The sequence below is a fragment of the Chloroflexus sp. genome (assembly GCF_034434295.1).
In the GTDB taxonomy this organism is placed as follows: domain Bacteria; phylum Chloroflexota; class Chloroflexia; order Chloroflexales; family Chloroflexaceae; genus Chloroflexus.
Map to the genome: position 1 here is coordinate 1 of NZ_DAOTZQ010000089.1, position 43,692 is coordinate 43,692.

The 43,692-nt window shown below is 57.3% G+C and carries 31 protein-coding genes and 1 tRNA gene; 21 read left to right on the plus strand and 11 right to left on the minus strand.

Features of this window, described 5'->3' with window-relative positions; translation table 11 throughout:
- Positions 1-362: 362 nt before the first annotated feature.
- From trpA to VAE57_RS12510, 3 genes are read left to right on the plus strand one after another with little or no spacing between them, the layout of a single operon-like run.
- Complete coding sequence (gene trpA, locus VAE57_RS12500; RefSeq protein ID WP_322822207.1) at positions 363-1,163, plus strand: tryptophan synthase subunit alpha; 801 nt, start codon at positions 363-365, stop codon at positions 1,161-1,163.
- Between the two features lie 19 nt (positions 1,164-1,182).
- Positions 1,183-1,416 (plus strand): Lrp/AsnC family transcriptional regulator, encoded by a 234-nt coding sequence (locus VAE57_RS12505; RefSeq protein ID WP_012256580.1) that lies wholly within the window; start codon positions 1,183-1,185, stop codon positions 1,414-1,416.
- A gap of 27 nt (positions 1,417-1,443) precedes the next feature.
- A complete protein-coding gene (locus tag VAE57_RS12510) occupies positions 1,444-2,385 on the plus strand; it encodes an acetamidase/formamidase family protein (RefSeq protein ID WP_322822208.1) in 942 nt (313 codons plus the stop codon).
- A gap of 87 nt (positions 2,386-2,472) precedes the next feature.
- On the opposite strand, the gene VAE57_RS12515 is transcribed toward VAE57_RS12510, so the two are convergent.
- The 7 genes from VAE57_RS12515 to cysC are packed head-to-tail and all read right to left on the minus strand — an operon-like array spanning position 2,473 to position 8,823.
- Positions 2,473-4,146 (minus strand): NADPH-dependent assimilatory sulfite reductase hemoprotein subunit, encoded by a 1,674-nt coding sequence (locus VAE57_RS12515; RefSeq protein WP_322822209.1) that lies wholly within the window; start codon positions 4,144-4,146, stop codon positions 2,473-2,475.
- A 33-nt stretch (positions 4,147-4,179) separates the two neighbouring features.
- Positions 4,180-4,986, minus strand: a complete 807-nt coding sequence (gene cobA / locus VAE57_RS12520) for a uroporphyrinogen-III C-methyltransferase (protein WP_322822210.1) — start codon at positions 4,984-4,986, stop codon at positions 4,180-4,182.
- On the minus strand, positions 4,983-5,663 hold the full coding sequence (locus tag VAE57_RS12525) for a bifunctional precorrin-2 dehydrogenase/sirohydrochlorin ferrochelatase (protein ID WP_322822211.1): 681 nt from the start codon (positions 5,661-5,663) through the stop codon (positions 4,983-4,985). Before VAE57_RS12525 ends, cobA begins: the two co-directional genes overlap by 4 nt.
- 12 nt (positions 5,664-5,675) lie before the next feature.
- Positions 5,676-6,416 (minus strand): sulfite exporter TauE/SafE family protein, encoded by a 741-nt coding sequence (locus tag VAE57_RS12530; RefSeq protein WP_322822212.1) that lies wholly within the window; start codon positions 6,414-6,416, stop codon positions 5,676-5,678.
- A gap of 16 nt (positions 6,417-6,432) precedes the next feature.
- The gene (sat, locus tag VAE57_RS12535; RefSeq protein WP_322822213.1) at positions 6,433-7,578 is read right to left on the minus strand and encodes a sulfate adenylyltransferase; all 1,146 of its coding nucleotides are present in this window, start codon (positions 7,576-7,578) and stop codon (positions 6,433-6,435) included.
- 13 nt (positions 7,579-7,591) lie between these two features.
- Complete coding sequence (locus tag VAE57_RS12540; protein ID WP_322822214.1) at positions 7,592-8,257, minus strand: phosphoadenylyl-sulfate reductase; 666 nt, start codon at positions 8,255-8,257, stop codon at positions 7,592-7,594.
- Complete coding sequence (gene cysC, locus VAE57_RS12545) at positions 8,254-8,823, minus strand: adenylyl-sulfate kinase (protein ID WP_322822215.1); 570 nt, start codon at positions 8,821-8,823, stop codon at positions 8,254-8,256. The genes VAE57_RS12540 and cysC overlap by 4 nt, the downstream gene beginning before the upstream one ends.
- Before the next feature lie 1,391 nt (positions 8,824-10,214).
- On the opposite strand from cysC, the gene VAE57_RS12550 reads away from it, so the two are divergent.
- Together VAE57_RS12550 and VAE57_RS12555 are read left to right on the plus strand one after the other, a co-directional pair.
- Positions 10,215-10,466 carry an ABC transporter ATP-binding protein gene (locus VAE57_RS12550; RefSeq protein WP_322822216.1) on the plus strand — a complete coding sequence of 84 codons (252 nt, stop codon included), beginning with the start codon at positions 10,215-10,217 and terminating at the stop codon, positions 10,464-10,466.
- A gap of 36 nt (positions 10,467-10,502) precedes the next feature.
- Positions 10,503-10,579, plus strand: a tRNA-Pro gene (locus VAE57_RS12555).
- A 185-nt stretch (positions 10,580-10,764) separates the two neighbouring features.
- Here the strand turns inward: VAE57_RS12555 and VAE57_RS12560 are convergent.
- Positions 10,765-11,175: a hypothetical protein gene (locus tag VAE57_RS12560; RefSeq protein WP_322822217.1), complete on the minus strand. Its 411-nt coding sequence runs from the start codon at positions 11,173-11,175 to the stop codon at positions 10,765-10,767.
- A gap of 588 nt (positions 11,176-11,763) precedes the next feature.
- Between VAE57_RS12560 and VAE57_RS12565 the strand changes: the two genes are divergently transcribed.
- The 5 genes from VAE57_RS12565 (at position 11,764) to VAE57_RS12585 (ending at position 18,586) form a co-directional block, all read left to right on the plus strand.
- A complete protein-coding gene (locus tag VAE57_RS12565; RefSeq protein ID WP_322822218.1) occupies positions 11,764-15,111 on the plus strand; it encodes a tetratricopeptide repeat protein in 3,348 nt (1,115 codons plus the stop codon).
- 67 nt (positions 15,112-15,178) lie between these two features.
- A complete protein-coding gene (locus VAE57_RS12570; protein WP_012256591.1) occupies positions 15,179-15,526 on the plus strand; it encodes a roadblock/LC7 domain-containing protein in 348 nt (115 codons plus the stop codon).
- A gap of 130 nt (positions 15,527-15,656) precedes the next feature.
- Positions 15,657-16,112, plus strand: a complete 456-nt coding sequence (gene ndk / locus VAE57_RS12575; protein ID WP_322822219.1) for a nucleoside-diphosphate kinase — start codon at positions 15,657-15,659, stop codon at positions 16,110-16,112.
- A gap of 81 nt (positions 16,113-16,193) precedes the next feature.
- Positions 16,194-17,237, plus strand: a complete 1,044-nt coding sequence (gene aroF, locus VAE57_RS12580) for a 3-deoxy-7-phosphoheptulonate synthase (RefSeq protein WP_416208452.1) — start codon at positions 16,194-16,196, stop codon at positions 17,235-17,237.
- 224 nt (positions 17,238-17,461) lie between these two features.
- A complete protein-coding gene (locus VAE57_RS12585) occupies positions 17,462-18,586 on the plus strand; it encodes an FtsW/RodA/SpoVE family cell cycle protein (RefSeq protein WP_322822221.1) in 1,125 nt (374 codons plus the stop codon).
- Between the two features lie 50 nt (positions 18,587-18,636).
- On the opposite strand, the gene VAE57_RS12590 is transcribed toward VAE57_RS12585, so the two are convergent.
- On the minus strand, positions 18,637-19,539 hold the full coding sequence (locus tag VAE57_RS12590; protein WP_322822222.1) for a sugar kinase: 903 nt from the start codon (positions 19,537-19,539) through the stop codon (positions 18,637-18,639).
- A 123-nt stretch (positions 19,540-19,662) separates the two neighbouring features.
- Here VAE57_RS12590 and deoC point away from each other — a divergent pair, with 123 nt between their 5' ends.
- The gene (gene deoC, locus VAE57_RS12595; protein ID WP_322822223.1) at positions 19,663-20,454 is read left to right on the plus strand and encodes a deoxyribose-phosphate aldolase; all 792 of its coding nucleotides are present in this window, start codon (positions 19,663-19,665) and stop codon (positions 20,452-20,454) included.
- 49 nt (positions 20,455-20,503) lie between these two features.
- Entirely contained in the window at positions 20,504-21,391 is an 888-nt protein-coding gene (sucD, locus tag VAE57_RS12600; RefSeq protein WP_322822224.1) for a succinate--CoA ligase subunit alpha, read from the plus strand.
- A 274-nt stretch (positions 21,392-21,665) separates the two neighbouring features.
- On the opposite strand, the gene VAE57_RS12605 is transcribed toward sucD, so the two are convergent.
- A complete protein-coding gene (locus tag VAE57_RS12605; protein ID WP_322822225.1) occupies positions 21,666-23,303 on the minus strand; it encodes a GAF domain-containing sensor histidine kinase in 1,638 nt (545 codons plus the stop codon).
- Between the two features lie 129 nt (positions 23,304-23,432).
- Here VAE57_RS12605 and VAE57_RS12610 point away from each other — a divergent pair, with 129 nt between their 5' ends.
- The 3 genes from VAE57_RS12610 (at position 23,433) to VAE57_RS12620 (ending at position 28,679) form a co-directional block, all read left to right on the plus strand.
- Positions 23,433-23,756, plus strand: coding sequence for a non-heme iron oxygenase ferredoxin subunit (locus tag VAE57_RS12610; protein ID WP_322822226.1), 324 nt, complete (start codon positions 23,433-23,435; stop codon positions 23,754-23,756).
- A 309-nt stretch (positions 23,757-24,065) separates the two neighbouring features.
- Positions 24,066-28,217: an alpha-amylase family glycosyl hydrolase gene (locus VAE57_RS12615; protein ID WP_322822227.1), complete on the plus strand. Its 4,152-nt coding sequence runs from the start codon at positions 24,066-24,068 to the stop codon at positions 28,215-28,217.
- A 168-nt stretch (positions 28,218-28,385) separates the two neighbouring features.
- The gene (locus VAE57_RS12620) at positions 28,386-28,679 is read left to right on the plus strand and encodes a PspC domain-containing protein (protein WP_322822228.1); all 294 of its coding nucleotides are present in this window, start codon (positions 28,386-28,388) and stop codon (positions 28,677-28,679) included.
- A gap of 168 nt (positions 28,680-28,847) precedes the next feature.
- Here the strand turns inward: VAE57_RS12620 and VAE57_RS12625 are convergent, their stop codons facing one another.
- Positions 28,848-29,564: a metallophosphoesterase gene (locus VAE57_RS12625; protein WP_322822229.1), complete on the minus strand. Its 717-nt coding sequence runs from the start codon at positions 29,562-29,564 to the stop codon at positions 28,848-28,850.
- 774 nt (positions 29,565-30,338) lie between these two features.
- Between VAE57_RS12625 and VAE57_RS12630 the strand changes: the two genes are divergently transcribed.
- From VAE57_RS12630 to VAE57_RS12655, 6 genes are read left to right on the plus strand one after another with little or no spacing between them, the layout of a single operon-like run.
- Positions 30,339-33,167: a glycosyltransferase family 39 protein gene (locus VAE57_RS12630; protein WP_322822230.1), complete on the plus strand. Its 2,829-nt coding sequence runs from the start codon at positions 30,339-30,341 to the stop codon at positions 33,165-33,167.
- Positions 33,168-33,183: 16 nt separating this feature from the next.
- The gene (locus tag VAE57_RS12635; protein WP_322822231.1) at positions 33,184-34,428 is read left to right on the plus strand and encodes a glycosyltransferase; all 1,245 of its coding nucleotides are present in this window, start codon (positions 33,184-33,186) and stop codon (positions 34,426-34,428) included.
- Entirely contained in the window at positions 34,425-36,404 is a 1,980-nt protein-coding gene (locus VAE57_RS12640) for a glycosyltransferase family 39 protein (protein ID WP_322822232.1), read from the plus strand. Before VAE57_RS12635 ends, VAE57_RS12640 begins: the two co-directional genes overlap by 4 nt.
- Positions 36,405-36,408: 4 nt before the next feature.
- Entirely contained in the window at positions 36,409-38,673 is a 2,265-nt protein-coding gene (locus VAE57_RS12645; RefSeq protein WP_322822233.1) for a glycosyltransferase family 39 protein, read from the plus strand.
- 42 nt (positions 38,674-38,715) lie between these two features.
- Positions 38,716-40,842 (plus strand): hypothetical protein, encoded by a 2,127-nt coding sequence (locus VAE57_RS12650; protein ID WP_322822234.1) that lies wholly within the window; start codon positions 38,716-38,718, stop codon positions 40,840-40,842.
- Positions 40,839-42,881, plus strand: coding sequence for a tetratricopeptide repeat protein (locus VAE57_RS12655; protein ID WP_322822235.1), 2,043 nt, complete (start codon positions 40,839-40,841; stop codon positions 42,879-42,881). The genes VAE57_RS12650 and VAE57_RS12655 overlap by 4 nt, the downstream gene beginning before the upstream one ends.
- Positions 42,882-43,692: the final 811 nt, after the last annotated feature.

Sequence of the window (43,692 nt, forward strand, 5' to 3'; positions counted from 1 at the left end):
AGCCGGGTCGGCTATCGTTGCTGATTGGCAAGCGTTCATGCACCAGGACGACGGTCGTGCAGCACGATAGCACAGCTTTTATGAAATAAGTTCTACATGAACCTCGACTTTTGACACACCGTGATGCACTGTCTTGCCTTGATAGGCGCAATAGTAATCCACCGATAGCCCTGATACCCTCAAACTTCCCATAGCTCACTATGTGCAACCTGACACAGTTGCTCGCCGATGTATCGTCACACCCCTGATCCAGCTCAGGTACCCCGACCAGAACACAACCCTTGCTCACCACATGGCTGATGCCCGAACCTGTGGTATGATGTCAGGCACAGCGATTGACCTCTCTACCTGTAGAACACACTATGAGTCGAATAGCCGAAACATTTGCCAGACTCCGCGCTGCGGGGCGTATTGCGCTAATGCCATACCTGACCGTAGGTTTTCCTGAACGCACCAGCACCCTTGACCTGGTACCGGCCCTCGAAGCTGCCGGCGCCAGTCTGTTTGAATTGGGCATCCCCTTCTCCGATCCGCTGGCTGACGGTACGACGATTCAGCGGGCGACCCAGCGCGCTCTGGAAAACGGGATTACGATTGCCGATTGTATTGCAACGGTCGCTGAATTACGGGCCCGTCGGGTGGTGGCCCCCTTACTGTTGATGGGGTACTACAACCCGTTGCTCCGTTACGGTCTTGAACGGGCCTGTGCCGATCTGGCGGCAGCCGGTGGTGATGGCTGGATTATTCCCGATCTGCCGCTCGAAGAAGCGGATGATCTCCGCCAGCTCGCCGCTGCTCACCAGCTCGACCTGATAATGTTCATCGCCCCCACTACCCCACCGGCCCGGATCAGCCAGATTGCGGCCCAGGCCAGAGGCTTTCTCTATATCGTCTCGCTGACCGGTGTGACCGGTGCCCGGCAGACCTTAGCCGGGAATCTGACCGATCTGATTGCCAATGTGCGCCAACAGACAAACCTGCCACTGGTTGTCGGTTTTGGAATCAGCCAGCCAGCACATATTGCCGAAGTAGCCAAAATTGCTGATGGAGCGATTGTTGGCAGTGCCTTGATTGATCGACTGGAACGTCTGCCACCTGAAGACCGGGTGAGTGGTGCTGCTGCGTATATTCGCGAACTGTTGAGCGCCGTTGCACGACCGTAATCAAGAGAGGAGCATTGTCATGGAAGCGCGAGCGTATGTCTTGATCGAGGCTGAGTCGGGCAAGATCGGTGAGGTATTGACCGCGTTGCGCGCCATTGATGGCCTGATTGCAGTCGATGCTGTGACCGGCCCCTACGACATTGTGGCAACTGTGCAAACGCCTGATCCGCGCCAGATTGGGCGGTTGGTGATGAGTGAAATTCACGCCATCAGCGGGATCAAGCGCACCATTACCTGCATGGTGATTGGATGAAGTGTGTAGCAGCAGAAGGGGATTACCATGGCTGAGCACGTCCTGGAAAAAGGCAAAGTCCATCACAAGTGGGACAACAGCTTACCCCCGGCAATCGAGATCGCTTCTGGCGACGTTGTCCATTGCGAGACGACAGAGGTAACGAACAATCAGGTGACACCCGGCTGCGATGCCAGTGTGTTACTCAATCTCGACTTTGGACAACTCTACCCGCTGGCCGGTCCGATCTTTGTCAAAGACGCAATGCCCGGCGATATTCTGGAAGTTGAGATTCTGCGCCTGCAACCGCTCGATTGGGGCTGGACGGGTATCATTCCCGGTCTAGGGTTACTTGCCCAAGACTTCACCGCGCCGTATATTCGCCATTTCGACCTGAGCAACGGCCAGACTGCTCCCCTCCGCGATGACATTCATATTCCGCTTCAGCCATTCTGTGGCACGATGGGGGTCGCTCTCGACGAACCTGGCGCCTTCGATGTGCTGCCAACCGGTAAAGGAGGCGGCAATATTGACACCCGTCATCTTAATGTTGGTGCCAAACTCTACCTGCCGGTCTTCGTACCGGGCGCACTCTTCTCGGCAGGCGATTGCCATGCAGCGCAGGGCGATGGTGAAGTATGCGTTACCGGCATCGAGTGCCCAATGCAATTCTCGCTACGCTTCAACGTGATCAAGGGTCGTTCCTTGAAGCCGTGGCGCTACCACTTCTACACGCCACCCGGACCGATTCAGCCGGCATACGATGCTCGTGGGTATTACGTAACGACCGCTATCGGTCCCGATCTGATGGAGAATGCCCGCAATGCGGTACGCGATATGATTGAATGGCTTACCGACAATTATCACCTGAGCCGTGAAGATGCCTATGTGCTGTGCAGTCTGGCCGGTGATCTACGCATTAGCCAGATTGTTGATGCCCCGAACTGGTGTGTCTCGTTTTATATGGCGTTGAGCGTCTTCCGCTCGTGAGGTGGTTGGTTGATGGATGTCCATGCCGACAACACTATCTCGGTCTGGCACCGGGAGTAACGCATTGCTGTTACCCCCGATGGTTGGTTATTCGTTCTGCCCGGCAAGGTGTTGCAAGGTTGCTCTACCCAGCCGATGGCAAAAGTCGCCAAAGGTCTCGCCCGGCTTACGTTCACGATGATAGAGCAGCAATACCGGTTCCAGCCGCGAGACAATCTCCTCTCGCTTGACATTATCGAGGTAGACGGCTCCTAGACGGGTTCCCAAGGGACTGCCACCCAGATAAATGGTGTAGGAATTCAGGCTCCGCCCTACCAGGCCGATTTCAGCGGTATAGGGTCGGGCACACCCATTCGGGCAGCCGGTCATTCTGACGTGCGGAACCGGGCCATCGTGTAGTCCCAGCCGATCCAGCAGGGCGTTCAAGTCACGGATCACCTGCGGCATGACCCGCTCGCTTTCGGTAATGGCCAGACCACAGGTGGGGAGAGCTGGACATGCCAGCGCGTTCTGAACGACAAGCGGGATGGTACCGGGGAGCGCGACATCATACCGCTGAAAGATTGCCTCGATGGCCGGACGATCAGCCGGTTGAATGTTCACGAACAGTATATTCTGCTGCGGAGTCAGGCGAACTTCGAGGCCGAAACGCTGCACAACATCCCGAATTGCTGCCCGGAGATGATCCCTGACCCGCCCATTTTCGACAAACAGGCCAAAGAAGAGACGGCCATCACCCTGTTCGTGCCAGCCCAGGTGATCATCGGCGCTGAGCCACGTGAGCGGTCTGGGTTCAGGCAGCGCATAGCCGACATAACGCTCGACCTCAGCTTTGAACCGTTCGATGCCCCAACTCTCGACCAGATACTTCATCCGGGCCAGCTTGCGGTCATCACGTCGGCCATGATCGCGTTGAACCTTCACAATCGCTTCTACGACCTCGAAAAGCTGAGCGGGAGCGATAGTAGTAAGCGGCTTTGCCAGTGCCGGATGGGTCTCCTTAACCCCATGACTCTGGCCCAAACCACCACCGACCAGAATGGTGAACCCTTGCAGACCCTCTTCAATCCACGGCACAATTCCGATGTCCTGGGTGTAAACATCGACACAGTTGTCGCCGGGGAAGGCAAAGGCAATCTTAAATTTGCGCGGCAGATAGGTTGCACCGTAGAGGGGTTCATCCTCTTCCAGACTCGCCGCCTTTTCCCCATCGAGCCAGATCTCATAGTAAGCACGGGTCCTTGGTTTCAGCCGGTCAGAAAGTGCTTTCGCATACTGCATCAGCTCGATCCGCTGGCGATCAACAAATGGTGCAGGACAGGCTACAATATTCCGCACCACATCACCACACGCCGAGAGTGTGGTCAGCAGATGACGGTTGAGCGTGCGAATCAGCGGCTTCAGGCCACCCTTACGCACGCCGTGGTATTGAATAGCCTGGCGGGTAGTAAAACGCAACGTGGTATTGCCCAACTCATCCGCCAGTCGGTCGAGGGTCAGATACTGTTCCGGGCTAAGCCGGCCACCGGGAATAGCCACCCGGATCATAAATGAATACTCCGGCCCCAATCCGCGAGCTTTGCGAGCTTTACGTACATCGCGGTTGTCTTGTTGATAAATGCCGTGGAACTTGAGAATCTGATACCCTTCATCACTAAAGTGATCGTTTCCGTCGTGCAACTCGTGATCTACCGGCCCTCGCAGATGTCGGCTGGCCAGTTTGATCTGCTCAACTTTTGAAAGCCTGGGTGTATCCGTCATAAACCTTCTCCGCACTCATACCTTCACGGATTGCTATCCGCGTTCAACAACGACCACGTCTCTGGCCTGATGCATCCCGGTGTAAGCCGGAACAGGCATTGGATGTACCGGTTCATCAGATGCCACTGCCTGCAATTGCTCGCGCACCGCCACCACCGGGCCGATCACCCAGACTGCCGGTGCCTGAACCGCAACCCGCCCCTGCGCCACAGCCTCAAGCGAGGCCAGCACAATTCGTTCGCTGGGTGTAGAGCCGTTCTCGATAAAAGCGCAGGGTTCCCAGGCGTCGCGACCGGCCTGGATCAGCGCCTGGGCCAGTTCAGCCCGTCGTTCAACCCCCATCAGAATCACGAGAGTATCGATCCGGGCGTAGGGAGTTATCTCAGGCACAGCACCACCCTGCTCCTGACCACAGATCACGGCAAAACTTCGCCCAATACCGCGTAACGTCAACGGAATACCGGCCATTCCCGGTAACGCCAGCGCTGAACTGAGACCGGGCACTAACTCAACAGTAATGCCGTGTTGAGCCAGAAAGAGCCACTCTTCAGCACCACGCCCGTAGACCATGGGATCGCCGCCCTTCAAGCGCACGACCGTGCGTCCGGCGCGAGCATAGTGCAACAACAGATGAAGAATCTCACGTTGCCCCCGATCCTGATCGCCCTTTGCTTTGCCGACGTAGATGCGTTCAGCTTGCGGGTTGACATACGCCAGAATTGCCGCAGATACCAGGCGGTCGTACAGCACCACATCAGCTTCGCCGAGCACCCGTAGCGCACGGAGCGTAAGTAATTCAGGATCACCGGGACCGGCACCCACCAGGTAAACCTTGCTCATACCACCTCCTGTTGATGCAGACCGAGATCGACCGGTACAGCGGAAGAAGTGCCATACAAAGCATGCCAGAGCAGGTTCTGTGCCTGAACGTAATCGCCTGCCCGCAGCATAGCCAGCGCTTCACTGTCTACGAGGCGGTACCAGGCAGCGCGTCGTTCAGTAAAGCTATGTGGGTAAGCCTGTTTGACCAGAGAGCGAAACGAGCGCAGCACATCCAGAAATGCCGCGTACTCTGGGCCATACACTGCACTCAGATGCTCTTTAATCCGCACTGCCAGCGCCGGTGCGACGCCACTAGTTGAGATGGCAATGACCAGATCACCCTGACGATGGATCGAGGGCAAGATAAAATCACAATGGGACGGATCATCGACTGCATTCAGCCAGATTCCCCGTTCACGGGCTTCGGCAGCAATGGTGGCGTTGAGGGTTGTATCTGGCAGATGGACAAAACAGAGCATGAAACCCGCCAGATCGCCATAGTGATACACACGTCGTTGCCAGTCGAGCCGACCCTCCTGCACGAGCGCATCCAGCGCAGGATGATCAAACGGTGAGATGAGTCTGACCCGTGCACCTGCTTCCACCAGTCGCTGTACCTTGACCTCGGTCTCGATACCACCCCCGATGAAGAGCACCTTTTTATCGCGTAAATCCAGCATCACCGGATAGTACATACATCACCTTAATCAGCGCATCAGGCTGCGAAACACGAGCTGTGAGCCGATGGCCATCATCCACGCCAGCAATCCCAGACGGAATGGCCGCTGACTGACATGCTGGGCCAGCCAGGCGCCCGCCAGCGAGCCGAACACGCCGCCGCTGGTCAGTTTGAGAAATAACCAGAGGTCGGATTGCCCCAGCACGGTGTGTATCCCGCCACCAATCGCCGAAAGGATCAGGCCAAACCAGAGATCGGTGCCTACCACTGTCTGGGGCGAGAGCCGTGTCGTGTTGAGCAGCAACAACGTACCCAAAGCCCCTGCCCCAGCCGATGAGAAGCCTACTTCAAGTCCAATAAATCCGGCGCCGGCAATCATCCAACCCGGTGCGAGATGAAATGAGGGTACTTTGATCAAGGTCACGAACAGATTGATCCCTGCGGCCACCAGCACAATCAGACCAACACCGACCAGCACAACGTCGCGATAGCTTTTCAAAGCGTGCAGCAGGAAGCTACCGATCAAAACAGCCGGCACACCACCGGCAAGTAGCCGGGCGAGCGTCTGCGGATGTACCTGTTGCTGCTGCCAGTAGATCAGGCCAGCCGGAATTTTGGCGCACAGCGCAAACAACAGCGCTGTGCCCACCGCCACTTCCGGCGCAATCCCCAGGCCAAGAATTAATACCGATGTGGTGATCGTGCCGCCACCAACACCGGTCAGACCAATGCTGACGGCAATGAGCAAACCAAGCAATACTTCGAGCATCTCACCCTCGTACCGGCTACAGCGTCTGGTAAGCAGCACGCAACACGTCAGCTACTTCGGGTCTGGTAAACTCCGGCGGTAATGGCGATCCTGTGCGCAACAATTCACGTACCCGTGTGCCCGAAAGGACAAGGTGATGTTGGGCATCGTGAGGGCATGTACGCGGCGAAACCACTGCGGCGCAGGTAACGCAGTAGAAGGTCTGCTCAAACTTGAGAATATGGATGCCGATCTCCTCCGGGCGGAAATGGGCAAAGATGGCCTGCGCCTCATACGGGCCGTAATAATTGCCAACCCCGGCGTGATCGCGCCCCACAATGAAATGGGTGCAGCCGTAATTTTTGCGACTGATGGCGTGCAGAATTGCTTCACGTGGCCCGGCGTAGCGCATTGCTGCCGGATAGACACCCAGCAACACCCGGTTTTGCGGGTAGTAGCGTTCAAGGAGGACTTTATAGGCCGCCATCCGCACCGGTGCCGGAACATCATCCGACTTGGTAGAGCCGACGAGCGGGTGAAGGAATAGGCCATCGAGCGACTCCAATGCGACTTTGTGCAAATACTCGTGGGCACGATGAATGGGGTTTCGGGTCTGGAAGGCGACGATTGTCTGCCAGCCCCGCTCTTGAAACAGTTGTCGCGTCTCGCGAGGTGTATAGTGATGTTCGGGAAATGGCCCCCGATCCAGGGTCAGTAGTTGCACCTTACCGGCCAGATAGACCTCACCCCGCGCAAATAGCGCCGCAACACCAGGATGAGCGAGATCTGTGGTGCGATAGACCGCCAGTGCTTCGTGCTCTTTATCAGGTCGATACTGCTCTTCGACATCAAGTAAGCCTACCGTTCGCCCATCCTTTGTCAAACGAACTGTTTTTCGGTAGGAAGCTGCATCCTGTGCCGACACCCCCAGGGTGATCGGGATACTCCACGGCAGACCATTCGTCAGGCGCATCGCTTCCAGCACACTCAGATAATCGGCCTGCCCCATAAAACCTTCTAACGGCGAATAGACACCGGTGGCAATGAGTTCGAGATCGGCATACGCCCGTTCATCAAGCTCAAGTGCTGGCAGATGGTCATATTCGCGTGGATGCGCATCCCGAATCCGCTCAACCAGAACACCACCGTGCGGCTTCGGAAGAGAATTCGTCTGTGGTATCATCACATCACCTCGTTCACAGCGATTGTTCACCGATCCATAGGCCACATTCAATCTTGCCCTTTCCCGACCAACGCCCGGCCCGCACATCTTCACCGGGGCGCACAGCCCGTGTACAAGGCCAACAGCCGATACTCTTAAAACCGGCCCAGTACAATGGGTTCACCGGCAGGTGATGGGCTTGCGCAAATGCCTCTACCTGCTCCCGCCGCCAGTAGGCCAGCGGGTTGATGCGCACCCGCTCACCAATCTCGACAAAACCCAGATCGCGGCGGGTTGCGGCCTGATCACGACTGCGAGCGTTTAACAGTGCAGAAGGATTTTTGTGCGCCAGATATTCGCGCAGGGGAGCAACTTTTCGTACGCGACAGCACCCATCGGGATCGCTCCGAAATTGCTCTTCCCCCCATGGTTCAGGTGGCAGGCCGGCACTTAGCGTGACAAATTGCATCTGGGGATAGCGCGTGATCAGATGGTCACGAGTGGCAAGGGTCTCCGGGAAATGGTAGCCGGTATCCACAAAAACTACCTCGCCCGTAAAACCGGCCTGAGCCGCCAGCTCAATCAGCACGACCCCGTTAAGATTGAAAGCACTGGTCATCAAAAGATCAGGGTGACCGGCAAGTGCCCAGCGAATGACCTCACGAGGGTCAGTGTTCGTATCCCAGCATTGTGTTGTCATCGGTGACTCACCTTCACCACAATATCCAGCCGTTCCAGCGCAGCCAGCAGGTGCTCCAGACACTCCGGCAAACTCATCAGATCGGTGCGCAAATGGACATCGGGATGCAGCGGAGGTTCGTAAGGGTCAGAGATACCGGTAAATTGGGCAATCTCGCCGCGTAACGCCTTCGCATACAACCCCTTCACATCACGCTGAATGAGGACATCCAGCGGCGCCTCAACAAATACCTCAAGTTTTCTGGGGGCGGCAGCCAGTACCTCAGCACGTGTTTCCCGATAGGGACTGATCGCACTGACCAACACGATCACACCATGTTTGGCCAGCAAATTGGCCACAAAACCAATCCGCCGGATATTCGTATCACGATCTTCGCGGCTAAACCCTAAACCCTTCGACAAATGTTCACGAACGACATCGCCATCGAGCTGCTCAACCGGATAGCCGGCCTCTTGCAACAGCGTCGCCAGCGCCCGCGCCAGCGTTGTTTTCCCGGCGCCAGAAAGCCCAGTAAACCAGACGACAAGTCCAGATCGGGTTGTTGGTGGAATAGTGGACACAAACATCTCCTGTTCTGTGCTGTAACTTGAGTACAGCAGACCACCCGTAGCGTATCAATGCTACGGCCTACAAAGTGTCGGTCTCCCAAATGACAGCGGTGGCACTGGGGAATTGATAGTTTTGTAGAACGCCTGCCTGCTTCAGGCTCCTATAGCCAACAGAGCCAGATAGCGCTAGCTCAGGTAGCAGGCGGCTATTATGTGAGGGTTGAACTGCCGATACAACCAATCGCACAGGAACCGGCAGTGGGTATTAATGGACAACACCAAACCTGATTAGAACAATACCCATCACGATGCTGAGAGCAGCGTACCGATGAACTGATAGAACTAACCCTGGTAGTGCGAACATGGAGCGTCTGCACGGTTGCCCTCACTTTCCCTTCCAGGTACAGCACGATTGCACCGGTGCAGGCTTGAGTATAGAGGAGAAAAGCGATTTTGTCAATATATTTGATCAAGAACTCAAGAATAAACAATCCTGATGCATTTCACTCGCCAGCGACGTGCACAGGCGGAACCTATACCGTCGAGGTGGTCGTATACCGGCGGCTTGTAAGGCGGGGTGAAAACCCTTACGGATGTCTGGCGTAGTCGTCGTCTCTGCCGGTTTTCTCCGACGATACGATGCCGTACCTACAACGTCACGTGGTATCAGGATGAGACACAAGAATGCGTTGGCCTACCTGCCAGGAACTATGCTACCGGTGTCCGGTAGGGGTTCACAGCCGTGCACTCCTACGCGGCGATGGTGACCCGACTCAGCCACATTAGCACCACGATACTTACGCTGGATCAATCTTGCTCACCAATGTGCATTCACTCAGTGGATAGGGGCGCGGCAACCGTGCCCCTACCCTGGCGTCCGGCGGTGCATCATACGGGTGCAGGATCAGGGTCATAGCTGGCTGGTGTGTCATACCTTCTGGACTTGATATTACCCCTGTCTCAGCCCGGTGTCAGTGAGAAATGGTGCCGATGCAACTGAATCGGGTCAGCGGAGACCATAACAGAAAGGGGCAACACTCGCATGGTCTTACAAGTACGTGTTGAGGTATGCCTATCACTTCCATCAGCATTCAAAGGCAGACTGCACATGCGAGCGTAGAGGTAGGTCTTTAGGCGTCCTGAACGCTCTCACCCCCCGCCCCTCTCCCGCAATGGGGAAGAGCGGAGGACAGCGGTCTGACTCAGGTCTCCCTGATGAGGTAGACGCTGTAGCAGATCATATTTTCAGTCCACCACAGATAGATCAGGACAACACCTTCACCAGCGTATCGATGAAGAAAAGCCAGCTCGTTTGATCGCATTCAGAGTTGACGATGACAGCTACTAGCAGATACCATACCAGTACAGCATCGGATCACTTTGACAACAACGAGTTCACTGGTGTTGATATGAATCCATCACCTGCACGTCGTTTACGCTGGTCTATGTACGGGGCACTCATTCTAGCCTTCCTGGCCATGATCCTGGGCGGACTATTCACCGTCATCATCGGTTTGTTCACCGATCAGCTAACGCCTGATGCGCCATGGCAACAGTGGCTGGCAGTTCTTTTTCCCGCTGTGCTGATATGGGGTGGTGGTGCGCTTCCCTTCGGCGCTGCGCTCGGCTTCTTCGCCTCGCATATCTGGCGTGATGTTTGACTCTTCGCCTCGACCGCGCTATAATCAAGGGGTGTTCGGGGCGTAGCGCAGACCGGTAGCGCACCTGAATGGGGTTCAGGAGGTCGCTGGTTCAAATCCAGTCGCCCCGACCAGACAAGACTGGCGAGAATTTGCTCGCCAGTCTTATCATTTAGAACTTATTTCATAAAAGCTGTGCGGTCGTGTTCCCAGACAGTCGCACAGGCACATGCACGCTTGCCAATCACTAACAATAGCAGATTCTGCTCCTAGTCCGCCGTTAGGCAGCGAAGAGGAATGACGACCATCTCCAGTGCCATCACGCGCTGGATTGGTTGCCTTGCCTGCTCGTCATGCGCGTGTTGCGCGGTGTGGAGTGCGGCAGCATAGCTGCCGCAGCAGCCGTGTTTCGTGCCAGGCGCGTGTCACGTCGTTCGCCTTGCCGGTCACGGGGATGCTGTGGGTACTCGTCACGAGCATAGCGTCGATCAGGAAGGCACGAGATAACTTTCAGGAGATGTTTTTTGAAATAGGTTCTAATCCCCCGACCACGCAGACGATCAAACCTCAGCTCTATCTCCCCAATGTCGAGTGACGCTGTAACACGAGATTTGCAACCAATGGTGATAATACCAGTTATTACCATAACGTTCGTTTCAGATAAACATGTGCTTGCTGCAACATCATTGATGATTTGGTAATGATACTTATACCAAATGGCATCAATCATTCCGCAAACGTCGCAGAACGCAAGCACTATCCTGGTACAGATTTCGCTTTCTGTTGCCGAAGTACTGTGCTACGGCAAATCTGACGGGATTGCAGAATCCGTTATTCAAACTGGTGTTACAGTCTGAGATCAGATGTTCAGGCAGGTTATGAATCAATATTTTCTGTTTGCATCCGGTAAAACATTGCATGCAGTGAACGTATATGCTATACTGTTTACAATGTGAGCCTGTGGATTGCATAGTGTTCGCCTTTTGGCGAGGCACCCGAACAGCAGGAATCGTTACCAGTTATCACCTGGAACTCCTGCCCAGCGTAAAATAGACCTGGGTGTCCCTCAAGCTATTGCATCACATTCCTGAAAGGACGTGGCTCAGACCGAGTCATGAGGCATGAACGTAGTAAGCTGCCGTATGCGTTGCTTGAGAAGCCGCGAGACATAAGCTGCTGCGAAGTGTCACACCTGCCATAATTCGGTGCTATACTGCTTGCAAGCGGCGAATACCATTCGCACTGCTATGGCGTTCCCTCAGCGCATGATGTTTTACTTTCTGGCGGCACCAACAATAATGATGTGGGAGGATTCAGGATGGCGACTATTAGCCTGCAAGACGCCTATACACAAGCCAGAACGTTTCTCGAGGCGAATCAGATCGAGCAGGCAATCGGCCTGATCCAGCATATCCTTGAACACCATCCAGACAACCTGGAAGCTCAACGACTTCTGGGTGAGGCATATCTGGCAAAACGCGATTTGCCTGCAGCAACGGCAACCTTTGAACAGGTCTTGCAGGTTGACCCCGAAAATATTCCCGCCCACGTCGGTCTGGGAATGGCGTATGAATGGCAGGGTCGGCTGGATAAGGCGATTGCTGAGTTCGAGCAGGCACTGGAAATCCGACCTGATATGCCCGAACTACGCGCTCAGTTGGTACGTCTCTACACCGCAGCCTGGGGCAGCGAGCATGCCGCTCTCCGTCTGAGCCGCCCTGGTCTGGCCCGCCTGTACGCCCGTGGTCATATGTTGCCACAGGCCATCCACGAATTTCGACAGGTGATTGCCGAACATCCTGACCGACTTGACGCCTGGGTTGGCCTGATTGAAGCGCTCTGGCGAGACGGTCAACTGGATGAAGCGGCTACCGTATGTCAGGATGCGTTGAAGCTACAACCCCATCTGCTCAAGGCAAATCTGATCCTCGGCGCAATATTGCTGTCAGATGGTGATCAGCGTGGGTTTGATTACTGGCGGGTTGCGCAACGTATTGATCCATACCAGACAGTTGCAAAACTCCTGTTTGACGCATTACCGGCCGGTGTACCAACACCGGATGTTTCCCTACCGGCCTGGGATGAGACCGAATGGCAGGCACGACGCGCAGCTTCAGTTGCCGCAGATCAACCTGCTGCAACACCGGCGGAAGATTTCTTTGCCGAGACAGGCTGGTTGACACCGGCTACTAGCCCGGTGGCAGCCGCAGTAGCTGCTACCTCAGACGATGATCTGCTGGCTATGCTGCTCTTTTCGCCACCAGCAGCAACCGGTGTGGCTGAACCAAAACAACCAACTGCCGAACGGGATGAGTTCGATTTTGATTTGGATTTACCCCTCTCATCAGCTACACCAACTGGCTTGACACTTGATGAGATCGGGGTAGGCGTAACCGAAACTACACCTGCCAGCAGTGAACCGACCCTGCAACCCTTCTCGCTCGAAGAGTTGGGCCTGTCGCCAGAAGAGATTGCCCAGCTTGAAGGTCAGGCTCCCCCTGCCGCAGCCAATGCCGAGCCGGCCCTGCAACCCTTCTCGCTCGAAGAACTGGGCCTGTCACCAGAAGAGATTGCCCAGCTTGAAGGCAAATCGACCACAACCGGCGGCACCGACACTTTTGTCGATGACCTGAGTGGTCTGCAACCATTTTCACTTGACGATCTTGACCTCGGTGCAACATCGGCGAGTGACGAACTACCGGCCACACTTCAGCCTTTCTCACTCGATGATCTGGCACTTGATGATGTATCAGCCTCTTCAGAAACACATACCGAGTCTATCGAGCCGGGGATTTATAGCTGGCAAGAGCCATCGGCTCGTAGTGGTGGTATCAAGTTACCTCAAGAACCAGAGCCGGGCGGGCCATCAATTTTCAGTAAGCTGGTCGAACGGGCAGCTTCGTTGCCGCCGGTCGAGGAGCCACCATTGACACCGGTTGAGTTAACTGAAGCTGATGTCGCTGCTTATTTCTCAAGTGATGACGTATCACTTCGAGAGGATGACAATACACCTGAGCGTTTGACCGGAACATTCCGCATACCAAAGGCGAGTATCGATGAAAGCCTGGCGCCAACCGGAGCGGTTCGTGCTTTAAGTGAAAAGAGTGAGCCTGTCAACCTGCCGACGCCGGAAGAGGTTGCCCAGCTTGAGGCCGCCCAACAGCCGGCCCAACCTGCCGCCCCTGCCGAGCCGGAGCTGACCCCCTTCTCGCTTGAAGAGCTGGGCCTGTCGCCGGAAGAGATCGCCCAGCTTGAGGCCGCGCAGCAACCTGCGACAGGTGAAACGACTGACTTTACCGATGAGTCAATCGATAGCCTGCTGTCTTCTTCTAACGAGGGTGATGTATTTGCACATCTGGACAAAACAGGTGAAGAGTCGTCGTTTGAGTTACCTGGGGTCGAACCCTTCTCACTTGATGAGTTTGCCGACCTTGAGCCGTTCTCGTTTGAAGATATCGAGAGTGGGGCTACGACTACTAGCGAGCTTGGGCTTTCACCCGATGAAATAGACAGTATCAGCCTGGGTAACTTTGAGACAGTTGTCCTCTCTGATGATGAAGAACCGATGATCGATACCGGTGACCCCGATCTCAACCGTTTGATAAAACTGGGACATCGCCAGGGATACGTCGATCTGACCGATATTATCGCTGTAGTGAAAGACCCCGAACGGGAAGCTGACCGGATTGAGCAGATTGGCTGGTCGCTTTATCGGGCTGGCATTCAGATACGGGATGGCGATGAGATTATCGATATGGAGGCCGAGTTAGGTGAAGAGGAACCTGCTCCAGCAACCTCATCAACGACGGCGGATCTAACCCCATTCGATGAAGAGCCAGCCTTAGCACCAACTTCTGCCGAACCGGAGCTGACCCCCTTCTCACTTGAAGAGTTAGGGCTATCAGCAGAAGAGATCGCCCAGCTTGAGGCAGCTCAGCAAGCAATTTCACCGTCAGAGGCGGGATCGGTTGAGGATGACCTGTTTGATTTCAGCATCGCCGAAACCGCACCGGTCGCCAAAGCTGTACGTACCGCTCCACGAATAGAGGAACCTCCACCGCCGCCAGCACCTGAAGATACTGGCTTCGTGCCGGAACCGCTGGATGCGCTTGATGACATCTGGAATGCACCGCCTGAGCCGATGACGAGTGAACCGGCACGGGTCGTGCTACCACCACTCAGTGAACGGCATAAAGCGCAACCGATGTTGCGGACGCCGACAAGAGAAGAGCGACGAAGCGTAACGCCGACTCGTGACGATCTTCGTTTTGCGCGTCGTGAAGCTCTGACCAGTGGGCGTGGGCGTTCGGCGCGGGCACCAATTCGGCCACGGGTGCTAGAAGACTTTATTCCTACCGGTAATGCAACAATCGACGATTACTTACGACAACTGAGCACCAATCCGGCCAATCACACTCTGGCTTTCACCATTGCCCGCCTCTGTGCGCAAACCGGGCAGTCTGAGCTGATGGCCGTAATCTATCGTCGCTTACTCAAGCACGCGACACTGCTTGATCGAATGGCCGAGGAGCTGGAAGACCTTATCAACACCATCGAGGACACGCCAGTTCTTCGTCAGTTATATCGCATCCTTGGTGATGTGTACTCACGGCAGGGACGGCTGGAAGAGGCAATTGCCACTTACAGCGTCACATTTGCCGAATAAATGAGGTATTCGTCTTTCTTATGCAAAGAAAGCAGACTCCGCGATGGCACCACAAGAAAGGTTTAGCATGCGCCGCATCGTAGAAGATCTCATTCGGGTCGACGGTGTGATTGGCAGTTTGCTGGTTGGCAAAGATGGCCTGGTCGTAGCCAGCACTCTGCTCGATGAAGAAGATGCCGAAATACTGGGAGCAATGTCCGCGGCAGTCTTCGGTGAAATCGATAAAGCGACCCGCCGACTCGGAGTCGGACATCTAGTTGACTCCATTATTGATGCCAAAGATGGCTCGATCTTACTGCTGGAAGCCAAAGAGCTAATCCTGGTGGTGATCACACAGCGCACAGTCAATCTCGGCCTGGTCAAGATGGAAATGCGCCGTGCGGCTAAACGAATCAGCGAGGCAGTTCCGATCTAACACGCCTGCGATGGTGGATCAGAACACAGATCGACAGGTTTGCTACCTGTCGATTTTTGCTTGTCAGCATTTTGTATGTGGTATACTGACCGCGGGAAACAGACCTGTTTCTTACTGTTATGAGGTATCCATGGAACGTGCACTGTTAATCTTGAAACCTGACGCCATACAACGAGGACTGATCGGCGCTATCATCAGCCGTTTTGAACAGCGGGGCTTGAAGTTTCAGGGACTCAAGCTGATGCAGGTCGATGAAGCCCTGGCGCGGCGGCACTACGCTGAGCACGAAGGTAAGAGCTTCTTCAACGGTCTGGTCAGCTACATCACCTCTGCGCCAGTCGTTGTGGCGGTCGTAGCCGGGAAGCCCGGCACCGTTGAGCTGGTGCGGGCGATGGTTGGGGCGACCAATCCGGCCAAAGCAGCACCGGGAACGATCCGGGGCGACTTTGGGGTGGACATTGGGCGCAATCTGATACACGCTTCGGACTCGCCGGAAAGTGGTGAGCGCGAGACAGCAATCTTCTTCCAACCGCACGAGCTAATCGGCGAGTGGAATCGTGCTCTCGACAACTGGATCTACGAATAGTCGTTATTCCGAATAACGGACGCTACGTCCGTCAATGCGGTTGGCGCAACCTGATGCGTGCCGCCAACCGCCGCCTTGTCTATGCTGGTAGTCATGGAAGCACATGCCACGGCAGAGCAGATCGAAGCGGTCTGCGCTGAGATCCGGGCGATGGGATTCATCCCACATCCGATGCCTGGGCCAACACGCACAGCCATCGGAATTACAGGAAATCAAGGCCCAATTGAACAGGCCGGACGATTACAACGACTGCCCGGCGTGAGTCAATTGATCCGGGTCACAGCCCCCTACAAACGGGTGAGCCGGGAATTCAAAGAGCTGGATACCATTGTCGAAGTTGGTGGCATTCCCATCGGGGGATCGGGCATTGCCGTTATCGCCGGGCCGTGCACAGTTGAAAGCCGTGAACAGACCTTCAATGTAGCAAGAGCGGTACAGGCCGCCGGTGCAGTCATCCTCCGTGGCGGAGCCTACAAACCACGCACCTCACCCTACTCCTTTCAGGGATTGGGAGAGGCCGGCTTACACATTCTGGCTGAGGCAAGGGCATTAACCGGTATGCCAGTGGTCACGGAAGTGATGGACACCGAGACATTACCGCTCGTCGTGCAGTATGCCGACATGCTACAAATCGGTGCGCGCAATATGCAAAACTACTCGCTGTTGCGGGCAGTTGGACGTACCCGCCACCCGGTGCTGCTCAAACGCGGCTTTGCGGCTACCGTGAAGGATTTGTTGCTGGCGGCGGAGTATATTCTGGCCGAAGGTAACCCGAACGTTGTCTTGTGTGAACGAGGCATTCGCACATTCGATGACAGTCTGCGCTTTACCCTTGATCTGGGAGCGGTGCCCCTGATCAAGCAGCTTTCGCATCTACCGGTCATTGTTGATCCGTCACACGCCAGTGGGCGGGCCGATATAGTGATCCCAATGGCGCGGGCCGCCATTGCTGCCGGCGCTGATGGTTTGATCATTGAGGTGCATGACAATCCGGCTTTTGCCGTTTGCGACGGGACACAGTCTTTGGTGCCTGAGAGTTTCGCCGATCTGATGAAGCAATTGCATCGGGTCGCAGCAGCCATCGAGCGGCCGCTGGTGCGCTGTGACGTGACGCAGACGGGGTAGCAGTTGTCTCATTGCTCTGGGACAGACTTCTGCCTGTGCAAGCAATCTGACCATCCTGGCAAAGTCCGGCAAGTGCCACGCGCATCAAGATATAGCGCACGGTAGGTGCGGAAGCATGGCTTCTCAACGCCAGACATGTAACACGTGTATACTGAGTACGGCAGAGATACAATACCAGCAGAGTTGTTCACGACCTGGACAACAACAACATAGCGAGGTACACCGTGGAAGCACGGCGCTGGCGGGATCTAGATTGGGGCATTTTGGTCAGTGTAGCTGTTCTACTGATTATTGGCAGCCTGGCACTGCACAGTGCAACCATGAATGCAGTGGCCGGTAATGGCTTGCCGCTACGTCCGGTCTTCGGACGTCAAATCGTATATATCGTTGTCGGCCTGATCGCTATGGCTGCTATGATGTTGTTCGACTACCGCTTGCTTTCCAGCCTGGTGCGCCCACTCTACATCAGCACAATACTGCTACTGAGTGCAGCCCTGGTAATTGGCCGCGTAAGCGAGGGAGCGCAAAGCTGGATTGCCATCGGTGAACGAACGTTTCAACCTGCTGAACTGGGCAAACTCGTGCTCATCATCGCCCTGGCCACCTACTGGCAGCACTACGCTGATCGGGGTGGAAGCTGGCTGGTACAGATAGGCGGATTATTGATCGCCGGTGTACCAATAGCGTTGATCTTTATCCAGCCCGACCTGGGCACAACACTGGTTCTGGCCGGCATCTGGCTGACAATGGCGTGGGGTAGTGGCATGAGGTTGGCCCAGTTGATCACCCTGTTCATTGCCGCCATCCCACTCGCATGGATCGCGTGGCACTACGTGCTCGACACCTATCAGCAAGTTCGGCTCAGTACGTTCTACTACTTGCTTACCAATCCGGCGGCTGTTGATTTTAATGCCGCTTATAACGTCATTCAGGCACTCAATGCCATCAGCTCCGGCGGTCTGACCGGCACCGGCCTTACCCTTGGCTTGTTCAGCCAGGGCAATTACGTACCGGTGCAACATACCGACTTTATCTTCGCTGTTATTGGGGAAGAATTAGGGTTTATTGGTGGTGTAGTGCTGATTATCTTTCAGGCGATCGTACTCTGGCAAACCCTCTCTATTGCTGGCAAAGCGCGTGATCAGTTTGGCCGATTGATAGCGCTCGGTATTTTCGGGATGCTCTTCAGTCATACTGTCATCAACATTGGCATGAACATGAGTCTCCTGCCGGTAACCGGTCTGCCATTGCCGTTCGTCTCGGCGGGAGGCAGCTTTATGGTGACCACCCTGATCGCCATTGGTCTGTTACAAAGTATCAGTCTTCGCCATCGACAAATTGCCTTCTGACGCGGTTTTACCGCTTGTCTGATCTCACGATAACCACTAATCATATTTTGCTACTGAGCAGTGGTAGTGCGAGCCAAAGCCTCAACCTCGGCGAGCGAAGGTAATGCACTACGACCACCGAGTCCGCGTGTCTTGAGCGCAGCCGCTGCGCTAGCGAAGCGTAAGGCTGCCGGCAAGGGATCATTGCGCAACAACGCGAACAGTAAGGCACCGTGAAAGACATCACCACAACCGGTTGTGTCCACCGGCGTAGTGGGAAAGGCCGGCGTGTGAATGAGTTCACCGTTGTGACAGGCCCAACTACCAGCTTCACCGGCGGTAACGACAACCAGTGTACGATACCGTTCGGCCAATGCTTGAGACGCCATTGCTATATCGGAAAGGCCGGTGACCGCACGGGCAAACCTGGCAGAAACGACAATATCATCACAGAGTGGTAGTAATTCCAGAACCGTTGCATTAACCCGTTCGGCATCAATCATTATTCGTCCTCCAGCAGCCCGTACCTGACGAGCCGCAGAGAGAGCCGCCGGTAGGTGAGAATCAATCAACAACGCACGCGTCTGGGTTGCCAGTTTCGCAGGAAATGCGAGATCGGCAAACACCGTTGGTTCGTTGTACCACCATACCGTTCGCCGATCACTCCCCGGTTCGGCCAACACGAACGCAATATGTGAAGAGCCACGACCGGTCACAACAAACGATGTGTCAACCCCAAATCTGGTCAACTCGGCCTGGATCGCCATACCGTAGTGATCATCGCCAACAGCACTGACCAACGCTACCTGAGCACCAAAACGGGCCATGGTCACCAGCGCAGTCGCGACCGGCCCACCTCCCATCTCCGTATATCCGGCAAGCGGTTGCTTCTGACCTAACACGGGTGACGTTGCAGTCACACCGACAAGATCCCAACTGGCAATTCCCACGCCAATAGCATCAAATCGCATCATACAATCTCCTCTTTAACCATTATGCCTATCATTGCTATTCAGCAAGCAGCTTGCGCGGCTATGCTACAATAGCATCGTGAATGATGTCAGAACCTGGCGCCAGTCGTCAAGATGAGCCTCGTCGTGGAAGATCTAATCGCACAGGTGCGGTCACACATAGATGCTCTGGTTGGATTACCGGTCGGTACACCCCTGGCGAATCCACCAACACCACCTGCCTCAGATACCCCTATTGCCAGTTTCATCGATCATACATTGCTCAAGCCTGAAGCAACAGTTGATCAGATTGACCGACTGTGCAGTGAAGCTGAGCGTTACCGGTTCGCCAGTGTTTGTGTCAATCCACGTTATGTTGAACGTTGTGCGCGTGCACTCAGCGGTTCGGCAGTGCGAATCTGCACGGTGATAGGCTTCCCGCTCGGAGCCACCACGACAAAAGTGAAAGTCTTTGAGACGGTACAGGCTATCGGGCATGGGGCACGTGAAGTAGACATGGTGCTGGCGATTGGGGCACTTCGCGGACGTGAATATCACGCTGTAGTTGATGATATTCGGGCTGTTACTGATGCTGCCCATGCCAGTGGCGTATTAGTAAAGGTTATTCTGGAAACTGGCCTGTTGACCGATTTTGAGAAGGTTATGGCCTGTATGCTGGCGGTACGGGCGGGTGCCGACTTTGTGAAAACCAGCACCGGTTTCGGGCCAGGTGGGGCGACCGTTGCCGACATTCGTCTCATGCGGGCAGCGGTAGGAGCAGCTATTGGCGTCAAAGCATCAGGTGGCGTGCGTTCACTGGCAATGGCCCAGGAACTGATCGCAGCCGGAGCAACCCGGATCGGCACGTCGGCAGGGGTTGCGATTGTGCAAGAGGCTGAAGGCACACACCTTGAACCGCGACATAGCGACACGTATTAAGATAAAGCATATTGCATCGTATATCTGTACTTTTATTAAGGAGGAACGAGTGAGCATTTTGATCGATGCCAACACCCGGCTGTTGGTACAGGGAATTACCGGTAAAGAGGGTGAATTTCACACCCGCCAGATGATCGAGTATGGGACAAATGTTGTTGCCGGCGTCGTCCCCGGACGTGGTGGTCAAAAGGCGATTGATGGCCGAGTGCCTGTCTTCAATACGGTAGCGGAAGCAGTCGCTGCGACCGGCGCCAACACTGCGGTTATCTATGTACCGGCACCCTTTGCCCCTGATGCCATCCGCGAGTCAGCCGCCGCCGGTATTCCGCTCATCGTGTGTATTACCGAGGGCATCCCGGCGCTGGATATGGTCAGCACCTACGCCTTTGTGCAAGAGTGCGGAGTACGCCTGATCGGGCCGAACTGTCCCGGCTTACTCACACCAGGAGCCGCTAAAGTGGGCATCATTCCCGGTAACATCGCGATGCCCGGCCCGGTTGGCATCGTGAGTAAATCGGGTACCCTGACCTATGAAGCGGTTGATACGCTCACCCGGCTGGGCATTGGGCAGAGCACCATTGTCGGCATTGGCGGTGATCCAATCATCGGGACAAATTTCATTGACGTATTAAGCATGTTTGAAGCTGATCCACAAACTGAGGCGATTGTTCTGATTGGCGAAATTGGTGGCACCGCCGAACAAGAGGCAGCCGCTTACATTAAGGCTCACGTGACGAAGCCGGTGGTAGGCTTCATTGCGGGTCAGACAGCGCCGCCTGGTAAACGTATGGGGCACGCCGGTGCGATCATCAGCGGTGGCGAAGGAACCGCCCAGGAGAAGATCGCCGCCCTGGAGAGTGTCGGGGTGCGCGTTGCCCGCATGCCAACCGATATTGCCGGCCTGATCAAAGAGGCGCTTAGCGCCCGTGCCGGGTAGTCTGGGTGATAGTAGCACGACGCACGGGGAGAGGGTGGGTTAGAAATCCACCCTCTTCATCTTTAGATTCGGTCAGGTGATTATGACCAGTAGAGTAAGCGTCGGATCATGGGTTATGCAGCCTATGACACCAGATTTGAGAGGTAAGGAAGTTCAATTCAGCGCGTGGCTAATCCGCGTCGGGTAGACGAAAACACCCCGACCTGCGCAGGTCGGGGCTGGATTGCCGGGAGGCAGGCAAGGCGAGCGTCATCTATCCCGGCCTAACCCTGTATCAACGCGTTTGACTCAGCGGAATACGCAATTCAACCGTTGTCCCCTGACCAATCTCACTACGAATACGCAGATCGGCACCGATCAGACGTGCCCGTTCTTTCATATTCAAGAGACCGAGACTCCCGCGTTGCGTATAGCCACTCTCCACCGCAGCGACATTGAAGCCCCGCCCGCGATCACGCACACTGGCGACAAAATAATCCTCTTCTACATACAAATAGATGGTGATCGTATCACTGTGCGCGTGCTTACGGGCATTATTCACCGCCTCTTGCAAAATAATGAAAACGGCTGCTTCAATTTCGGGCGACAGGCGTGGCACCTGGGCCGGTGCTTCCAGGCGCAACTTTGTATCACTACCGGATGGATCGTGCCAACGTTCGACATACTGTTGCAACGTCGCCAACAGACCCTGCGTTTCGAGACCGAGAGGACGCAACTCGAACAGTAACGTGCGAATGTCGTGAGTCGTTTTTTGCACCAGCTCAGCCAGGGTGTCGAGTTCAGCCGGAACCCGTTCAGGCATGGCCTTGAACAGACGTTTAATGAACTCAATATTCATCGCGATTGCTGCGATACTCTGCGTGGGACCATCGTGCAAATCGCGCGCAATGGCATGGCGTACCTCGGCCTCTTTCTGCAATAGTCTGTCGCGCTCTTCCTTCAGCCGTTGATAGAGGCGAGCATTCTCGATAGCGATGGCCGCCTGAGCCGCCAGCGTTGTCAGCAATTGCATGTCCTGATCGGTGAACGGCTGGCCGTTCGCCTTATTCAACAACTGCATAGCACCGATCACCCGATCCTTCACCCGCATCGGCACACACACTATCGAGCGGGTGACAAAATCGGCTTCACGGCTAATCGCATCGTACCAGCGTGGATCGTGTTCGACATCATTCACAATCTGAGCAACGCCGTGCGTCACCACCCAACCGGCAATCCCGCGATCAGCCGGCATCCGATACTGACGCTGCTCGCCGGGAATTTCGAGCACTAACTCATTCGTCTCTTCATCGAGAATAAAGATCGAGCAGCGCTCGGTACCAACAACTTTGGGAGCGCGTAACTTAATATCGTTCAACAGACTGGCGAGATCGAGATTCACCGCCAGCGACTGACCGATCTCGTAGAGTAGATGCAACTCGCGTAAATCCCGTTCGGCCCGACGCAACATAGCCAGCTTATCGGCTTCGCCACCAATCGCCCGTACCAGCAGCACAAGTAACTCCTCATCCAGGGGTGGATGTCCACCCGACTGTTGATTGGTGCGGCTCACTACCAGATGCAGCAATCCTACACCCTGCCCGCCACTCTGTAATGGCAACTCGATAAGGTCACGTCCCTCGTCAATCGAATACGAGCCGACAATCGGTTCGCCATTATCGTCACGACGGGTGAAGCCATCGCGCGCCTGCTCGATCAACAACAATGTTTCAGCATCGAGTTTGCCGTGCATCACCTTCGTCGTTTCACCGTATGGCGAAACGTAGAGCAATGCACCGGCCTGAGCCGGCCAGAAAGCGATCAGGCGATCAAGCGATGCCTGCAAGAGATCAGCCACTTCGTGGTGACCGCCGGCAATAAGCAGTTGGCTGAGCGTTTCCAGTTGGCGCTGATTTATCGCAAGCGGCGGCATAAGGCACCTCGAATTGTGGCAAGAGTTTCCGATCCAATAATGTATATAATGCGTATTATAACGTATGAGGACGTATGTTGTAATGGTACTGTAATCATAAATACCTCGCCTGTCAATGGAGTAGCGCCTGTGGAACGGTTTAAAATTTGTCATCGTCACGAATTACTACCCGGTCAGATGCGGTACGTTGAGATTGATGGGCTACCAATCGGGATCGCAAACGTTGCCGGTGACATCTACGCCTTTAGTGATAGTTGCCGACACGAAGGCGGCCCCCTCTCGGCAGGGGTATTGATCGATCACACCGTCACATGTCCCTGGCACGGATGGACCTACGATGTGCGTACCGGCAAGAGTATCGTGCCACCGGTGGGGCTGCGTATTGCTACCTACCCGGTTGAGATCATCAATGACGAGATCTATGTACTGATTGATTGGCCATCGTCTAAATGAGCCAGAGCACATTCATTGGTAACGTACCGCCTCCCTGTCCCCAATCTCATCGGCCTGGAACCCCGCCAGCAAGCGCGTGTTGCATCTACATACCCGAAACATCCTCTTGACAAATATACCAACAGCCTCTTATAATAAATTGCACAAGCATCTATTTCATACAAAACTATTTTGAGCAAAACAAAAATCGCCGCGCCCTTCCCAGCTCCGTAGCGCCCAACGTGCGGCCAGTCAAAGACGCCGCTTCACAGCATCCCCGCCTGGATGCCGCTGTGTTGAGAGAGCACTATTCGTGCAAAGGAGCTTTTTGTGAGACCGCGCATGTTTCTCCGCCTGATGCACCTCGTCCTTGCGGTTGGGGTGCTCTTTGGTGCAACGATTGCACCACTCTCCCCAGTTGCGTTCGCCGATCACACACCATTACCAGCATCAGTTAACCTGGCAGGTAATTTACAATCGGAAGCCACCGGCGGCGCCTGTGGCGATTGGGATCCGGGATGTGCCGGATCGGCCTTCAGCGCCCAGGGTAACGATGTCTATCTGTTCGTCTCGCAGACGATTCCGGCAGGGAGCTACGAATACAAAATTGCACTGGGAAGTTGGGCTGAAAACTATGGAGCTAATTTTCAGCAGAATGGCCCTAACATCCCGGTGACACTCGGCAGTGCACAGAGTGTACGGTTCTATTACGATCACAAAACCCATTATATCGCCGACAGCGTGCGCAACACTATCTACACCGTACCGGGTAACTTCAACAGCGAGATCGGGTGTAGTGGTGACTGGCAACCCGATTGTCTGCGCACCTTCATGAATGATGTCGATGGTGATGGTGTCTTTACATTTGCCACTGATGCCATTCCACCGGGTAACTACGAGTTCAAGATTGCCACAAATGAGAGCTGGGCGAATCCAAACTATGGCGCATTTGGAAACAATGTTCCCTTTACAGTTACCGGCCCGGCAACCGTCATTTTTAGCTTCGATACGGCAACTACGTATGTTGACGTGGAAGTACGTAGTGCGCTTCCACAGCCCGATAACAATGTGGAGTGGGATGGCGTCTACCACGACTCGCGCGATCCCCTTTATCGAACACCAGGAGGTGCCGTACCTGCCGGTACACCGGTGACGATTCGGCTTCGCACCTTCCACAATGATGTCACGTCGGTAACCCTGCGGGTCTACGATGTCAATGCCGGGGTGCAGCGGTTTATTCCAATGAGTATCGTTGCTGCCAATACCGACTGTTACGCCGATTATGGGCCGCGCCGTTGCGATTTCTGGGCGGCTACGCTGAGCGAGGCGCAACCGAATAACCTCTGGTACCGCTTTATCGTCACCGATGGCAGCGATACCGACTATTACGCCGATAACACCGCAGCACTCGATGGCGGCAGCGGACGCATGACGGATGATGTCGTTGATTTCAGTTATGCGTTGATGTTCTACGATCCCGCATTTACCTCGCCAAACTGGGCACGAACGGCAGTCATCTATCAGATTTTCCCTGATCGTTTTCGCAATGGCAATCCGCATAACGATCCACAAGACGGCGACACCCGGTACGATGATCCGGTGATGACGTTGGGTTGGGGTGAATTACCTGAAGGCTATTGCCGTCACTATGCCGACGCTACTACCAATTGTCCGTGGCGATTTGACACCACCCCACCGGCCTGGAGCCCAACTATCGAAGGGCCGCGGGGGCGTGATTACTACGGCGGTGATTTGGCCGGCGTGATCGAGCAACTTGACTATCTCCAGCAATTAGGCATCACGACCATCTACTTCAATCCCATCTTTGCCGCCGGATCGAACCATCGCTACGACACTCGTGATTACTACCGAATCGATCCCTATCTTGGCAATAACGGCACCTTTGCGCACCTGGTTCAGCAGGCACGGCGGCGTGGAATGCGGGTGATCCTCGATAGCGTCTTCAATCACATGTCGTCGGACAGCCCCCTCTTCGACCGCTATAGCCATTACACGACACTGGGTGCCTGCGAGTCGCTGGCTTCGCCGTATCGCACCTGGTTCAACTTCCGCACGAATAATGTCCCGTGTACGAGCGACGATTATGTCGGCTGGTTCGGCTTCGACTCCATCCCCGAAATCAACAAATCAAACCCGGACGTACAGAGCTACTTTTTAACCGGAGCCAACAGTGTGACGCGCTTCTGGCTACGACGCGGTGCCGCCGGTTGGCGCCTGGATGTGATGGGAGATGCCAGCTTTCCGGCAGGCTATTGGGAGACGTTCCGCACCGTCGTGCGCCAGACCAAACGAGACGGTCTGATTATTGGTGAGTTGTGGCAGAAGGACTCAACACTGCTGCGCCACCTCCGTGGGCAGACTGCCGATACAACGATGAACTACCGTCTGCGTGATGCGGTGATCGGCCTGCTCTTGCCCGGTGGAACGTTCGACAGCAAAGGATTTGGTGACAGCGGCCGGGTTATCAGTCCATCAGAATTCTTGAGTCGACTGGCCTCGATCCGGGAAGACTACCCGGATGCAGCCTACTACACGCTCATGAATCTGCTCGGTAGCCACGATACGGAGCGGATTCTGTGGACACTTACGCCTGGACAGGAGACACGCGCCGATAAGGAGTTTAATGCATCCAACCTGGCAGAAGGTAAGCGTCGTGTCCAACTGGCCTCTCTGATCCAGTTCACCGTACCCGGTGCACCGACCGTGTATTACGGTGATGAAGTAGGCGTGACCGGCGATGATGATCCAGATGACCGCCGCACCTATCCCTGGCCTGATCAGGGTGGCACTCCCGACACCAATCTTCTCAACCACTACCGCAACCTGACCGAGCTGCGCAACCGCTATCCGGCGCTGGTGAAGGGTAATTTCACGCCGCTGCTGGCCGACGATACCACAGGTGTTGTGGTCTATGGTCGAAAATACCGCAATGAAGCTGCACTGGTCTTGATCAATCGCAGCTCAACAACACAGACGATCACGGTACCTGTCCAGGGCTTTCTGCCCAATGGGGTAGAACTCTGCGCAATGTTTACCGTTGGCAATCAGCTCGACGAGACAGTACAGGTCGTTAACGGGAGCATTCAGATTACGCTGAACCCGCTGAGCGGTACGGTGCTGATCAGCGAGCCGGGAGCCGATCTTACACCACCGGCGGCACCCACCAACCTCCAGATCACCGAAGAGGGTGATCGGTCGGTGAGCCTGAGCTGGCAGCGACCCAGGGGTGGAGCACAGGCGTATAACATCTACCGCAGCCCGGTCAGTGGTGGTGGTTGGATCAAGGTCAATACTGCGCCGGTAAGCGGGCTGAGCTTTACCGACACCACGGTGGAGAACGGACGCACCTACTACTACATTGTCCGTGCGCTTGACGCCGTCGGTAACGAAGGGCCGGCTTCGCTGGAAGTGAGCGCCATGCCGCACTATCAGATCGGGTGGGCCAATCTGCAATGGCCACCAGCGATCTCGCACACCGTGTCGGCCATTAACACCACACCGGAGATTTACGGGCAGGTCTGGATCGACAGTGTAACCAGTCAGTCCGGCGCAACACCTGGCCTGCGGGCCCAGGTGGGATACGGCCCCCAGGGCAGTGATCCCCGTGGGAGCAACTGGGTGTGGGTTGAGGCTACCTTCAATGTTGATGCAGGCAACAACGACGAATTCAAGGCACAACTCCAGCCTGAAACGGTTGGCACCTTCGATTACGTCTTCCGCTACAGCACCACCAACGGGCGTGACTGGCTCTATGCTGACCGCAGTGGGCCGTTCAGTAGCTTGCCGCCACAACCAGGTGTACTCACCGTTCTTTCCAGTGGTGACACAACACCGCCGGCAATCCCAACTGGCCTGCAAGTGCTCAGCGCATCCCCTGCAGGGATCGTCTTGAGCTGGAATGCCGTCGGTGATGCCTATGCCTACGAAGTACGACGCATTGATGGCAACGGTAACGAACTCATCTTTGCCCGTACAACTGCAACCACCTTCACCGACACCACTGTCATGCAGGGGGCAACGTACACCTACGAGGTGCGTGCGCTAGACATCTCCTTCAACCGTTCAGCCTTCAGCGCACCGGTAACGGCTACCGCCGAACTCCGCACGGTTACACTGGTCATGAATGTGACGGTACCGACACCGGTTGAAGACGCGCTTGGACGCAGCGTCTACATTGCCGGCTTCCTCGACCGACTCGACGGTGGTTTACCGCAGTGGAATCCGGGTGGTGTGGTGATGACGCAGGTCTCGGCAACGCAGTGGACAATCACCTTCACCGGACGCGAGGGTACGCAACTCGAATACAAGTATACCCTCGGATCGTGGGATTACGTTGAGAAGGGTACCGCTTGTGAAGAGCTGGCCAACCGGCAATTGACGCTGAGCTACGGTACGAGTGGTGTGCAGACGATCAATGACACTGTGCTCAACTGGCGGAATGTAGACCCGTGTGGGAATTAGGACTGGAAGGGTAGCAGGCTTACCCGCCTCGTTATCCTGATGAGAGCAACCAAGAACCTCACACACGTGCGGCAACCGAAACAGGTTGCCGCATTGCCATTCCTGAGTGCAACCAATGATACGGCGACAGCGTCAAACAGACAGTACGAATAGTGGGAGGAGGGTACAATGAATACGCCACAAACACAACGGTTGCAACGGTTGCGCAATGATCGCATGCTTGCCGGTGTTGCCAGCGGGCTGGCCCAATATATCGGGGTTGATCCGGTGATCGTGAGGCTAGTTTTTGTGGTCTTGGGCCTGGTGAACGGCATGGGTGTGCTGTTCTATATCCTGTTGTGGCTGCTGATGCCGAATGAAGACGCTGACCCGACGACGAACAATCTGCACACGGCCATCGGCGAGATGCGCGTCATTGTGGAACGGTTCCTCAGCGAAGTTCGCGATGTCTTCCGACGGTAAGACGAAGGTGTGGGGTTGATCGAGGAGCGAGTAGCGCGATGCGTTACTCGCTCTCGTTGCTATCAGGTGTAGTTGGAGACACGCCCTCACCCCCGGCCCCTCTCCCGCTTACGCGGAGGAGGGGAGGGGTGAAGAACTTAACAGAGAGGCACTGGAGTAGCGAAGGGGCTAGCCTCCGCTCCACCCATTCAATCCCCGCACAGCCACCGGCCCAAACCCGAGGTAGTCACAGGCGGTGAGCTGATAGTAGACTCCATCGACGCGCCCTTGCACAGCGTTGTCCCAATCGTAGCGCCGATGCAGATGGCCGTAGATGCAGGCAGCCGCACCGGAGGCAGCGATGCGACGGGAAAATTCGGTTGATTGACGATTGACGAATGGGGGGAAGTGGATCATCACGATCAATGGTTTGTTCACCGCCAATGCCTGGCCGGCAGCCAGTGCCCGTTCCAATAAGCCGAGTTCACGTTGATAGATCGGGAGATCGGTTTCAGTAAACCCAGGAGTCTCCGGAGTAATCCAGCCGCGCGTTCCACATACCACTGCCTCACCAATGTCAAGAGCATCGGCCCCGATCAGGCGCAGGCTGGGTGGCAGATGGCGTCGGATCGAATTCACCCGGCGTGGACACCAGTAATCGTGGTTGCCCCGGATTAACACTTTCGTGCCGGGTAGGGCATCGATCCACTGAAGATCAAGGAGGGCGTCGGGCAATTTCATTGCCCAGGAAATATCACCAGCGATCAACACCCAATCGGTTGCGGCGACCCGCTCTCGCCACGCCTGAGCAATCCGTTCAGGATGATCTTTCCAGCCGGGGCCAAAGATGTCCATCGGCTTGGGACGAGCAAATGAAAGATGGAGATCAGAAATTGTCCAGATCATAGCGCTTGATGATAACAGGCATCCCGTTGCAATGCAACTGATACTACCATGCGATCCGCGCATTGCGGTGCGTGGATGTGCGCCTCGCCCCACCCCGGCCCGCCCCTGCTGGGGGCGGGAGCATGCCCCCCACCCCAACCCGCCCCCGCTGGGGGCGGGGGGGTACCCCTACTCCCGGCACCTTTCCCGTGCTGCGGGAAAGGTGGGATAGCAGAAGGGCAAGCCAGTCCCCGTACCTTGCAGGGAAACCGCTACAGCCCGCACCGGTTTGTGAGCACGGCTGGCGCAGCAGCATGGCTGCCGCACTCCATACGACGCACCACGGGTACGCTGTTTGGCAGCGGTATGCCCTCGAACATGTGTTGCTACCGCGTGCGGAGAGGAAACGCTGGTTCTGGGCATCCACACTCTGGTGTGGTGGCAGGGTGATCGTTGGATGATGGGTGATGAACGTTGTTCCACCAGATTTGACTGTGACATGCCCCCACCCCAACCCGCCCCCGCTGGGGGCGGGAGCATACTCTCGGTTCCTCCTGCCAGGGTGAGCTGGAGGCTTGCGCACCCAGGGGGAGTACAGTGTGGGCAGGCAGTGGTGCAGGGTGCTGTTGCCTGATGGGATAGTAGCTCTCATCACTGCCTGATACGGCTTGCGATGAGAGTATCATGCATTCCTCAGAGGCTTATCACGTGCCGGGCAGTATGCGGCAGACTAACGTTGGCAATAAATAGCGGTATAATGGCCGTCGGCATTGGAGCGAGTGGCGAAGGAGCACGATGACCGTCAGTGATCGTTCGATCAGTAGTGAATTGTTTGCAGCCGAAACCGTGCCATCGCTGCGGGCAACGGTACGAGTGCTGTTGTTCATACTGGCCCTGGCATTGCTGGCCGGCGCGATGGCGTACCAGGCCCCACCGCAGGGTCGGGTAGCAATTGGCTGGCCGGGAGATCGCCTCTTTGTGGGGGTGAGTCCGGGTTTGGGACGGATACCGGTTGAGCGCGGGGATTTGTTTGCGGATGAATTGACTCCCGATTCGCCAACCGGGCGTTCGCGCTGGACACGTGAGCGCACTGTGATCGAGTTGCCCAACGTCGGTGCCGGGTCGTCGTTGCAGTTGACGCTGGTGGCGCAAGGGTGGCCGGCCACGGTTGGGGCACAACCAACGGTGACGGTGTTGATTGATGGGACGGTTATTGGCAGTTTTGTGCCAAAACCAACCTGGGAAGCCTACTCATTTGCGGTGCCAGGAATTGCCCATCAGCACGGTGATCTTACCCTCGTGCTGCAATCTTCAGCGACTTTGTTCGATGAACGCGATCCACGACCAAAAGGAGTGCGCCTGGCCGAAGTTCGTATCTCACCTGCCGGCGAAACGGCGCTGTGGTTACCGCCGGCATGGCCGGCAGTGGCGCTGATGGGATGGAATGCGCTGCTGCTGGCGCTCTTGCTGACGCGATTGCGTCTGAATCAGAGCCAGGTGTACGTCATCACGGCAATCGGCATTGGGGCGGCTGCGATTGGGCTGGCTGTCGCTCGCATCTGGATGGCGGCGATCCTGAACGTCGCGATGGTTGGTTTGCTGGTGCTGCTGGTGATTGCCTATCGGCAGCCGCTTCTGTTCTACCTGCGCTTCCTGGTGCAGCGCTACGGGCAGGGGCAGGCACTGAGTTATGGTCTGGTGGCAGTGGCTCTGGTCTGTTTTGGGTATGTATTGCTGCACGTGATCAATTGGACGACGGCAGCCGGGATACGCCTCTTCTGGCAGGTTTTTCCCGACTCGCTGCTGCTAACGCTGTTGGGAACAACCTTGCTGGCGTTACTCCTGACCTATGGGCGGGCCGGTTTGCCGCGTTTGAGTGATAGATTGGTTGATGTGCTGGCAAGCCGACGCGGTGCGTGGCTTGTCTTGGGAGGATTTGCCATCATCTGGTTGGGTTTTGAAGCAACGGTTATCGCTGCTCTGCCCTATGCGGGCCACGCTGATTACAGCGACAACGCTATTGTCGCCCGTAATCTGGTGCGTGGACGGGGTTGGGTCGTTGACTATATCAGCCAGTTTTATTATCCATACGACAGTCTAACGCGCCCCCAGGAAACCTGGCCGCTGTTGCAGCCGGTCTGGATTGCGCCCTTTTTTGCCCTGTTTGGGCCAACATCGTGGGCTGCAAAGATACCCAATTTCATCTTCGATGTTATCCTGATCGTTCTTATCTATGCAGTTGGCAGACGTTGGTGGGATCGGCGGGTCGGTGTAACGGCGGCTGTGCTTGTGCTGACCAATTATCTTTTCTTCCGATTATCGATCTATGTGACGAACGACCTGGCGTTTGTGGTCTTTAGTATGGCAGCGATGGCAGCGTTGCTCCAGAGCCATACTGATCCGGCGAGACAATGGCGCTGGCTGTTCATCTCGGCTGTCAGCACCGGTCTGATGATGTTGCAGAAGCCGAGTGGGACCATGTTCGCGCTGGGCATGGGTCTCTGGCAACTGACGATCCTGGCGAACCACCTGCGTATGGCGGGCGACTGGCAACAGCGCTGGCAACGGCTGCGCGTCGGTTTAACGCCGATTGTCGTCTGGTCGGTCATTGCCCTCCTGATCCTTTCGCCCTACCTGGCGCGCAATATCATGCTGTTCGGGAAACCGGTTTACAGCACCGAAAGCTACGATGCCTGGGTACTCGACTATCGCGGGGTGAGTGGTGATGCCTGGGCAGAAATCTATCGCGTTTTTGCGCCGGAATGGGGTGGGCCGGGATTGCCTGATCGGAGCTGGATTTTACGCTGGGGTTTTGATGCGACCTTCACCAAGTTTGAGACGCAGGTGCGCGAGCTGCGAGCGTACCTGATGCCAGCCTGGCCGGGTGCGCCACCTGTGCTCGCGGCACTCTTCAGCCACGATGCGCAAAAGAACATTCTGACCCCGCTCGGCGCGTGGCTGGCACTCACCGGTTTGCTGGCAGCTATTGCTTACCGGCGAAAATGGCTTGGTTTGCTGGCATTTACGTATACGCCATATATCATCTTTATGCTGACGTACTGGCGTACCAATGAGGAACGCTACTGGGTTGCACTCATTCCCTGGCTGGCTTTGCTGGCGGCGTGGGTGATCTGGGCCGGTTATGACCGGCTGGCAGCGGTTGGGGATCGGCGCTGGGCACCGTTGGGATTGATCCTGGCGCTGGCAGCGATCATTACTATTGTCGCCGGCTCGCGGGCCGATATAGACGACAAGGTACGTAACGAACCAAAAATCTGGCGGCAAGACCTGGCTGCTTACGAGTGGTTACAGGCGAACACGCCACCCGATGCCGTGATCATGACCCGCTTACCGTGGCAGGTCAACTGGCATACCGAACGACCGGCAGTGATGATCCCTAACACGGATGACCGTGAGCTGTTATTGCAGATTGCCCGTCACTATGGTGCGCAATATCTGGTGCTGGAAAATCAGATGCGGGTGAAGGGTGATGCCGGGCGTTTGCTGGCTCCGCTGATGGATCATAATAACCAGCCGGGGATGATCATCGACGGTTTTGAATTGCTGTATGCCAGCCCAACAGCTGATTTTCGAGCATTTATCTACCGTATCCCCGACTCTTAATGGAACATCGTACCGTATGCGCATCTTAATGCTGGCTTCATCACTACCAAAATATCCGCGGGAAACAACGGCACCGTTCATCGAAGAGATTGCCGCCGGAATCGCGGCTCGTGGCCACGAGGTGACACTGGTGGCACCGTGGCATCCCGACCTGCGGCGCGGTACCTACGAACGTGGGATTCATCTGCGTTTCTTCCGTTACGCACCGCATCCGGCACTCAATATCTGGGGCTATGCCCAATCACTGCAAAGCGATACTCAGGTGCGTGAACGGGCATGGCTGGCGGCGCCGTTTGCGCTCACTGCTTCGTTCAGTGCTTTGCGGCGCGAATTACACCAGGCGCGGGCCAGGGGAAAGCCGTTCGATCTGGTACAGGCGCACTGGGTCTTACCCAACGGGCCGCCCGCCGCACTCGCAGCGCTTGTGGCTCGCCTGCCGCTGGTGGTCAGTCTGCACGGCAGCGACATCTATCTGGCCGAGACACAGCGCATTATGGGCACCTTAGCCGGGCTGGTCTTCCAACGCGCTGCCGCCGTCACTGCCTGTAGTGCCGATCTGAGCATGCGCGGAGTACGGTTGGGCGCTAACCCGGCCCGTACCTTCGTCATTCCCTACGGTGTGCATCCCGATCAATTTCGGCCTGATCCGGTAGCGGCGCAGCAGTTTCGTACCGAATGGAATATTCCTGCCCACGCCCCGCTGGTGTTAGGGTTAGGGCGACTGGTGAGTAAAAAGGGGTTCAGTGTTCTGCTCGATGCGTGGCCGGCGGTGTTGCGCATGCACCCTACAGCGCGTCTGGTTATCGTCGGCTACGGCGATCTGCGTCCAGCCCTGGAAGCGCAGGCCGCCCGATTGGGTATTGCCACCACCGTGCTGTTTACCGGTCAGCTTGACCGGGCGCGTACTGCAATAGCGATGGCCGCCGCCGATGTTTTTGCGCTGCCGATTGTGCGAGAGGGTGTTGACGGCTTGCCCAACGTTTTGCTGGAAGCGATGGGAGCGGCGCGCCCGATTGTGGCGGCACGGGTAGCCGGGGTGCCCGATGTGATCGAAGATGGCGTGCACGGCCTGATTGTTCCCGAACGCGATGCAGCCGCACTGGCAGCCGCTATTGCCCGCCTGATTGATGATCGGACACTGGCAGCCCGCCTGGGAGCGGCAGCACGCGAACGCATTCTGAATGAGCTGACGTGGGAGAATACGGCGGCACGTTATGAAGCCGCCTTTGCGGCTGCACTACGCGGTGAGGTCAGGCCATGACGTGGCGATGGCTGATAGGCTGGCTTGTGATCGGCATCGCTGCGCTGGCCCTGCGCCTCTACCGGCTCGACGCGCAAAGTCTCTGGCTAGATGAAGGCAACAGTTGGGCAATGGCGAGGCAGCCGTGGACGGTGCTGCTGATCGATTTGATCCGACCTAACGCAGCTTACCCGCTCTACCATGTGATTTTGAAGGGATGGATGAGTCTGGCCGGAGCGAGTGAGTGGGCACTACGTTTCCCTTCAGCGATAGCGGGTGCGTTAAGCGTGCCGCTGCTGGCGCTGGCGGCGAGACGTGCGGTTGGTGACTCGCCGCAACGCGACGCGGTGACCATCGCGGCTGCGCTGATCGGCGTATGCTCGCCTTTTGCCATCTGGTATGCGCAGGAAGCGAAGGTCTACGCGCTGGTGCTGCTGGTCAGTACTGCAATCCTCTGGCTGACATTGCGCGCCGTACACGAGCAGCGTGCGCAGGTGTGGTACTGGCTGATCGGAGTAACGGTGCTGGCTTTGTTCATCCATCGGCTGACGGCACTGCTGGCATTAAGTGCCGCTCTGGTGTGGCTGTTCAGCCGTCCGCGCCGGTACACCATTCCTATCGCCGGTGGTCTGATGCTGACCGGTCTGGGCATGATCGGCGCTATGGCTACCGGCATCGGTAGTGATCGGGCAGCGAGTGGGGCGTCAATTGCCGCCGATCCGCTGACCGCTCTCTGGTTGACCATCACCCGCTTTAGCCTGGATCGCTGGCCGGGTGATCTCGAATGGTTCTGGCTTGTGCCGTGGCTCCTGCTGTTTGGTCTGGGCCTGATCGGATTCGCACGTCTGCCGCACTCCAGTCGGCTGGTTATCGGGGTGATGGGAAGTGTGCCGCTGGTGCTGTTCGGAGTCCAGCTTCTCTTCACCCGGCTCTACGAAGCGCGTTATCTGATGATCGTCTTTCCAATCTGGTTGATCACTCTCGCAATTGGCGTTGGGCACACGAATTGGCGACAAGCGCTGGCATGGCTGATGTTAACCGGTGTCTTGACCACGTCGGCTTTGGCCCTGACCCAACCGCGCTTCGGGCTGTTTTCTGGCGACCCGGTCAAGGAGCAATACCGTGAAGCAATCGGCGAATTGATGCGTCGGGTACACCCCGATGATGCGGTTGTGGTGCATCCAGGATACCTGCGCCCGCTCTACGACTACTATGCGAGCCGGTTGAGCAGCGATCCGGCACCGCAGCCGATCAGCTTTGCCAATTTCTGGACGGGCGAGACCAGTTATACTCAGCGCGAGTGGGATGTCGAGCGGCGGGCGGCATTAACCGGTTATACGCGAAGCTGGCTCCTGATCGCTCCCGATCATGCGCGTACTGTCGATCCGCCGCGACCGGGTGATGAGTACGGTCTGGTCGGTAATTTTTGGGCTTTCAGCCGCGAGCAGCGGACGTGGCCGTGCGGTATCTGGCGCTTCCAGGGGGTTCATCTCTTCTGTCAGGAGGCACCGGAGGCGTACATTACCGGCGAGATTGTGCAGCCGGCCACGCCGGGTAACGCTGTGTTTGGCGAGCAGTTGACGTTTCTCGGTTATACGCTGAAGGCCACCACGCCAGCGGGGCCGCGCATCTATCGCGCTGGAGGCAACATCCCGCTCAGCCTGTTCTGGGATGTGACACAGCCACTCGGTGAGGACTACAGCCTCTTTATTCACCTCTGCCGCGATTGCGACCAGCCACCGGTTGCCGGCGATGATGGGCAACCGCTGGCCGGTTATCTGCCAACCAGGACATGGCTGCCGGGGAAGCCGGCGCGCGATGATCGGGCGGTGCATCTACCACCCGACCTGGAACCCGGTCACTATCAGCTCTTGATCGGCTGGTACCGACCGACCGATCCGACACCCGATGGCCGTCTGCCGGTGCGTGGCGAGGGAGCACTGAGTGCAGGGCGGCTCTGGTTAACAACGATTGAGGTCATTGCCGGTGAGGAATAATTGGTTGCGACAACACTGGCCGCTGTTGCTGGCATTGGGCGCCGGTATCGGCCTGCGCCTGGCACTTTGGGGCAACCTGCCGCGCCTCGGGCTCATATCTGATGAAGCCGAATATCTGGCATCTGCCGATTGGCTGGCTAACGGGCGAGGTTTTGCCTGGCATACCACGTATCTGTGGACGCGAGCGCCACTCTACCCGCTGTTTCTGGCCACCCATATTGCGCTCTTTGGGCGGAACGAAGCGTTTATCTTCGTGACGCAGAACCTGCTCAGTCTGATCAATGTCGGTCTGGTGTATGTGCTCAGCCGACAGTTGGGGGCGACACCACACATGGCTGGCGGTGCTGCTCTGCTGAGCGCACTGTCGCTACCGCTGGCGATGTATCCGCAACTGCTGCTGAGCGAAACGCTGTTTATCAGCCTGTTGCTGGCGGCGTTCTGCCTGCTGGCCAATCCTCAACAGCGCCGCAATCTGCTGATCGGTGGTGTGCTGCTCGGTCTGGCGACGCTCACCCGCGGCTTACTGCTCGGCTTTCTACCGTTGATCGCCGGCTGGATCGGTTGGCGTACACCGGGTCACTGGCGTGAACGATTGATAAGTGCCTTGCTGCCGTTACTGGCTGCCAGTTGTCTGATCGGGCCGTGGGCATTCTATGCGTCGCGAACATATGGTGGCCTGATGATCATTGACACAACCAGCGCTTACAACCTGGCCCTGGGTGCCCGTACCGCCTACGACGGTGGGCGGAGCGACGCACCGACGCGCAATCTGGTGCTGGCACTGCTCGATCCAACCCTTGATAACGATGCCCGTGCGCAGCTCACTGCCGGTTCGTGTCTGGCGGAGCGGAACGATGCACGGCTAGTCGCCGCGCTGGCTAAGCCAGTTTCCGCGATAACGCAGGCTGAACGACAACAAGTGCTCAGTGCCGAAGGCTGGTGTCTGATCCAGGCGAAACCGTGGGCGTTTGGTGAGAAGACATTCGCAGAGTTGATTGATCTCTTTCAAATCAACTACAGCGGTGATGAGCGACTGGCGGAAGGCTTTGCCCTGGGGCGGTTGCCGGCATGGTACACGCTGGCCCTGCTTGTGCTGGACGATACGCTTTACGTGATCGTGTTGCCGCTGGCCGTGTTGGGGTGGGCAGTCTTGCGTCGACCGCAATCATTTCTCGCCGGGCTGATTGGCTGGTGGCTGTTGTACAATCTGGCGGCGGCGCCGTTACTCTTCGCGATTAACCGCTTCCGCATCCCGCTACTACCGTTTCTGTTTATTCTGGCGATGTTTACGCTGGCAGCCATCCCCCACCGGCGCACGTGGCTGCTGAACCGGCGGGAGGCAGGCTACGCAACGCTAGCCGGGCTGGCGTGGCTGATTGCCGCCACCCCCTACGCTTATCTCGAACCACGACCTGCCGGTGCGCCGTCACAATGGGCATCCTACCTTGGCCCCTACCCGTCGGCGATAGCCGCAGCGCGGATAGCCTGGCAGAGTCGGGCGCAGTACGCTGCGGTGGAACGGTTAGCCACCGCCGTGGCCGCCGATGATCTGACAGCGTGGTCGCAGGCACTCGCCGACCCGGATTTGCCGGCTTACGCACGCGCTGTCGGCGAACCGTTACTGGCTGCCCGGCAAGGGCAGCCGGCTGCCGGACTGGAACTGCTGGCCCGTCAGCAACCACTCTACCCATGGCAGGCCGCTGTGATACGAGGTGAATTGCTGCGGCAGATGGGTGATCTGAGCGGAGCGCGCCAATCACTTGGGCAAACCCTGGTTGACGATTGGAACCCGACGAGCTGGGCATGGCAGTGGCTCAAACCGCCCCGCCTCCCCGGTGACCGGATCGAGCTGGCCGACGATAACGATCTCGGTTATATCGATGGATTTTACCTCGGCGAGTTTGATCCGGTTCTCGGCGCGACTGTGCGCTGGGCGGGGGAGAGAGCCGCTTTGCGCTTTCCGGCAGCCGCGACGGGCGACAATCGGCAGCTCTGTCTCCGCGCAGCAGCTAACTGGCCAGCCGATCTGACACCACCAGCGATCACGGTCTGGCTCGATGGTACTGAGGTGGGGAAGTTTCAACCTGAACGTCAATTAGAGGAGTTCTGTCTTTCATTGCCGGCCCGTCCACCGGGAAGCGATTACATCATCACTCTACACGGCCCCGGCTTCATTCCTGATGCGCTCGACCTGGTGCGCCGGCAAGGGCCACAAGTCGGTCAGGTGCGGATTTTGGCGTTTCAGCTCGATTGGGCAGAGGTGAGATGAGACTGTGCAGAAACCCGGTTGTGAACAGCCGGTACCAGGACTATGAATACCGATCAACGAACCGCGCAACGTAACTGGTGGATCGCCGTCGCCGCGCTGACGATACTGGCGCTGATCTTGCGGCTTCAGGTCTGGCGCTGGCGTGAGTTCTATCCGCTGGGAGGCGACGAAACCGAATATCTGGCCCAGGCAATTACCCTCTTGCAGGAGCGACGTTACGTTGAGCTGCGGCTGATGCGGCCACCGCTCTACCCGATCTTTCTGGCAACGGCGATTATCCTGGTCGACTCGCTGGTACAGAATCTGCGCCTGGTACAGGCGATTATCAGTACATTGACGGTACCATTGATAGCCCTGCTCACCCGAACACTGGCCAGTCGCAGTGCGCCGCAGGCCACACCTGCCTTCGCCAGCCGTGCCGGATTACTGGCCGGGCTGCTGACGGCGTGTAACTACACGCTGGCCACTAACGCGACCGAATTACTGACCGAGACCCTCTTTCTGGCCGGGCTTAGCCTGTTGTTCTGGTTGATCCTGGTATCGCAGCTACCGCGGCGGCTCGCTCTGATTGCAGGGATGATCTGCGGAGCGCTGTGTCTGATTCGCTCGGTGGCGTTGCCACTGCTCCCGCTGACGATAGGCTGGTGGCTGATAGACGGGTGGGTACGCGGGCACCATCGGCAACAGTTGCAGCAGGCCGTGATCTTTGGGTTGGGATGTGCTCTTGTAGTAGGGCCATGGACGATCCGCAACACCCTGACCTACGGCGGGGTGATTCTGATCGATACTACCGGCGCCGAGAATCTATGGCTCGACAACGACCCCGCCGGTCGCGAAGTGGTGAAAGCTCAGCTTTACGCTTTGGGTGAAGACCGGTTATTACGGCAGCGATTGGCTACCGAACGCGGTATTGCGGTGATCCTGGATGATCCGGCCCGTTTTCTGGCAAAGATGGCTCGCGAGCTGCGCCTCTTCTTCGCCCTCGAACACGCCGATGATATGCGGGCCAGACCGGCGATCTGGGTCTCGCCGGCTGAAGTCGCAGCCCGGCTGCTCCTGGGAGATGGGATATGGCTGATCATACTCATCGGCGGCAGCTTCGGTCTGTTCCAGCGCTGGCACGCAGCAACAACACTACAGCGTCCAGCGACCTTCCTGCGCACCCTGACGAGTCCGGCCTGGTTGTTGGGTGCATGGGCCGCGTATGTCCTCTTCACCACGCTGATCTTTCACGTCGAACTGCGGTATCGTCTCCCCCTATACCCGGTCTTGCTCGCCTACACCGGCATGGCTGGTTCGGCATGGTTGACGGGGCTGTACACAACTATTCCCCGCCAGCCACAAACCCTGCTGATCCCGCTCCTGGCCCTGCTGATCACGCTCTGGCACGCCCCGTACCCGCTGCTGGCCTGGCAGTTGGCCGGCAAACACCTGGCGCTGTGGCGTGCCGAACGGGCATTGGCCGCCGGCGATCCGACAACGGCAACGACGGCTGCGTACCAGGCGCTAGTGGGTGACGAGCAATCGGTGCTGGCACGGGTCGCGCTGGCCAGAGCCGCCCTGTTGAGTGATGATGAGGAAGCGGCATTGCGCTGGCTGGAGGAAGCAATCACGATCCTGCCTGCCCACCCTTACCCGCATCTGCTGCGCGGCGACGTGTTGCGCCGGCGGGGGGAGCTGGAGGCTGCGCGGCGTGAATTGAGCGATTTTGCTACCGGGTCGCGTGAAGATCTCGCCTCGTGGCTTTGGGAGCGCTCGGTTACGCCACCGCCAACGACACTCGTCGTCGGTGATAGTCTGGCGCTCGGTTTCATTCGCGGCATGCACCAGACCGATCCCGGCGAACAGGAATGGCGCTGGACGACCGGATGGGCACAACTACGGCTGAGTACACCGGCCAATGCCCAACAGATCAGGCTGACAGTACGTAGTGGCCGGCCTGATCGAAGCACCGTCACCATCTGGGTGACGATTGCCGACGGCCAACCGCAGCCTTTCACGATTGGTGCCGACCGGCAAACCATCACCATCCCATTACCGGCAACGCTCCCCTCAGAAGAGCTGGTTATTTCGATCACAACTCCCACCTTTTGGCCACGGCAATACGATCCGGCCAGCGCCGATGGTCGCCGGTTAGGGGTGCAAGTAGCCCTGGTGGAGGTACGATGAAGCGCGAGTCGTGGTGGCTGATCGCAATCCTGACCATAGCGGCCCTGATCCGATTGGCACTCTGGCTGCAACCGCTGCATCTGCCGGCGAACGACGAGGTCGAGTATCTCACGGTAGCGCGTGATCTGTTGGCCGGGCGGGGGTGGAGCTTCTACGAGCGCTACCACTGGCTGAGGGCACCACTCTATCCGCTCTGGCTGGCCGGATCACTCTGGCTCAGTGGTGGTGATGTCTGGCTGGCGGCGCTGCCCAACATTGCCCTCAGCGTGCTCAACGTCTACCTGATCTACCTGCTTTCGCAGGCGATAGCCGATGGCGCCGGGCCGTGGGTGCATCGCCTGGCCGCCATTGGAGCAGCAGTTCTGCTCACCAACGCCACCTTTGCCTCGCTCTACATGAGCGAAACCCTCTTTACCACGCTGTTCTGTGCAGCGTGGTGGCTACTGCTGGGATGGCGGCGACGCGGTGCCCAATGGCGCGACTGGCGTCTGTTTCTTGCCGGTGGCCTATGGGGACTGGCGCTCTTGACCCGCTCGATGCCACTGTACTTCACCCTGCTGGTGAGCGGTTGGATCGCGGTTGTTACTGCCGGCAACTGGTCACAATTGCTACGGCGACCAACGCCGGTGCTTGCCGGTCTGATCTTCGCCACCAGTGCCGTGATCGTTGTGGCACCGTGGACAATCCGCAATTGTTTGAGTTATCGCAGTTGCATTCTGATCGAAACCGGCCTGTCGTACAACCTCTGGGCATTCAACGAACCACGCGAAGATATGGCAACCATCTTTCGCGTGCTGGAAAACATCCCCGATCCGGCTGAGCGAGCGGCTTACGCGACGGCGCGTGGGCTGGAGCGGCTGCGCGAAGACCCGACGATTATGCTGCGCAAACTCTGGCCAAACTGGCTGGCAATCTGGCGAGTGAAGGCGATTCAGGATCGCTTTCTGCTAGAGGATTACCGGGCCGATCCGCCGCCGCTGCTCTTTCTGGCTGCCCTGATCTTCGACGATCTGTTGTACAGCCTGATTGCCGTGGGCGGGATAGCCGGCCTGGTGTACGGGGCACTGCACCGGCGAGCGCCGGCAGTGCTGGTCGGCTTATGGTTGATCTACTTCATCGCCGTATCACTGGCGACCCATGGCGAAGGGCGTTATCGTCACTTCATCTTCTTCGCCCTCATCCCCTATGCAGCACGGGCGTGGCTGGCACTCCCGCACTGGTATCGGCTCACCCGGCCAGCACTACGTACAGCGTTGCTGATCAGCGGGGGTGTCGGTCTTTCGATCCTGATCGCCTACCATTGGGAATACGCTATCCAGGGCGGTGTCCGCAGCTTCTGGCGGCTCAGCGGCGACCTTGCCCGCACTACCGGCAACCTGCCGCAAGCCATTGCTGCGTACCGGCAGGCGCTGGCCGCACAACCCACGCCTGATGGGTATCTCGTGCTGGGGGATGTGCTGCGTGGGCAGGGCGACCATGAAGGTGCGTTGAATGCCTACCGTGCCGCCCAACGCCTCAATATCCTCTACCCACCGACGTACATCCGGCTTGGTGATCTGTTACGGGCAACCGGCAATCTCGACGAAGCCCGTCAGGCGTATCGCCCGCAGTACGTGAGTGAGCAGACGATGATCGATCTGGCCTGGCGCGACACGCAACCATTGCCGACACCGGTGATTGATGTGGGTGACGGACTTGACTTTGGTTATCTTGTCGGCGTCTATCCCGCCGAGACTCTGGCCGATGCCCGTGGTCGCTGGACGGGGCCGGTGGCGAGGATTCGTATTCCGGCCACCGGTCAGGTGGTACGGTTGCGGGTGGCGGCGTTGCGGCCCGACGCACCGGTTACCGTACAGTTCTGTAGCGACAATCGCTGTCACCCGTTCCGGCTTGACACCAACTGGCGCTGGTTGACGGTGCGCTTAGCGGTGCCGGCGGAGTCGACTGCCCTGCGCGATGTTGAGTTGCGAGTGGAATCATGGTCTGCGCCGGATGGCCGTGAGCTAGGGGTTGTAGTGGATTGGGTTGAGGTACGGTGAAGGGGGGAGAGGGGAGTGGCGTGTTCCGTATGGCGTTCGGTCACAGTGATCCCGGTCCCTCACCACATCTTCCAGCCCCCGCTCCGCTCCCTGGGTGCTATGCATTACCCACAACTGCTGTCAACCACAGCTGTATCAGCGGGTATGATCGCCATTGGTGCTGGTGTGGGCGACTGGCCCGGTGGCAGCGCACAGCGCCAGCTGTGCCAGCACGTGCTGAATGGGTTACCTTACGCGCTTATCATGTGCGTGGCGCAGGGTTTGGCGTGCGGCAGCCATGCTGCCGCACCAGCCGTGCTCACGATCCGGCGCGTGGCATACCGTTCCCCATCCTGGTCAAGGGAGTGCTGACTATGCTCGTGCCGATCATCGAGTCGGTCAGGCATGCATGCGCTACCTGCGTGTAGACGTTTGGTTATACCAGGTTCGTGCCTGCGCACCAGCGGTCACGGCCAGCACCTGACGGCGGTGGCGAGGATGCTTGCACGCAGGCTGGAAGCCTGCACCACGGGAAGCCTGCGCCACGGGGAGCGCGTGCAGCCCGGCCTAACGCAGCGTGACATGTGGGTAATGCATAGCCCAGTGGGGGTGGGGCACCGGCAATGCCTCCCCCCCAGCGGGTGGGGGGCACCGGCAATGCCTCCCCCCAGCGGGTGGGGCACCGGCAATGCCTCCCCCCAGCGGGGGGGCACCGGCAATGCCTCCCCCTAGCGGGTGGGGCACCGGCAATGCCTCCCCCCAGCGGGGGGTACCGGCAATGCCTCCCCCCAGCGGGGGGTACCGGCAATGCCTCCCCCCAGCGGGTGGGGCA

What these genes read in the sequence shown, in the direction of transcription:
- trpA (WP_322822207.1), top strand. Translation starts at nt 363, where the DNA reads ATGAGTCGAATAGCCGAAACATTTGCCAGACTCCGCGCTGCGGGGCGT.
- VAE57_RS12505 (WP_012256580.1), top strand. Translation starts at nt 1,183, where the DNA reads ATGGAAGCGCGAGCGTATGTCTTGATCGAGGCTGAGTCGGGCAAGATC.
- VAE57_RS12510 (WP_322822208.1), top strand. Translation starts at nt 1,444, where the DNA reads ATGGCTGAGCACGTCCTGGAAAAAGGCAAAGTCCATCACAAGTGGGAC.
- VAE57_RS12515 (WP_322822209.1), bottom strand. Translation starts at nt 4,146, where the DNA reads ATGACGGATACACCCAGGCTTTCAAAAGTTGAGCAGATCAAACTGGCC.
- cobA (WP_322822210.1), bottom strand. Translation starts at nt 4,986, where the DNA reads ATGAGCAAGGTTTACCTGGTGGGTGCCGGTCCCGGTGATCCTGAATTA.
- VAE57_RS12525 (WP_322822211.1), bottom strand. Translation starts at nt 5,663, where the DNA reads ATGTACTATCCGGTGATGCTGGATTTACGCGATAAAAAGGTGCTCTTC.
- VAE57_RS12530 (WP_322822212.1), bottom strand. Translation starts at nt 6,416, where the DNA reads ATGCTCGAAGTATTGCTTGGTTTGCTCATTGCCGTCAGCATTGGTCTG.
- sat (WP_322822213.1), bottom strand. Translation starts at nt 7,578, where the DNA reads ATGATACCACAGACGAATTCTCTTCCGAAGCCGCACGGTGGTGTTCTG.
- VAE57_RS12540 (WP_322822214.1), bottom strand. Translation starts at nt 8,257, where the DNA reads ATGACAACACAATGCTGGGATACGAACACTGACCCTCGTGAGGTCATT.
- cysC (WP_322822215.1), bottom strand. Translation starts at nt 8,823, where the DNA reads ATGTTTGTGTCCACTATTCCACCAACAACCCGATCTGGACTTGTCGTC.
- VAE57_RS12550 (WP_322822216.1), top strand. Translation starts at nt 10,215, where the DNA reads ATGAATCCATCACCTGCACGTCGTTTACGCTGGTCTATGTACGGGGCA.
- VAE57_RS12560 (WP_322822217.1), bottom strand. Translation starts at nt 11,175, where the DNA reads ATGATTGATGCCATTTGGTATAAGTATCATTACCAAATCATCAATGAT.
- VAE57_RS12565 (WP_322822218.1), top strand. Translation starts at nt 11,764, where the DNA reads ATGGCGACTATTAGCCTGCAAGACGCCTATACACAAGCCAGAACGTTT.
- VAE57_RS12570 (WP_012256591.1), top strand. Translation starts at nt 15,179, where the DNA reads ATGCGCCGCATCGTAGAAGATCTCATTCGGGTCGACGGTGTGATTGGC.
- ndk (WP_322822219.1), top strand. Translation starts at nt 15,657, where the DNA reads ATGGAACGTGCACTGTTAATCTTGAAACCTGACGCCATACAACGAGGA.
- aroF (WP_416208452.1), top strand. Translation starts at nt 16,194, where the DNA reads ATGCTGGTAGTCATGGAAGCACATGCCACGGCAGAGCAGATCGAAGCG.
- VAE57_RS12590 (WP_322822222.1), bottom strand. Translation starts at nt 19,539, where the DNA reads ATGATGCGATTTGATGCTATTGGCGTGGGAATTGCCAGTTGGGATCTT.
- VAE57_RS12605 (WP_322822225.1), bottom strand. Translation starts at nt 23,303, where the DNA reads ATGCCGCCGCTTGCGATAAATCAGCGCCAACTGGAAACGCTCAGCCAA.
- VAE57_RS12620 (WP_322822228.1), top strand. Translation starts at nt 28,386, where the DNA reads ATGAATACGCCACAAACACAACGGTTGCAACGGTTGCGCAATGATCGC.
- VAE57_RS12625 (WP_322822229.1), bottom strand. Translation starts at nt 29,564, where the DNA reads ATGATCTGGACAATTTCTGATCTCCATCTTTCATTTGCTCGTCCCAAG.
- VAE57_RS12630 (WP_322822230.1), top strand. Translation starts at nt 30,339, where the DNA reads ATGACCGTCAGTGATCGTTCGATCAGTAGTGAATTGTTTGCAGCCGAA.
- VAE57_RS12635 (WP_322822231.1), top strand. Translation starts at nt 33,184, where the DNA reads ATGCGCATCTTAATGCTGGCTTCATCACTACCAAAATATCCGCGGGAA.
- VAE57_RS12640 (WP_322822232.1), top strand. Translation starts at nt 34,425, where the DNA reads ATGACGTGGCGATGGCTGATAGGCTGGCTTGTGATCGGCATCGCTGCG.
- VAE57_RS12650 (WP_322822234.1), top strand. Translation starts at nt 38,716, where the DNA reads ATGAATACCGATCAACGAACCGCGCAACGTAACTGGTGGATCGCCGTC.
- VAE57_RS12655 (WP_322822235.1), top strand. Translation starts at nt 40,839, where the DNA reads ATGAAGCGCGAGTCGTGGTGGCTGATCGCAATCCTGACCATAGCGGCC.